This is a genomic window from Rossellomorea orangium (assembly GCF_019334305.1).
Classification (GTDB): domain Bacteria; phylum Bacillota; class Bacilli; order Bacillales; family Bacillaceae_B; genus Rossellomorea.
This window is the reverse complement of record NZ_JAHWGH010000018.1, coordinates 245,023-302,693: the sequence shown is the minus strand read 5'-3', so window position 1 is coordinate 302,693 and position 57,671 is coordinate 245,023. Positions and strand designations below refer to the sequence as shown.

General features: G+C 42.1%; 59 protein-coding genes (2 of these 59 only partly in view). All 59 read left to right on the top strand.

Annotated features, from left to right (window positions below; all coding sequences use genetic code 11):
• Window positions 1-688, top strand: the 3' portion of a protein-coding gene (gene trmD, locus KYJ26_RS18715; RefSeq protein ID WP_219169359.1) for a tRNA (guanosine(37)-N1)-methyltransferase TrmD. Its footprint begins 47 nt before the window's first position; only the last 688 of its 735 coding nucleotides appear in the window; the start codon falls outside the window, past its left edge; it ends in the stop codon at window positions 686-688.
• A gap of 136 nt (window positions 689-824) precedes the next feature.
• Window positions 825-1,169 carry a 50S ribosomal protein L19 gene (gene rplS, locus KYJ26_RS18710; RefSeq protein ID WP_032088854.1) on the top strand — a complete coding sequence of 115 codons (345 nt, stop codon included), beginning with the start codon at window positions 825-827 and terminating at the stop codon, window positions 1,167-1,169.
• A gap of 176 nt (window positions 1,170-1,345) precedes the next feature.
• The gene (lepB, locus tag KYJ26_RS18705) at window positions 1,346-1,885 is read left to right on the top strand and encodes a signal peptidase I (protein ID WP_308807572.1); all 540 of its coding nucleotides are present in this window, start codon (window positions 1,346-1,348) and stop codon (window positions 1,883-1,885) included.
• 28 nt (window positions 1,886-1,913) lie between these two features.
• Window positions 1,914-2,780 (top strand): ribosome biogenesis GTPase YlqF, encoded by an 867-nt coding sequence (ylqF, locus tag KYJ26_RS18700; protein ID WP_219168912.1) that lies wholly within the window; start codon window positions 1,914-1,916, stop codon window positions 2,778-2,780.
• A gap of 90 nt (window positions 2,781-2,870) precedes the next feature.
• On the top strand, window positions 2,871-3,653 hold the full coding sequence (locus KYJ26_RS18695; RefSeq protein WP_219168910.1) for a ribonuclease HII: 783 nt from the start codon (window positions 2,871-2,873) through the stop codon (window positions 3,651-3,653).
• Between the two features lie 154 nt (window positions 3,654-3,807).
• On the top strand, window positions 3,808-5,571 hold the full coding sequence (locus tag KYJ26_RS18690; RefSeq protein WP_219168908.1) for a hypothetical protein: 1,764 nt from the start codon (window positions 3,808-3,810) through the stop codon (window positions 5,569-5,571).
• Window positions 5,568-5,849, top strand: a complete 282-nt coding sequence (locus KYJ26_RS18685; protein WP_219168906.1) for an EscU/YscU/HrcU family type III secretion system export apparatus switch protein — start codon at window positions 5,568-5,570, stop codon at window positions 5,847-5,849. The genes KYJ26_RS18690 and KYJ26_RS18685 overlap by 4 nt, the downstream gene beginning before the upstream one ends.
• A 249-nt stretch (window positions 5,850-6,098) precedes the next feature.
• Window positions 6,099-7,259, top strand: coding sequence for an ADP-forming succinate--CoA ligase subunit beta (sucC, locus tag KYJ26_RS18680; protein WP_219168904.1), 1,161 nt, complete (start codon window positions 6,099-6,101; stop codon window positions 7,257-7,259).
• Window positions 7,260-7,275: 16 nt separating this feature from the next.
• A complete protein-coding gene (gene sucD, locus KYJ26_RS18675; RefSeq protein WP_098351794.1) occupies window positions 7,276-8,178 on the top strand; it encodes a succinate--CoA ligase subunit alpha in 903 nt (300 codons plus the stop codon).
• Window positions 8,179-8,253: 75 nt separating this feature from the next.
• Complete coding sequence (gene dprA, locus KYJ26_RS18670) at window positions 8,254-9,129, top strand: DNA-processing protein DprA (RefSeq protein ID WP_219168902.1); 876 nt, start codon at window positions 8,254-8,256, stop codon at window positions 9,127-9,129.
• A 292-nt stretch (window positions 9,130-9,421) separates the two neighbouring features.
• Window positions 9,422-11,497: a type I DNA topoisomerase gene (topA, locus tag KYJ26_RS18665; protein ID WP_219168900.1), complete on the top strand. Its 2,076-nt coding sequence runs from the start codon at window positions 9,422-9,424 to the stop codon at window positions 11,495-11,497.
• Window positions 11,498-11,823: 326 nt separating this feature from the next.
• Window positions 11,824-13,122, top strand: a complete 1,299-nt coding sequence (trmFO, locus tag KYJ26_RS18660; protein ID WP_219168898.1) for an FADH(2)-oxidizing methylenetetrahydrofolate--tRNA-(uracil(54)-C(5))-methyltransferase TrmFO — start codon at window positions 11,824-11,826, stop codon at window positions 13,120-13,122.
• Between the two features lie 61 nt (window positions 13,123-13,183).
• On the top strand, window positions 13,184-14,083 hold the full coding sequence (xerC, locus tag KYJ26_RS18655) for a tyrosine recombinase XerC (protein WP_219168896.1): 900 nt from the start codon (window positions 13,184-13,186) through the stop codon (window positions 14,081-14,083).
• Between the two features lie 19 nt (window positions 14,084-14,102).
• Window positions 14,103-14,645 (top strand): ATP-dependent protease subunit HslV, encoded by a 543-nt coding sequence (hslV, locus tag KYJ26_RS18650; RefSeq protein WP_219168895.1) that lies wholly within the window; start codon window positions 14,103-14,105, stop codon window positions 14,643-14,645.
• A gap of 66 nt (window positions 14,646-14,711) precedes the next feature.
• Window positions 14,712-16,127, top strand: a complete 1,416-nt coding sequence (hslU, locus tag KYJ26_RS18645) for an HslU--HslV peptidase ATPase subunit (RefSeq protein WP_219169355.1) — start codon at window positions 14,712-14,714, stop codon at window positions 16,125-16,127.
• 96 nt (window positions 16,128-16,223) lie between these two features.
• A complete protein-coding gene (gene codY, locus KYJ26_RS18640) occupies window positions 16,224-17,003 on the top strand; it encodes a GTP-sensing pleiotropic transcriptional regulator CodY (protein ID WP_149155501.1) in 780 nt (259 codons plus the stop codon).
• A 600-nt stretch (window positions 17,004-17,603) separates the two neighbouring features.
• Entirely contained in the window at window positions 17,604-17,993 is a 390-nt protein-coding gene (gene flgB / locus KYJ26_RS18635; RefSeq protein ID WP_219168893.1) for a flagellar basal body rod protein FlgB, read from the top strand.
• 2 nt (window positions 17,994-17,995) lie between these two features.
• On the top strand, window positions 17,996-18,454 hold the full coding sequence (gene flgC, locus KYJ26_RS18630; RefSeq protein WP_219168891.1) for a flagellar basal body rod protein FlgC: 459 nt from the start codon (window positions 17,996-17,998) through the stop codon (window positions 18,452-18,454).
• 17 nt (window positions 18,455-18,471) lie between these two features.
• Window positions 18,472-18,777, top strand: coding sequence for a flagellar hook-basal body complex protein FliE (gene fliE / locus KYJ26_RS18625; RefSeq protein WP_219168889.1), 306 nt, complete (start codon window positions 18,472-18,474; stop codon window positions 18,775-18,777).
• Between the two features lie 33 nt (window positions 18,778-18,810).
• A complete protein-coding gene (gene fliF / locus KYJ26_RS18620; RefSeq protein WP_219168887.1) occupies window positions 18,811-20,409 on the top strand; it encodes a flagellar basal-body MS-ring/collar protein FliF in 1,599 nt (532 codons plus the stop codon).
• An 11-nt stretch (window positions 20,410-20,420) separates the two neighbouring features.
• Window positions 20,421-21,434: a flagellar motor switch protein FliG gene (fliG, locus tag KYJ26_RS18615; protein WP_219168885.1), complete on the top strand. Its 1,014-nt coding sequence runs from the start codon at window positions 20,421-20,423 to the stop codon at window positions 21,432-21,434.
• Window positions 21,427-22,200 carry a flagellar assembly protein FliH gene (fliH, locus tag KYJ26_RS18610; RefSeq protein ID WP_219168883.1) on the top strand — a complete coding sequence of 258 codons (774 nt, stop codon included), beginning with the start codon at window positions 21,427-21,429 and terminating at the stop codon, window positions 22,198-22,200. The genes fliG and fliH overlap by 8 nt, the downstream gene beginning before the upstream one ends.
• Entirely contained in the window at window positions 22,197-23,516 is a 1,320-nt protein-coding gene (fliI, locus tag KYJ26_RS18605) for a flagellar protein export ATPase FliI (protein ID WP_219168881.1), read from the top strand. Before fliH ends, fliI begins: the two co-directional genes overlap by 4 nt.
• A 5-nt stretch (window positions 23,517-23,521) precedes the next feature.
• Window positions 23,522-23,968, top strand: coding sequence for a flagellar export protein FliJ (fliJ, locus tag KYJ26_RS18600; RefSeq protein WP_219168879.1), 447 nt, complete (start codon window positions 23,522-23,524; stop codon window positions 23,966-23,968).
• A 4-nt stretch (window positions 23,969-23,972) separates the two neighbouring features.
• The gene (locus KYJ26_RS18595; RefSeq protein WP_219168877.1) at window positions 23,973-24,563 is read left to right on the top strand and encodes a MotE family protein; all 591 of its coding nucleotides are present in this window, start codon (window positions 23,973-23,975) and stop codon (window positions 24,561-24,563) included.
• A 26-nt stretch (window positions 24,564-24,589) separates the two neighbouring features.
• Complete coding sequence (locus KYJ26_RS18590; RefSeq protein WP_219168876.1) at window positions 24,590-25,861, top strand: flagellar hook-length control protein FliK; 1,272 nt, start codon at window positions 24,590-24,592, stop codon at window positions 25,859-25,861.
• Window positions 25,862-25,869: 8 nt separating this feature from the next.
• On the top strand, window positions 25,870-26,502 hold the full coding sequence (gene flgD / locus KYJ26_RS18585) for a flagellar hook assembly protein FlgD (RefSeq protein ID WP_219168874.1): 633 nt from the start codon (window positions 25,870-25,872) through the stop codon (window positions 26,500-26,502).
• An 11-nt stretch (window positions 26,503-26,513) separates the two neighbouring features.
• Complete coding sequence (locus KYJ26_RS18580; protein WP_219168872.1) at window positions 26,514-26,897, top strand: TIGR02530 family flagellar biosynthesis protein; 384 nt, start codon at window positions 26,514-26,516, stop codon at window positions 26,895-26,897.
• A 71-nt stretch (window positions 26,898-26,968) separates the two neighbouring features.
• Window positions 26,969-28,192 (top strand): flagellar hook protein FlgE, encoded by a 1,224-nt coding sequence (locus KYJ26_RS18575; protein ID WP_219168870.1) that lies wholly within the window; start codon window positions 26,969-26,971, stop codon window positions 28,190-28,192.
• Between the two features lie 71 nt (window positions 28,193-28,263).
• Window positions 28,264-28,479, top strand: a complete 216-nt coding sequence (locus KYJ26_RS18570) for a flagellar FlbD family protein (protein ID WP_219168868.1) — start codon at window positions 28,264-28,266, stop codon at window positions 28,477-28,479.
• Complete coding sequence (gene fliL / locus KYJ26_RS18565; RefSeq protein WP_219168866.1) at window positions 28,476-28,901, top strand: flagellar basal body-associated protein FliL; 426 nt, start codon at window positions 28,476-28,478, stop codon at window positions 28,899-28,901. Before KYJ26_RS18570 ends, fliL begins: the two co-directional genes overlap by 4 nt.
• Window positions 28,902-28,935: 34 nt before the next feature.
• The gene (gene fliM, locus KYJ26_RS18560; protein WP_219168864.1) at window positions 28,936-29,934 is read left to right on the top strand and encodes a flagellar motor switch protein FliM; all 999 of its coding nucleotides are present in this window, start codon (window positions 28,936-28,938) and stop codon (window positions 29,932-29,934) included.
• Window positions 29,924-31,081 (top strand): flagellar motor switch phosphatase FliY, encoded by a 1,158-nt coding sequence (gene fliY, locus KYJ26_RS18555; RefSeq protein WP_219168861.1) that lies wholly within the window; start codon window positions 29,924-29,926, stop codon window positions 31,079-31,081. Before fliM ends, fliY begins: the two co-directional genes overlap by 11 nt.
• A 38-nt stretch (window positions 31,082-31,119) precedes the next feature.
• Complete coding sequence (locus KYJ26_RS18550; RefSeq protein ID WP_219168859.1) at window positions 31,120-31,482, top strand: response regulator; 363 nt, start codon at window positions 31,120-31,122, stop codon at window positions 31,480-31,482.
• A gap of 22 nt (window positions 31,483-31,504) precedes the next feature.
• Window positions 31,505-32,140 (top strand): flagellar biosynthetic protein FliO, encoded by a 636-nt coding sequence (locus KYJ26_RS18545; protein WP_219168857.1) that lies wholly within the window; start codon window positions 31,505-31,507, stop codon window positions 32,138-32,140.
• Entirely contained in the window at window positions 32,133-32,798 is a 666-nt protein-coding gene (gene fliP / locus KYJ26_RS18540) for a flagellar type III secretion system pore protein FliP (RefSeq protein WP_219168855.1), read from the top strand. The genes KYJ26_RS18545 and fliP overlap by 8 nt, the downstream gene beginning before the upstream one ends.
• A 14-nt stretch (window positions 32,799-32,812) precedes the next feature.
• On the top strand, window positions 32,813-33,082 hold the full coding sequence (gene fliQ, locus KYJ26_RS18535; protein WP_098351766.1) for a flagellar biosynthesis protein FliQ: 270 nt from the start codon (window positions 32,813-32,815) through the stop codon (window positions 33,080-33,082).
• A gap of 4 nt (window positions 33,083-33,086) precedes the next feature.
• Complete coding sequence (gene fliR, locus KYJ26_RS18530) at window positions 33,087-33,863, top strand: flagellar biosynthetic protein FliR (RefSeq protein ID WP_219168853.1); 777 nt, start codon at window positions 33,087-33,089, stop codon at window positions 33,861-33,863.
• 1 nt (window position 33,864) lies between these two features.
• The gene (gene flhB, locus KYJ26_RS18525; protein WP_219168852.1) at window positions 33,865-34,947 is read left to right on the top strand and encodes a flagellar biosynthesis protein FlhB; all 1,083 of its coding nucleotides are present in this window, start codon (window positions 33,865-33,867) and stop codon (window positions 34,945-34,947) included.
• Window positions 34,948-34,965: 18 nt separating this feature from the next.
• Entirely contained in the window at window positions 34,966-37,002 is a 2,037-nt protein-coding gene (gene flhA, locus KYJ26_RS18520; protein WP_219168851.1) for a flagellar biosynthesis protein FlhA, read from the top strand.
• Window positions 36,999-38,162, top strand: coding sequence for a flagellar biosynthesis protein FlhF (gene flhF / locus KYJ26_RS18515; protein WP_219168850.1), 1,164 nt, complete (start codon window positions 36,999-37,001; stop codon window positions 38,160-38,162). The genes flhA and flhF overlap by 4 nt, the downstream gene beginning before the upstream one ends.
• A complete protein-coding gene (locus tag KYJ26_RS18510) occupies window positions 38,143-39,000 on the top strand; it encodes a MinD/ParA family protein (RefSeq protein ID WP_219168849.1) in 858 nt (285 codons plus the stop codon). Before flhF ends, KYJ26_RS18510 begins: the two co-directional genes overlap by 20 nt.
• Before the next feature lie 9 nt (window positions 39,001-39,009).
• Window positions 39,010-40,089, top strand: a complete 1,080-nt coding sequence (locus KYJ26_RS18505) for a protein-glutamate methylesterase/protein-glutamine glutaminase (protein WP_219168848.1) — start codon at window positions 39,010-39,012, stop codon at window positions 40,087-40,089.
• Between the two features lie 15 nt (window positions 40,090-40,104).
• Window positions 40,105-42,150: a chemotaxis protein CheA gene (locus KYJ26_RS18500; protein ID WP_219168847.1), complete on the top strand. Its 2,046-nt coding sequence runs from the start codon at window positions 40,105-40,107 to the stop codon at window positions 42,148-42,150.
• A 12-nt stretch (window positions 42,151-42,162) separates the two neighbouring features.
• Complete coding sequence (locus tag KYJ26_RS18495; protein ID WP_219168846.1) at window positions 42,163-42,609, top strand: chemotaxis protein CheW; 447 nt, start codon at window positions 42,163-42,165, stop codon at window positions 42,607-42,609.
• Window positions 42,610-42,623: 14 nt separating this feature from the next.
• Window positions 42,624-43,259 carry a chemotaxis protein CheC gene (locus KYJ26_RS18490; RefSeq protein WP_257475124.1) on the top strand — a complete coding sequence of 212 codons (636 nt, stop codon included), beginning with the start codon at window positions 42,624-42,626 and terminating at the stop codon, window positions 43,257-43,259.
• Window positions 43,256-43,753, top strand: a complete 498-nt coding sequence (locus KYJ26_RS18485) for a chemotaxis protein CheD (RefSeq protein ID WP_219168845.1) — start codon at window positions 43,256-43,258, stop codon at window positions 43,751-43,753. The genes KYJ26_RS18490 and KYJ26_RS18485 overlap by 4 nt, the downstream gene beginning before the upstream one ends.
• 81 nt (window positions 43,754-43,834) lie before the next feature.
• Window positions 43,835-44,593, top strand: a complete 759-nt coding sequence (locus KYJ26_RS18480; protein WP_219168844.1) for a FliA/WhiG family RNA polymerase sigma factor — start codon at window positions 43,835-43,837, stop codon at window positions 44,591-44,593.
• A 121-nt stretch (window positions 44,594-44,714) separates the two neighbouring features.
• Entirely contained in the window at window positions 44,715-45,236 is a 522-nt protein-coding gene (locus tag KYJ26_RS18475) for a DUF2802 domain-containing protein (protein ID WP_219168843.1), read from the top strand.
• A 159-nt stretch (window positions 45,237-45,395) separates the two neighbouring features.
• Window positions 45,396-46,103, top strand: a complete 708-nt coding sequence (gene rpsB / locus KYJ26_RS18470) for a 30S ribosomal protein S2 (protein ID WP_034760179.1) — start codon at window positions 45,396-45,398, stop codon at window positions 46,101-46,103.
• A gap of 151 nt (window positions 46,104-46,254) precedes the next feature.
• Window positions 46,255-47,136, top strand: coding sequence for a translation elongation factor Ts (gene tsf, locus KYJ26_RS18465; RefSeq protein WP_219168842.1), 882 nt, complete (start codon window positions 46,255-46,257; stop codon window positions 47,134-47,136).
• A gap of 87 nt (window positions 47,137-47,223) precedes the next feature.
• Window positions 47,224-47,949 (top strand): UMP kinase, encoded by a 726-nt coding sequence (gene pyrH, locus KYJ26_RS18460; protein ID WP_206850915.1) that lies wholly within the window; start codon window positions 47,224-47,226, stop codon window positions 47,947-47,949.
• The gene (gene frr, locus KYJ26_RS18455; RefSeq protein ID WP_098440752.1) at window positions 47,949-48,506 is read left to right on the top strand and encodes a ribosome recycling factor; all 558 of its coding nucleotides are present in this window, start codon (window positions 47,949-47,951) and stop codon (window positions 48,504-48,506) included. The genes pyrH and frr overlap by 1 nt, the downstream gene beginning before the upstream one ends.
• Window positions 48,507-48,737: 231 nt before the next feature.
• Window positions 48,738-49,529, top strand: coding sequence for an isoprenyl transferase (locus tag KYJ26_RS18450; RefSeq protein ID WP_219168841.1), 792 nt, complete (start codon window positions 48,738-48,740; stop codon window positions 49,527-49,529).
• Window positions 49,529-50,314 carry a phosphatidate cytidylyltransferase gene (locus KYJ26_RS18445; protein WP_219168840.1) on the top strand — a complete coding sequence of 262 codons (786 nt, stop codon included), beginning with the start codon at window positions 49,529-49,531 and terminating at the stop codon, window positions 50,312-50,314. The genes KYJ26_RS18450 and KYJ26_RS18445 overlap by 1 nt, the downstream gene beginning before the upstream one ends.
• Window positions 50,315-50,358: 44 nt before the next feature.
• The gene (locus tag KYJ26_RS18440) at window positions 50,359-51,501 is read left to right on the top strand and encodes a 1-deoxy-D-xylulose-5-phosphate reductoisomerase (protein ID WP_219168839.1); all 1,143 of its coding nucleotides are present in this window, start codon (window positions 50,359-50,361) and stop codon (window positions 51,499-51,501) included.
• 121 nt (window positions 51,502-51,622) lie between these two features.
• Complete coding sequence (rseP, locus tag KYJ26_RS18435) at window positions 51,623-52,879, top strand: RIP metalloprotease RseP (protein ID WP_219168838.1); 1,257 nt, start codon at window positions 51,623-51,625, stop codon at window positions 52,877-52,879.
• Window positions 52,880-53,026: 147 nt separating this feature from the next.
• A complete protein-coding gene (locus KYJ26_RS18430) occupies window positions 53,027-54,730 on the top strand; it encodes a proline--tRNA ligase (protein ID WP_219168837.1) in 1,704 nt (567 codons plus the stop codon).
• Window positions 54,731-54,831: 101 nt separating this feature from the next.
• Window positions 54,832-57,671, top strand: the 5' portion of a protein-coding gene (locus KYJ26_RS18425; RefSeq protein WP_219168836.1) for a PolC-type DNA polymerase III. 1,480 nt of this gene lie beyond the right edge of the window; 2,840 of the gene's 4,320 nt are visible here — the first part of the coding sequence; the start codon lies at window positions 54,832-54,834; its stop codon lies beyond the right edge, outside the window.

The window sequence follows — 57,671 nt, the reverse complement described above, 5'->3', positions numbered from 1 at the left end:
CTTCGGTGACTCAATTTTAAAAAAAGCTACTGAAAAAGAAGCCGTTTCATATAATGTGATTAACTTCCGTGAGTACGCGGATAACAAACACAATCAGGTAGATGATTATCCCTACGGCGGGGGAGCCGGTATGGTCTTGAAGCCTCAGCCGATATTTGATGCAGTTGAGGCGTTGAAGAAAGAAGAAAAATTAAAGCCAAGAGTCATCCTCATGTGCCCACAGGGAGAACGCTATACCCAGAAAAAGGCAGAGGAGCTTGCGAAAGAAGATCACCTCGTGTTTATTTGTGGTCATTATGAAGGCTATGATGAACGAATCAGGGAGCATGTTGTGACAGACGAAATATCCATCGGAGATTATGTACTCACGGGTGGGGAGCTTGGGGCCATGGTGGTCATCGACAGCGTTGTACGCCTTCTTCCAGGGGTTCTGGGGAACGAGGATTCCCCTATACTGGATTCATTCTCGTCAGGGCTACTGGAGCACCCTCATTACACCCGTCCAGCCGATTTCAGAGGAATGAAGGTACCAGGCGAATTGATTTCCGGAAACCATCGCCTGATAGAGGAATGGAGAGAGAAAGAAAGCCTGAGGAGAACCTTCGAGAGAAGACCCGATTTATTGGAGAGTTATACACTTTCAGATGAGCAGAAGGCATGGATTGAAGAATGGAGAAAGTCTAAATAGACTCTTGCATCCTGCATGCCCATATGATATTATATTCTTTGTGGCTTGAGGAGTTAGTTCCCAGAGTCATTGATCCCGATGTTCCGCTGCAATCTATCGCTTTTGTAAGAGCATCTGTTGGAAGGAGTTGAAAAAGATGCACAAATTAATCGAAGATATTACGAAAGAACAACTTCGCTCTGATCTACCATCTTTCCGTCCTGGTGATACAGTACGTGTACACGTTAACATCGTTGAGGGTACTCGTGAACGTATTCAGGTATACGAAGGAGTAGTAATCAAACGCCGCGGTGGCGGTATCAGCGAAACATTTACGGTTCGTAAAATTTCTTACGGTGTTGGTGTTGAGCGTACTTTCCCAGTACACACACCAAAGATCGCTAAGTTAGAAGTTATTCGTCGCGGTAAAGTCCGTCGTGCGAAACTTTACTACCTACGTAATCTACGTGGTAAAGCGGCTCGTATTAAAGAAATTCGATAAGAACGTAAGAAAAGGAGCTTGGAGACAAGCTCCTTTTCCTTTTCCTAAAACCTTTCGTCATATTGGGCTTAAGGGAGAATCAAGACTAATTTAGGGAAACCACCTTTTTTTAATGAGAATTAGAAGGATTTCTAGTAGAATAGAAAAAGATAGAAAATATTTTGGGTGGTGGAGATGTGGTTAAGGAGAAAAACGAGTGGTGGGAGTGGATGAAGGCACTGTTGATTGCAGTAGGTTTGGCTGCTATTATCAGATTCTTCTTATTTGCACCTATAGTGGTTGATGGTTTATCTATGATGCCTACTTTACATAATGGTGATCGAATGATTGTAAGTAAACTTGGCGAGCCCGAGAGATTCGATATCGTTGTATTCCATGCGCCTGAACACAAGGACTATATCAAGCGTGTCATTGGATTGCCGGGAGATAAGGTAGAATATAAAAATGATACACTATATATTAATGGAAAAGCTTATGCTGAACCATATTTACAAGAATACAAAGACCAATTGAACGGTGGTGTCTTAACCGAAGATTTCACGTTGAAGGATATTACCGGTGAAGAAACGGTTCCGGATGGGGAAATCTTTGTGATGGGTGATAATCGTCGATTCAGTAAGGATAGTCGCCATATCGGAACGGTTTCGACGGATGAAGTGATCGGGGACACAAAAGTGATCTATTGGCCTGTTAAAGATTTCGGTTTGGTGAAATAATAGAAAAAAGTCGTTTGGAGGTGGTCATATGACAATACAATGGTTTCCAGGGCATATGGCTAAAGCTCGTAGGCAAGTTACTGAGAAATTAAAGCTTGTAGACATTGTAATTGAATTAGTAGACGCAAGAATTCCATTATCATCAAGAAATCCGATGATTGAAGAAATTATCGGTCAAAAGCCGCGACTCGTCTTATTAAACAAAGCGGATATGGCTGACCCTAAGAGGACGAAAGAGTGGATTGCCTACTTCAATGAACAGGGTGTCACTGCCCTTTCGGTAAACGCACAGGCAGGCAAAGGCCTTCAAGTCATCGTGCAGGCAGCTAAAGAAATCCTGAAAGATAAATTCGACCGCATGAAGTCGAGGGGGATGAGACCACGTGCCATCAGGGCGATGATAGTGGGGATTCCTAATGTAGGGAAATCTACATTAATCAACAGGTTGGCGAAGAAAAATATTGCGAAAACCGGAAATACCCCAGGAGTTACAAAAGCCCAGCAATGGATCAAAGTCGGTAAAGAGCTGGAATTGCTTGACACTCCGGGGATACTGTGGCCGAAGTTTGAAGATCCAAAGGTTGGTTATAAACTGGCGTTAACAGGTGCAATCAAGGATACGATCCTGAACTTACAGGATATAGCTGTATATGGTTTGCGCTTTCTTGCAGAACACTATCCTGAGCGACTGGAAGAGCGTTACGGCCTCGATGGGATATCGGAAGAGGTTGTGGATAGCTTCGATAAGATCGGGGCAAAACGGGGCTGTCTGATGGCAGGCGGAGAAGTGAATTATGACAAGACGTCTGAAATTATCGTCAGGGATATCCGGAATGTACAATTAGGACCCATGACGTTTGATTTCATTGGTGAAACTGAGCAGCATGATGAATAACGAAAAGAGGCTGGATAAAGGGACGAATCTCTTTTACACAGCCTCTTTATTTTTGCAGGGATTATCCGATATATACGAGGAGGAAGAAACGTGACGAAAGTACATAGAACGATCAAAGAGGTAAAAGAATTGATCGGGACACTGTCTGATTCTGATCCGATTTTGGAGGAATTGAAACAGGATGATAGAAAAGGGGTTCAGAAACTTCTGATGCAGCTAGATCGGGAACGGATGAAGCAGGAAAAGGAGAAAGAAGAATTCGATATTCTCACACGGTACGAAACGGAGCTTCGCCAACAGGGCTTTACCCATATCGCAGGTATAGACGAGGTGGGGAGGGGACCGCTTGCAGGGCCGGTCGTCACGGCAGCCGTCATCCTGCCATCTAACTTCTATTTGGCGGGGTTGAATGATAGCAAGAAGCTCTCAGAGGCGAAAAGAGAAGAGTATTATGAATATATCCAAAAGCACGCCATATCAATTGGCATAGGTATGGTTCATGCTGAAGAGATTGATTCCATCAATATTTATCAAGCGACGAAAAAGGCGATGAATGAAGCAATCGTGGAGCTGCCGGTTGAGCCTGATTATTTATTGATTGATGCAATGAAAATTCAATCACCATATCCGAGTCAGTCAATCATTAAAGGAGACGCGAAAAGCATTTCCATTGCTGCAGCTTCGATTATCGCCAAAGTAACAAGGGACCGGATGATGAAGGAATATGCTCTGAAATATCCCGGCTATGCTTTCGAGAAAAATGCAGGCTATGGAACAAAAGACCATTTAATCGGATTGGAGCAATTAGGTGTCACACCTCTTCATCGAAAAAGCTTTGCACCAGTAAAAGAGATTCTTCACTCCGGTCATTAAGTGACAAAATGGAAATACAAAGCGTATTTCGTAGAGATGATCCGTTTGAAAACAGAATCTCGCTAAGCTCTGTCACCCAGCGCTTTTAAACAGCCAAATATAAAAGGATGAGTTCCAGTATTACGACTAAATCATGGGACAGGGGGATAGAAAGATGACCCACATTCATGGTCCTGCAGGCAGTCAGCCACTCCCCACTGCGGGCGGGAAACCATTTTCATTACAAGAAGGAAAGGTATTAAATATAAAAGTACATAAGCTATTGGGTAATGATTCTGCAGAAGTATCTGCTAATGGTCAGCGTTTTGTGGCAAAACTCGAAGCTCCTTTGAAAGAAGGAGAGCGGTACTGGGTGGAGGTGAAGCAAACGGAGAGTGGGATAAGCCTCAAGTTGATACCATCTCAAAATGAAGATGGGGAGAGTATTGCATCCAAACTCTTACATCATCTATCCATTTCGACCAAAGAGAAAGAAATGACTTCATTAGTGATGGAGCTTGTGAAGAATAAGATACCCATTCATAAAGAAATGCTTCTATTTGCAGAGAAGTATGTCAATGGCAAAGAGGCATCTCTTAACATCAAGATAATTGTTGAAATGGCAAAAAGGAATTTACCGTTTACAGACAGGATATTTTCTTCAATGAAATCCGGAGAAAAGGGTGATTTCATTTCCATGTTGGACACACTCTCTTCAAAGTTGAGGGAAACAGGGAGGGATGCAGGCACTCTTCATTTGCTTCAAAAGCTTCAGCAACCTATAAGGATGATCATATCCGAAAACCTTGTCATCAAAGCCTTGACTGGGTTAGCAGATTCTTCCCAAACCTTTTCAAACCGATTGGGCCATTTTGATTTATTGAAGACCCTTGGATTCTTTTCGAATGAAACATTCATGCATCAATGGAAGGAAGGGTTAACAGGGATGATTCTGGAAGGGAAAACTTCAGAAGGAAAGCGAGATGGAGAGCTTTTACAAGGCACTTCACCCCAAAATCGTTCAACTGAGAATCTTCGGAATGAACTGAATCAGATTTCAGCGAAGATTGGCAGCAGGCCGGAATCCCAAAAAGCAGCTGACTCCCTTGTTGAAAAATGGTTGAACACACTGACGGGAAACAAAGATGGTGCTTCCGAATCAGCGGCAAAACAGCTTGTCAAATTGGCGGGAAAGGAGAATCTGTTGGAGAAGAATCTGACCAGACTTGAAGAAATGTGGGGAGGGCGTGTCCCTTCGTCCAATCAGGAGAAGATCTTTCAACAGCTTCATCACCAAACGGTATTAGAACTCACTCAACAACTCAAGGGAGAAGAATTGGCTAAAGTATTGAAAAGGGTGATTGGTGATTTCGGGATCAACTATGAAGCTCAGTTTCATAAAGGATATGAGATCCAGGGTCAGACACTCAAGGAGCATCTCATTGGGCTAAGCCTGCATCACTCTGCACCAGACATCCGCCAATTAGCAGATGACATTGTTCTGAAAATGAACCATCAGGTGCTTCAATCCCAGGACCAATCTCCGTTTCTGACAATCGTGCAACAATTTCCACTGTATCTGTTTGGGCGAAACACGGATATCACATTACAGTGGACAGGAAAAGAAAAAGAGAAGGGGGTAATAGATGGGGACTACTGCCGTGTATTATTCTATTTGAACCTGGAGGGAATCAATGAAACATTGATCGATATGCAGGTTCAAAATCGTGTGATTTCCCTAACTATTTGGAATGACCACCCTGGGATCGAAGCTTTGTCACAATCATTCATTCCAGAGTTGAAGGAAGGACTGGATAAGCTTGACTATCAGTTTTCGACCCTAAAGGTGAAGGCCCCTGATAAACATGCAAATCTATCAGATAAAATCTTAAGTGATGAGTCTAATCGAACATTTTCCGGAGTTGATGTGAAAATATGAAAAGCCGGCACGAGCGGAGAGAAGCAATCGCATTAGGGTATAATCAGCATCATGGGTCTGCTCCAAAAGTCGTAGCAAAAGGAAAAGGCATGATTGCTGACAACATTCTTTCAAAAGCGGCTGAGCATGGTGTACCTGTACAAGAAGATAAGAGCCTTCTGTCCCTGCTCGGGAACCTGGATATCGGTGAATCGATCCCGGAGGAATTATACGGGGCAGTGGCAGAAGTCTTTGCATTCATCTATCGTTTGGACAGAGGTATATCCAAAAAGGAATAAATAATGGTTTTTCCCTGTATTTAATATATGAATTCAATAGTTCGAAATGTAAAATATATTTTTTGAGTATAATAATTTATGGGCGTTACCCTCAAGAAACATGGCGTGATGAGGACGAATACTATCAAAATATGTTCAGAATTTTTAAATTAATATAATATTTTTAGCATAATGGTAGACATATATACTGTCATTTTATACAATGAAAGCGCAGTCTATTTTTTGAAGAGTTTGATAGGAGGATGGAAAATGAATATCCATGAATATCAAGGTAAAGAAATCCTCAGAAATTACGGGGTGTCCGTACCAAATGGTAAAGTGGCTTTTACAGCTGAAGAAGCAGTAGAAGCGGCGAAGACGTTAGATTCCAGCGTGTATGTAGTTAAAGCCCAAATCCATGCAGGTGGTCGAGGTAAAGCTGGCGGAGTTAAAATCGCTAAAAGCCTTGACGAAGTGCGTACATATGCAGATGAGTTAATCGGTAAAACTTTAGTAACTCACCAAACTGGTCCTGAAGGTAAGGAAGTAAAGCGCTTACTTATCGAAGAAGGCTGTGATATCAAGAAAGAATATTATGTAGGTCTGGTACTCGATCGTGCGACTTCCCAGGTTGTCCTTATGGCTTCAGAAGAAGGCGGTACAGAAATCGAAGAAGTAGCAGAAGAAACACCTGAAAAAATCTTTAAAGAGTACATTGATCCAGTAGTTGGATTAACAGGTTTCCAAGCGAGACGCATTGCTTTCAATATCAATATTCCTCAAAAACTTGTTGGGAAAGCAGCAAAGTTCATGATGGGTCTTTATAATGTTTACATCCAAAAGGATGCTTCGATTGTTGAGATCAATCCATTAGTTGTAACGGGTGACGGAGACGTAATGGCACTAGATGCGAAGTTCAACTTCGATTCAAATGCATTATACCGTCAAAAAGATGTTATTGAATTACGCGATCTTGAAGAAGAAGATGCAAAAGAAATCGAAGCATCTAAATATGACCTGAGCTATATTTCCCTCGACGGTAATATCGGCTGTATGGTTAATGGTGCAGGTCTTGCCATGGCTACGATGGACATCGTGAAGCATTATGGCGGAGATCCCGCTAACTTCCTTGATGTTGGGGGCGGTGCCACAGCAGAAAAGGTAACGGAAGCATTCAAAATCATCCTTTCTGATGAAAACGTTAAAGGTATTTTCGTGAATATCTTCGGTGGAATCATGAAATGTGACGTGATTGCAACAGGTGTAGTAGAAGCAGCTAAGCAAATCGGGCTTCAAGTACCTCTTGTCGTACGTCTTGAAGGTACGAATGTCGATTTAGGAAAAGAAATCCTGAATCAATCAGGATTGAATATTATTGCAGCTGAATCCATGGCAGACGGCGCACAAAAAATCGTTGAGCAAGTAGGCTGAGAAAGGCGGGGGACTAATGAGCGTATTTATTAATAAAGATACCAAGGTTGTTGTACAAGGAATTACAGGATCAACAGCTCTTTTCCACACAAAGCAAATGCTTGAATACGGTACACAGATCGTGGCAGGTGTTACACCTGGAAAAGGCGGAACAGAGGTTGAAGGCGTACCTGTCTTCAATACTGTTGAAGAAGCAAAAAAAGCAACTGGCGTAAATGCTTCCGTCATTTATGTTCCTGCACCATTTGCAGCAGATGCAATCATGGAAGCGGTAGATGCCGAGCTTGATTTGGCTATTTGTATCACAGAGCATATCCCAGTACTGGATATGGTAAAGGTTAAACGTTATATGGAAGGTAAGAAAACACGCCTTGTCGGGCCGAACTGTCCCGGAGTCATCACTCCTGACGAGTGTAAAATCGGGATCATGCCTGGCTACATCCATACAAAAGGTCACGTTGGGGTTGTTTCCCGTTCTGGTACACTGACGTATGAAGCCGTACACCAACTTTCACAAGCTGGAATCGGACAGTCTACGGCAGTAGGTATCGGTGGAGATCCTGTAAATGGAACAGACTTTATCGATGTATTGAAAGCTTTCAATGAAGACGAAGATACGTATGCGGTCATCATGATTGGTGAAATCGGCGGTACAGCTGAAGAAGAAGCAGCTGAGTGGATCAAAGCCAATATGACCAAGCCTGTAGTAGGATTCATCGGTGGACGTACGGCACCTCCAGGGAAGCGTATGGGCCATGCCGGTGCGATTATTTCAGGAGGTAAAGGAACGGCTGATGAGAAAATCCGTGTGATGAATGAATGTGGAATCCAAGTGGCTCCGACACCATCAGATATGGGAGAAACATTGATCAAGGTACTGAAAGAAGAGGGTATCCTCGATAAATGTAAAACCCACTAATCCAGTTCTGAGACTGATAGCAATGCTATCAGTCTCAGTTTTATCTTTGATAAATATAAGTACAGGAGGTTGTAAATGAAAGATAATCGTCGAATGCTCTTTCATATTCATCATTGCAGGGGCATAGGTATAAAAGGAATCAAACGACTGATAGAAAGCTATCGTCATCTTCACTCTATATTTAATCTATCCCCAACCAAGCTCCAACAAATAACCACTGCAAGCTCTATGAATATAGAACTCTTCTATAAAGACCTTCATTCCTTTCCTTCCCATCGTTATATGAAACTCTATGAGGAAAATGATATAGAGTGGATCACCCTGTTCGATGATGATTATCCTGAATTATTGAAAAACGTATATGATCCACCCTTCCTGCTCTTTTTAAAAGGGGACAGGAGACTGCTTCAAGGCTCAACTAAATTGGCAGTGATCGGCTCGAGAAATGCCACCCTCTATACTGAAAAAATTCTTCATAATATGATTCCTCAATTGACCGAAAGAGAAGTGGTCATCGTAAGCGGACTCGCTAAGGGTGCAGATACGATCGCTCATAAAGAAGCGATAAGATCAGGGGGGGAAACGATTGGTGTACTGGGTGGAGGGTTCCAGCATATTTATCCAAGACAGAATGTTGACCTTGCCGGGTATATGATGAATCATCACTTGCTTATTTCAGAATATCCACCGTATACAAAACCCGAAAAATGGCATTTTCCATTTAGAAACCGGATCATCAGTGGTCTTAGTGACGCTGTCCTGGTTACAGAAGCCAGAAAAAAGAGCGGTACCTTCATAACGGCAGATTATGCATTGAATGAAGGAAGGGAAGTGCTCTGTATACCCGGCTCGATCTATGACCCTTTGGCAGAAGGGACAAACACACTCATTCAAGAAGGAGCAAAAATGGTCTTATCAATAGAAGATATTTTTTCGGAACTTCATGTTTAAACGGAAAAAATGAAGAAAAAATGGTAGATCAAGACCGTTTTTCACACGTGAAGAATTGAATAAATACAAGTTATTTATACAAAATGGTTGCAATTATGGTAAAACTGTTATACATTTTGCAACAGGTATCAAAACTGTATTTAAGAGAAAAAAATAGTTAAGTGCAATACTATTCTACACTGAAATCAATTTCATACCTATGTGAATATAAGTGTAAACGTTTCCGTTTGCTCTTGAACATTCCAAGGTACTATAAACAGTGATTATTTTCCTCTTTAAGGAGGCTTATTGGATGGCAGATTATTTAGTAATAGTGGAATCGCCGGCTAAGGCGAAAACAATTGAACGTTATTTAGGGAAAAAATATAAGGTAAGGGCTTCAATGGGTCACGTCATCGACTTGCCGAAGAGTCAGATGGGTGTGGACGTTGAAAACGAATTCGAACCGAAGTATATTACGATACGCGGCAAGGGACCTGTATTAAAAGAACTGAAAACGGCAGCGAAAAAAGTAAAGAAAATCTTTCTTGCGGCCGACCCCGACAGAGAAGGGGAAGCGATTGCGTGGCATCTTGCACACAGTCTGGATATGGACACATCTTCTGCATGCCGTGTGGTATTCAACGAAATCACAAAGGATGCAATCAAAGAATCTTTTAAACATCCCCGCGCAATCAACATGGACCTGGTCGATGCACAACAAGCCAGAAGGGTTCTGGATCGATTGGTAGGATACAATATTAGCCCGTTACTATGGAAAAAGGTCAAAAAGGGGCTCAGTGCCGGCAGGGTGCAATCCGTTGCCGTCCGCTTAATTATTGACAGAGAAAATGAAATCAAAGACTTCACCCCTGAAGAGTACTGGTCCATAGAAGCTGAATTCACGAAAGGGAACGATACGTTCCAAGCATCATTTTATGGAATTGACGGGAAGAAGGTTGAATTGAAGACCGAGGATGATGTAAAAGAAGTGCTCGGAAAAGTAAAAGGAAAATCCTTTGAAGTGAATAAAGTGACGAAGAAGGAAAGAAAAAGGAATCCGGCTCCTCCGTTTACCACTTCTTCCCTACAGCAGGAAGCAGCCAGGAAATTAAATTTCCGGGCTAAAAAGACGATGATGCTGGCTCAACAATTGTACGAAGGAATTGAGATGGGAAAACAAGGAACCGTTGGATTTATCACCTATATGAGAACGGACTCCACCCGTATTTCTGAAGTAGCTCAAAAAGAAGCAAATGAATACATCGTGAATAAATATGGTCAGGAATTTATGAAGCAGTCTGACCGCAAAGAGAAAAAACAGCAAAAAGCCCAGGATGCCCACGAAGCAGTTCGACCAACCAGCACTTTAAGGGATCCATCTTCGGTGAAAGAGTTTCTCTCAAGAGATCAGTACCGGCTCTATAAATTGATCTGGGAACGATTCGTTGCCAGTGAGATGGCTCCTGCCATCATGGACACCATGAGTGTAGATCTTGTGAACAATTCGGTCATGTTCAGGGCGACTGGTTCGAAAGTGAAGTTTCCAGGATTCATGAAGGTATATGTAGAAGGGTCTGACGATCAAAAAGAAGAAAAAGATAATTTTCTTCCGGCATTGGAAGAAAGTGATAAGGTGAAAAGTGAAAACATTGACCCGAATCAACATTTCACCCAGCCGCCACCAAGGTATACCGAAGCAAGATTGGTTAAGACCTTAGAGGAACTCGGTATCGGAAGACCTTCCACCTACGCGCCGACTCTCGATACGATTCAACGCAGGGGATATGTGACTCTTGATAATAAGCGTTTCATTCCAACCGAGCTTGGTGAAATCGTTCTGGAATTGATAAGGGAATTCTTCCCGGATATCATTGATGTCGAATTTACAGCAAACATGGAACGCAGTCTTGATGATATTGAAGACGGTAATGTCAAGTGGAAAAGGATCATCGATCGCTTTTATCAAGACTTTGAAAAGCACTTGGAAAGAGCGGAAAATGAGATGGAGAAAATCGAAATCCGCGATGAACCCGCCGGGGAAGATTGTGAGGAATGTGGGCATCCGATGGTGATCAAGATGGGTAGATACGGGAAATTCATGGCTTGCAGCAATTTTCCGGATTGTCGGAACACCAAGGCGATCGTCAAGGAGATCGGTGTAAAATGTCCTAAATGTGAAAAAGGAAACATCATTGAACGGAAAAGTAAGAAAAAACGTATTTTCTACGGATGCGATCAGTATCCTGAGTGTGATTTCTTATCCTGGGATAAACCGATTGAACGCAAATGTCCTAAATGTGCTGAGTTACTCGTAGAGAAGAAGCTTAAAAAAGGTAATCAAATTCAGTGTACGAACTGTGATTATAAGGAAGAACCTCAGAAATAAGATTGGTTTGTCATTCTTGGCGACGATTCTTAATCCGGGAGGACCTGTTGGAGAATTGCCATTAATCACTAAGAACTGCTGAATCAGCCAAAATTGTCGACAGAGTCAATAAAAACATTGATTGTTGAACAATGAACGAATACAATGTAACGAGGGACTGTCCCAACAGGTGATTTCTCTATTACCTAATGGGTCAGCCCTTTTGTGTTTTGTTTCAAAATTTGTCATAATCATCATACATTTTCAATATACATTTATCTTTCTTATCATTGTCCCTTCGTGTACAATGCAGATTGGATAAAGCTCGGACTGTAGGAGGTAGAATCATGTCAGTAAACGTCATCGGAGCAGGGCTAGCAGGTAGTGAAGCCGCTTGGCAGATCGCTAAAAGGGGAATTAAAGTCAATCTATTTGAAATGAGACCCATTGTTAAAACACCTGCCCACCATACAGATAAATTTGCAGAGCTTGTGTGCAGTAACTCACTAAGGGCAAATACTCTTACGAATGCAGTAGGAGTGTTAAAAGAAGAAATGAGACATTTGGATTCAGTCATCATGTCAGCAGCTGATGCCTGTTCCGTTCCGGCTGGAGGGGCATTGGCCGTAGACCGCCATGAATTTGCAGCGTTGGTTACAGATAAAGTGAAAAATCACCCGAATGTTACGGTGATGAATGAAGAAGTTACAACCATACCCGAGGGGATTACGATAATAGCTACCGGACCCCTTACAAGTGAAAGTCTGTCAAAGCAAATCAAGCAACTTACGGGGGAAGAACATTTATATTTCTATGATGCAGCTGCACCAATCATTGAGAAAGATTCCATTGATATGGATAAAGTCTACTTGAAATCCCGTTATGACAAAGGGGAGGCTGCTTATCTGAACTGTCCGATGACTGAAAGTGAGTTCAATACTTTCTATGAAGCCCTTATTGCTGCGGAGACGGTCCCGTTGAAGGAATTTGAGAAAGAAGTTTTCTTCGAAGGCTGCATGCCAATCGAGGTCATGGCTGAACGGGGAAGGAAGACAATGTTATTCGGACCGCTTAAACCGGTTGGATTAGAAGATCCTAAAACGGGAAAGCGCCCGTATGCTGTAGTACAATTAAGACAAGATGATGCCGCAGGGACACTCTATAATATTGTCGGTTTCCAGACCCATCTAAAGTGGGGGCCACAGAAAGAGGTGCTTCGTTTGATCCCTGGCCTCGAGAATGCGGATATTGTCCGTTACGGTGTCATGCACAGGAATACTTTCATCAATTCACCAAATGTTCTAAAGGATACCTATCAGCTGAAGAGTCATGAACACCTCTTTTTCGCAGGTCAAATGACAGGGGTTGAAGGGTATGTAGAATCAGCAGCAAGCGGTCTGATCGCAGGGATCAATGCGGCAAAACTTGCGAATGAAGAAAAACCACTTGTGTTTCCGTATGATACGGCCATCGGAAGTATGGCAAGATACATCACCACAGCGAATAAACATAACTTTCAACCGATGAATGCCAATTTTGGGCTTTTCCCTGATCTGCCAAAAAAGGTTAAAGGTAAAAAAGAGCGGAATGAGCAACACGCGAATAGGGCATTAGAAACAATTCAGAACTTTGTGAAAAAAGTGTAAAATTCATTGCAAGGGTAGCTCTGTTGTGTTACTATTTAGTAGCCCTTGTGAGGTGTTAAACATGGAAAAAAAATTAGATGAACAATTACAATCCTTTACTGAATATTTACAAATAGAAAAGCATTATTCTGTTCATACTTTTGAACAATATCGTCATGATATCGAAGAGTTCTACGTATTTATGAAAGAACAAGGTTTACGTTCATTAAAAGATGTCGAGTATTCAGATGCGAGGCTTTTTTTAACTAAGCTTCATGATCATGGATTAATGAGATCTTCCATTTCAAGGAAGGTTTCCAGCATAAGAAGTTTCTACCGTTATTTAAACCGGGAAAAGCAGCTGCTCGAGAACCCTTTTTCGTTTGTCAATCTGCCCAAAAAAGAACAGCGTTTGCCTAACTTCTTTTATGAGGAGGAAATTGAAGCCCTGCTTCAAGCATGCGCTGGGAACACACCAATGGACATACGCAACCGGGCTATATTTGAGCTACTCTATGCAACGGGAATCCGCGTAAGTGAGTGTACGAGTATACAGTTGGCTGACGTTGATTTCCGCTTATCTACCATCCTGGTGAAAGGTAAAGGGAATAAAGAGAGATATGTCCCATTTGGGAGCTTCGCACACGATGCCCTTGAACAATACATAACACATTCCAGGCCCAAGTTGATGAAGAATGAGACACACACACAACTGTTGGTCAATCATCGTGGAGGAGCGTTAACCCAAAGAGGTGTGCGTCTGATCTTAAATAAGATTATCGAGAATGCATCATTAACGGGGAAAATACATCCTCATATGCTGCGGCACACCTTTGCTACTCATTTATTGAATAATGGTGCCGATTTAAGGACGGTCCAGGAACTTCTTGGACACGCTCAGTTATCATCCACTCAGCTTTATACGCATGTAACTAAAGATCAGCTGAGAAAAACCTATTTAGCACATCATCCCCGTGCTTAGAAGAGTTGGAGGTCATGATATGGAACAATTCCATGCAACCACTATTTTTGCAGTGCAGCATAAAGGCAAATGTGCCATGTCAGGTGACGGACAGGTTACATTCGGCAATTCCGTTGTCATGAAGCACACGGCAAAAAAAGTGCGTAAATTATTCAACGGAAAAGTATTGGCCGGATTTGCGGGTTCTGTCGCCGATGCATTCACTTTGTCAGAAATGTTCGAAGGCAGGCTTCAAGAATTCAATGGAAATCTCCAGAGGGCCGCAGTCGAGCTTGCTAAAGAGTGGAGAAGCGATAAGGTGCTCAGAAAGCTTGAAGCTATGTTGATTGTAATGGATGAAAGTCACCTTCTGCTGATTTCCGGAACAGGTGAAGTTATTGAACCTGATGATGGGATTCTTGCCATCGGTTCAGGAGGTAATTATGCACTATCTGCCGGAAGGGCATTGAAACTTTATGCCGGTGACCACTTGTCTGCTAAAGAAATTGCCCGGTCTTCCCTTCAGATTGCTGCCGATATATGTGTTTACACGAATAACCAAATTATTGTTGAAGAACTGTAAAAGGTCGTTTTTCAACTTTGTAACGACATTCTCTAACACTATTAGGAGTAAGGAGTGTGCCACTTGATGAAGAGTACTGATCACTTAACCCCTCGGCAAATAGTCGAAAGATTGGATCAATATATTGTAGGTCAAAAGGATGCGAAGAGAGCCGTTGCTGTCGCTCTTAGAAACCGCTATAGACGTAGTCTTCTGTCAGACGTATTGAAAGACGAAGTGATTCCGAAGAACATTCTGATGATGGGACCGACTGGAGTCGGTAAAACAGAGATTGCAAGAAGAATTGCGAAGCTCGTTCGTGCCCCTTTTGTAAAAGTGGAGGCTACCAAGTTTACTGAAGTGGGCTACGTCGGGCGGGATGTCGAGTCGATGGTCAGGGATCTCGTTGAAACGTCCGTTCGCCTTGTAAAAGAGGAAAAAATGGTCGGCGTCCGTGAAAGAGCCGCTGAAAACGCGAATCGTCGCTTGGTTGAACTTGTTGTCCCATCCAAGAAGAAACCCTCTTCTTATAAGAACCCGTTTGAAATGATCTTTGGTGGTAATGCGACTCAAGGGTCAACATCTGAAGAAGAAGAAGAGAAACAAGAAGAGATTTCACTTCAAGAGCAAAGAAGAAGGATGGAAAAGAGACTTGAAAATGGTGAATTGGAAGAAGAATTCATCACGATAGAGGTCGAGGAGCAGCAAGCATCCATGTTTGATATGCTTCAAGGATCCGGGATGGAACAAATGGGTATGAATATGCAGGATGCACTAAGTAATTTCATGCCTAAGAAAAAGAAAAAGCGAAAATTAAAAGTAAAAGAAGCAAGGGTGCTACTGACGAATGAGGAGGCCCAAAAGCTAATTGACATGGATGAAGTGACCCAGGAGGCAGTCAGCCGTGCCGAGCAATCCGGGATTATCTTCATTGATGAAATTGATAAGATTGCAAGCAAGAGCTCAGGGCAATCTTCAGCGGATGTATCCAGAGAAGGTGTTCAGCGTGATATCCTTCCTGTGGTGGAGGGGTCGACCGTTGTAACTAAATATGGTTCGGTGAAGACAGATCATGTCCTTTTCATTGCTGCAGGTGCCTTTCATATGAGCAAACCTTCTGATCTTATCCCTGAATTACAAGGGCGTTTTCCAATCAGGGTTGAACTTCAGAAATTGTCTACAGATGACTTTGTAAGGATCCTGGTTGAACCGGATAATGCAATTATAAAACAATATATCGCATTAATGGAAACAGAAGGTATACAAATTGAATTTTCTGACGATGCTATTCGTAGACTCGCTGAAATTGCCTATGATGTTAATCAAAATACCGATAATATCGGGGCCAGAAGACTTCATACTATTTTGGAGAAACTTCTTGAAGACTTATCCTTTGAAGCACCTGAAATCACATTGGATACGGTAAAGATCACGCCGCAATATGTGGATGATAAATTAGGCGCAATTTCCAAAGATAAGGATTTAAGTCAGTTTATCCTATAAGTTTTCACTTTCCCTCTTATGGGTAAAGGTAGATGGATCAAGGATAATAACAAATTAAATAATAGATACACTTTAGTTGTAGTAGGAGGAAACGTAATGAATTTATTAGGTAAAACAAGAACGATCAATGCCATGTTGCAAAAAGCAGCTGGGAAACCGGTGAACTTCAAAGAAATGTCAGAAACGCTAAGTAAGGTTATTGAAGCGAATGTATTTGTTGTGAGTCGTCGCGGTAAGTTATTGGGTTATGCCATCAATCAACAAATTGAAAACGAGCGTATGAAACAAATGCTTGCAGACCGTCAATTTCCTGAGGAGTATACTCAAAACTTATTCAACGTACAGGAAACATCTCCTAACTTGGATGTAAACAGTGAATATACTGCTTTCCCTGTTGAAAATAGAGAATTTTTTAAAAACGGCCTAACGACGATCGTCCCGATTATCGGAGGGGGAGAAAGACTCGGTACGCTGATCCTTGCCCGTCTGGAAGCAAGCTTTGAAGATGACGATTTGATTCTGGGTGAATATGGTGCAACTGTTGTGGGAATGGAGATTCTTCGTGAGAAAGCCGAGGAAATCGAAGTGGAAGCAAGAAGCAAGGCAGTCGTACAAATGGCGATCAGTTCATTGTCGTACAGTGAACTTGAAGCCATCGAGCATATCTTTGAAGAACTAAATGGAAATGAAGGACTGCTTGTAGCATCGAAAATTGCCGACAGGGTCGGTATTACACGCTCTGTAATCGTTAATGCCCTACGTAAACTGGAGAGTGCGGGTGTCATTGAATCGCGTTCCCTTGGAATGAAAGGTACTTACATTAAAGTATTAAATAATAAATTCTTAGTTGAATTGGATAAATTACGTACAAACTAATATTCTAAAAGCTGTTTCCCTTTGGAAACAGCTTTTTTTTTTGAGGTATAAGGACAAGAAAAAGCAGCGACAGAGTGAACAACCTCTTATCAAATTAGCATATGTAGGCTGAAAGAATTGAAATGTCAGACTGTTTAGGGAAAATAAGTCGAATGAACTACTGGCAATCGTTCTTTTGGTATTGTCATCTATTGTACGGATAGTACAATAAAGTTACAACAATATTACGACTCAATTCGACATAGAGAGACTAATGTTTCCAGATTGAAAGAATAATGCATTCACCTGAAGAAAGGTGATGTTTTTCTCGTGCCATTTTAAAGTTTTTATGCTCGTGCCGTTTTTAAAATCACTACCTCTTGTAACGTTAATGTAACAATAAAAGTAAAATATATTTATTTATGTTAAAAACAACCATGGGAATATAAGGGATAAAAGTGGATTAAAAGTCACGAAATTGATGATTATCCATCTCTTTCAAGAAAATTTACGGAATATTCATAGACACTAATGTTGCTAAACATTACAATAAATACTGTTGTATGCTAAATATGTCAAAAATAGTTGATTCATGTCAAAATACGGATAGAGGTGCCTACCATGAAACTTTTTTCCAATACAATCAATTCGCTGGAAAACGGGCTGAATTATGCCTCATTAAATCAGAAAGTCATTTCTCAAAATATCGCGAACGCTGATACTGCAAATTATAAAGCTAAAGAAGTAGAGTTTAAGACGTTTTTTGATCAGTCCCTTCAACAATTTGAAGCTAAAAGAACAAATCAACGTCACTTCTCCTTTCGTTCTGATAATCAACATCCTTCAGTCAAGACGAAGTCAGCTTTTCAATATAACCATAATGGTAATGGAGTGGACATGGATCAGGAAATGTCAGAGATGGCAACGAACCAGATTTATTTCAATGCCCTGACTGACAGGATAAATGGAAAGTTTAACAGTCTCCAATCAGTCATAAGAGGAGGAAAATGATCATGACCTTGTTTACGGGTATGAATACAACCGCTTCCGCACTTACCGCCCAACGGTTAAGAATGGATGTCATTTCATCGAATATGGCGAATGTCGACACAACAAGAGGGAAGATGGTGGATGGCGAGTGGCAGCCGTACCAAAGGAAGTCTGTGGTTATGGTGCCTAAGGGAAATCAGTTTTCATCTTTCTTGAACAAGGCGATGAATACGAAAGACGGTCACACAGCCGGAGGCGTACAAGTATCAAGGATTGAGGAAGATGAACAAACTCCATTTAAAATGGTTTATGATCCAGAACATCCCGATGCAAATGATGAGGGATATGTCAGTCTGCCGAATGTCGATCCATTGAGAGAGATGGTGGACCTTATTTCAGCAACGCGTTCGTATGAAGCAAATGTAACTGTCTTTAATGCAAATAAAGCGATGTTAATGAAGTCATTAGAAATTGGTAAATAGAGAGAGGTTTTAATTCTATGGCAATTCATCAAATTAATTCGATATCACCTGGGATTATTAGTCCGTCACTCGCAAAAAAAAATAATTCCCCTGCAGTTGGATCCGATAATTTCAGTCAGTTATTAAAAAATTCAATCGATGAAGTCAATAAGATGCAGGTGCAGTCGGATCAATTGACGGAAAAACTTGTCAGGGGTGAAAATGTTGACCTTCATCAAGTGATGATTGCTTCACAAAAGGCGAGTATCACCCTGCAAACGACGATGGAAGTGCGTAACAAAGTAGTGGAAGCCTACCAAGAGATTATGAGAATGCCAATGTAGTAGACTCATGCAGTCGAGTACCGGAGGATTGTAATGAATGAATCGTTTAAGAAATATACAGAACAGATAAAAACGTATTGGACAAGTAGAACCAGAAAACAAAAAATCAGTATGGGATCCATCTTCCTGCTATCAGTCATTCTTATCGGGGCGATGAGTTATTTTACAACAAGAACGAAACTCGAACCTTTGTATAGTAATTTATCCCCATCTGAAACGGGAACCATTAAAGAAAATTTGGATGGCAGAGGAATCCCTTCGGAAATTACTGATAGTGGATCGACCATCATGGTACCAAAGGAACAAGTGGATACCCTGAAAGTTGAACTTGCAGCAGAGGGGATCCCCAACTCCGGGAGCATCGACTACACCTTTTTTAGTCAAAATGCCGGGTTCGGTATGACAGATAATGAATTCAATGTTATGAAGCTGGATGCCATGCAAACTGAATTGGCGAATTTGATGAAGGGAATTGATGGAATCCAGGATGCTAAAGTCATGATTAATCTTCCAGAGAAAGAAATTTTCTTAAGTGATGATGTTCAAAATGCATCTGCATCCATCGTGTTGGATACAAAGCCTGGTTTCACTTTTGATCCGAAACAAATCAAATCACTTTATCACCTTGTTTCGAAAAGTGTCCCAGACCTCCCTACTGAGAATATCGTCATCATGAATCAATATTTTGAGTATTTTGATTTAGAATCTGAGAATAATTCTACGGGAAGCGGTAATTTTGCTCAACAAATGAATGTAAAGAAAGAGGTTGAGCGGGATATTCAACGACAGGTACAGAATATGCTCGGTACGCTGATCGGTTTTAACAAGGTAGTGGTTTCCGTTACCACTGACATTGACTTTACCCAGGAAACCAGTGAAGCAAACATAGTGGAGCCTGTCGATAAAGAAAACATGGAAGGGATCGCTGTCAGTGCACAGCGAATCACTGAAACCTTCTCTGGAGAAGGAGCTAATCCAGGTGGCACTGCAGGAGCGGGAGATGGGAATGAACCGACCAACAGCGGGGTTACATACGGTTCCAGCTCAGAATCAAATGGTGACTATGAGCGAATGGAAGAAACGATTAACAGCGAAGTTAATCGCATAAAAAAAGAAATTGTAGAAAGCCCATATAAAATAAGGGATCTTGGGATTCAGGTCATGGTGGAACCGCCTAACCCAGAAGAAATAGCGTCATTACCGCAGGATCGGGTGGATGATATACGCCAAGTATTGTCCACGATCGTCCGAACGTCCATTGACAAAGATGCAAACCCTGAACTGACAGACGAAGCAATCCAGGATAAAGTGGTCGTCTCTGTCCAACCATTTAATGGAAAAGTGGATGTCCCATCTAAAGTGAAACCTTTTCTCCCATGGTGGACATACGTCATTGGTGGCATTCTGCTAGTGGTGATTCTTCTATTAGTATTTTTCTTAATGCGATCCCGTAAGAAAGATTCGATGGAAGAACTGGAATATGAAGAAACAAGGGAGCCTGTGCATATACCCGAAATCGAACCAAAAGAAGAAACAGAGGGCTCGATTCGCAGGAAGCAGCTTGAAAGAATGGCTAAAGATAAACCAGATGAATTTGCGAAATTGTTACGCACCTGGTTAGCAGAGGATTAGGAGGGATGAACATGGTTAGAAGAGAGAAAGGCTTAACAGGTAAACAAAAGGCAGCCATTCTCCTGATCTCCCTTGGTCCTGATGTTTCTGCATCTGTGTACAAGCATTTGTCGGAAGAAGAAATCGAGAAATTGACTTTGGAGATTTCTGGAGTGAAGAAAGTAGAAACGGAAGCGAAGGAAGAGATTTTAGAAGAGTTTCATCATATTGCCATCGCCCAGGACTATATTTCCCAAGGTGGGATCGGCTATGCCAAAACCGTATTAGAAAAGGCGCTGGGTTCTGATCAGGCTTCAGCCATCATAAATCGCCTGACCTCATCTTTGCAGGTCAAGCCCTTTGATTTCGCAAGGAGAGCGGATGCTGCTCAAATTCTTAATTTCATCCAAAACGAACATCCTCAGACGATTGCCTTGATTCTGTCTTATCTTGACCCACAGCAGGCAGGCCAGATCCTCTCTGAACTACCACAGGAAGTTCAGGCGGATATCGCAAGACGTATTGCAGTGATGGATGGTACTTCTCCAGAAGTGATCAGCGAGGTTGAAGCCATTCTCGAGCGTAAACTCTCAGCGACAGTCACACAGGATTACACCCAAACCGGTGGAGTGGAAGCTGTAGTAGAAGTGTTGAACGGGGTGGATCGTTCTACAGAGAAAACGATCCTTGATGCCTTGGAGATTCAAGATCCCGAATTGGCAGAGGAAATTAAAAAGAGAATGTTTGTCTTTGAAGATATTGTTACCCTGGACGGACGCTCCATTCAAAGGGTCATACGTGATTGTGATAATGAAGATCTTCTTTTGTCGCTTAAAGTATCAAGTGACGAAGTGAAAGAAGTGGTCTTCAGGAACATGTCCAATCGTATGGTCGAAACCCTTAAAGAAGAGATGGAATTCATGGGGCCGGTGCGTTTGCGTGATGTAGAAGAAGCTCAGTCACGGATTGTAGCAGTGATAAGAAGATTAGAGGATTCAGGTGAAATCATCATTGCCCGTGGTGGAGGGGACGATATTATTGTCTAGGATCATAAAGTCTACTTTAGCTCAAAGTGATGGGGAAAACCAAAAAGTCATTTCCCTCAAGAAATTCAAGCCAACAGGTGAGGCAACCCCAGAGGAGAGTATGCTCATTGGAAATGCTTCTCTGCGTAGAGATCAGATCATAGAGCAAGCGACCATAGAAGCAGAGAGAATCATCGGGGCAGCCAGGGAAAATGCAGAAAAAGAACTAGAGCGCTTACTGTATGAAAAGGATAATTGGATAACAGAACGTGAGCAGCTTATGCAGGAGGCTTATAACGCAGGGTTTCTTCAAGGAGAAGAAGAAGGAAAAAGGAAAGGCTACGAAGAATATCAGGCCAAACTGCAGGAAGCCAATACATTAGTCGACTGGAACAAGGAACAATATGAAGATTATATCCAGAGGGCAGAGCAAGTGATTCTCAATCTTGGACTCACTAGTGCAGAGAAAATCATGAATCAAAAGCTTAATGAAGAACCGGATGTATTCCTTTCTATCGTGAAACGGGGATTGAAGGAAGTGAGGGATTTACCACACATCCAAATACATGTTCATCCTTCCCGACATGTGCTTCTTGCACAGAATAAATCAGAACTCGAAGTGATGTTCCCGACTGATATTCAATGCTTCATTTATGCGAATGAAGATCTCGGTCCCGATGAATGTTACATTGAAACGAATCAGGGACGAGTGATGATCAGCATCGATTCTCAATTAAATGAATTAAAGCTGAAGCTACACCATCTCCTGGAAGGTGATTCGGGATGAAAGCAGCAGATCTTATAGCACATATCCCCCACATTCCGACTTTCAAGAAGTATGGAAAAGTGAAGCGGGTTGTAGGGTTGATGATCGAGTCACAAGGACCTGCAAGTTCTGTAGGCGAAGTGTGTCACATCCATATTATATCCCGGGGCAAGCAAAAAGTGATCCAGGCAGAAGTTGTCGGCTTTAATGATGATTTAGTCATCCTTATGCCCTATACAAACATGCAGGATATTTCTCCAGGAAGTCTAGTAGAGGCCACATCAAAGCCTTTGGAAATCAAGATTGGCCCATCTTTAATTGGAAAAGTGATCGACTCCCTGGGACACCCCCTCGATGGCAGTCAATTACCGTCAGGGTTAAGCACATCCTATACGGAACAGGAACCTCCCAATCCCTTATCAAGACCTCCAATCGATGAAAAAATGGAGGTTGGCGTAAAAGCCATCGACAGTATGTTGACAGTTGGAAAGGGACAGAGAGTTGGGATTTTCGCCGGTAGCGGTGTCGGAAAAAGTACATTGCTAGGAATGATTGCGAGGAATACGAAAGCGGATTTGAATGTTATTGCACTTGTAGGTGAGCGTGGCAGGGAAGTGAGAGAATTCATTGAAAGAGATTTAGGTGAAGAAGGGCTGAAACGAACCATTGTTGTGGCCGCTACATCTGACCAGCCTGCACTCATGAGAATAAAAGGAGCATTCACAGCAACTGCGATTGCAGAATATTTCCGTGATAAAGGCATGGACGTCATGCTGATGATGGATTCTGCCACCAGGGTAGCCATGGCACAGAGGGAAATCGGACTGGCGGTGGGAGAGCCACCTACTACCAAAGGATATACTCCATCAGTCTTTGCGATATTACCAAAGTTACTCGAGAGAACAGGAACCAACCTGAATGGGAGCATTACGGCATTTTATACGGTCCTGGTTGATGGTGATGACTTAAATGAACCCATCTCGGATACAGTGAGGGGGATACTCGATGGTCATATCGTACTGGACCGTCAAATTTCTAATCGAGGGCAGTACCCGGCAATCAATATTCTTAAGAGTGTCAGCAGATTGATGAACCACCTGGCTTCAAAAGAACATTTACATGCTGCCACGAGAATTAGGGAGTTATTAAGTACGTATATGAATTCGGAAGATTTGATTCAAATCGGAGCCTATAAAAAAGGGACCTCCCGTGAAGTGGATGAAGCCATTAACTATTATCCGGGAATCATTTCTTTCCTGAAGCAGGGGGTATATGAACAGATATCTCTTACTGCAAGTGTTGATGAGCTTATCAAGCTATCGGAAAAAGGTGGATGATTCAAATGAGTTATCAGTATAAGTTCCAAAGGATTTTAACGGTGAAAGAAAAAGAAAAAGATGAAGTACAGGAGATGTACAGGGGAGCAATCGAAAAATTTGAAAGAGTTGCCGAGAAACTTTATGAATTTTTGAAAAAGAAAGAATCCCTTGAGAATCATCAGGAAACAAAATTACAGGATGGATTATCTGTTCAGGATATTCGTCACCATCAACAATTCATTACTAATCTTGAGAAAACCATTTCTTATTATCAGGATCTCGTGATACAAGCGAGAAATCGGATGAATTGGTACGAAGAGAAGCTAGTGGATATGAATGTTGAAGTCAAGAAATATGAAAAGATGAAAGAAAAAGATTTTAAGCGTTTCCTGGAGAATATCCAATTTGCAGAAAATAAGCAGTTAGACGAAGTGTCCGTCGCCCAATATTTGAAACGGGGAGTAAGGTGATTTCATGGCAAAGGTAATAGAAGAGGAAAAGAAAGATTCGTACAGTCGTTTTCAAAGATTCATTTTCATCATCATCATTCCTCTCTTGTTTGCAATCACCTTCGCGTTGGTCATCATGACGTTTGCAGGGATAAATATTTTTGAAAAGGCACAATCATTAAGCTCGGAAATTCCTTTCCTGGCCAAGGTCATCCCTTCAAATGATGTTGAGGACCAAAAACAATTACAAGAGAAGATTCTCACTTTAAATGCCTCCATTGAAGATCAAGAAGCTAAAATGGCCCAGCTTCAAAGCGAATTGGATCAAAAGGATAATCGTAACGAACAACTCCAGGCAACCATTCAGCAGCAGAAAGGGGAGCTTGAAGAACTACGTCAGATTGGTGAAGAAAACAAGCGTGCATTTAAAGAAGTTGTAAGCACATTCGAAGCGATGTCTGCAAAGAGCGCAGCCCCTGTTCTCATGGAGATGGAAGATGAAGAGGCGATGAAGATTCTTTCTAGCATCAAGCCAGATACGCTTGCAGATATACTGGAAAAAATGCCACCGGAAGATGCTGCAAGATATACAGGGCTTCTTTCAACCGATGAATGAATTAGCTTGTATGTAAAGGAGGTGACATGATGGAAATAGGAATCGGTGTTCAGAGGGTAAATTCAATAAAAGTCTCGAGTCAGGAGTCGACACTTCCAAAGGCAGATATTGAAGGATTCTCTAGCCATCTTCTGGGGTTTGTTTCCAATCAGAATGTAATGAAGACCCCGATAACGAAGCAAGATTCAGAGACCTTTCTCATTAACCTCGAAGATCTTATTGGTAGTGTTGATCTTGCAGGTATCGGTCTTACGTCTCAGCAGATAGATGATCTGGCAAAAGTAAAAGGGCTGGATATTAGTCAGATCGCTGAAATGATAGGTGTGAATGTAGAGGAAATCGCATCATTTTATTTTGAACTGCAAACTGCGCTATTAGGAACGGAGACAGCAGGACCTCAGGCTGATGGAGAAGACGATTATGACATCCTGCTTGCAACACTGCAACTTCTGCAATCTCACCTTACGAATGATATAAAAGGCTTGATGAAGAAAGATAACCCTCAAGGACAGGGAGAAGGCCAGGGGCGTGTAGAGGATGTCATCAGACTGGCTAAGGTGATTGAATTATTCACTCAAAGTCGTGATATGCACATCACAGAAGCATCAAAAGCAAATGAACTTAAAGAGATGATGAAGAGCCTGAAAAAAGGAATTGAAAGTACATTAACAGGAATGTTTAATGTATCAAAAGATTGGTCACGTCTCCTTAAAGAAGCTTATACCCGCCAAGCGATTGAAGCGGATACTCAACCTGCTGAAGCAGAGGCAAACGCCTTAGAAAAGAAAAGCATCCAAGTACAGGGGAATCAAATTCACTTTTCTCTTCCCAAGTCTGAAACATTTTCAATGAGCCTTGCGCCAAATAATAAGTCCCTTCAATATGAGCAATTTGTGAAAGAATTCCAGAATATTCTCGGTAAGTCCAATATGGTGTCTCAACCAAACATGAGTAAATTATTGATTAAACTCTATCCGGAGCAATTAGGATCACTAAGAATTGAACTTCTTCAGCACAACGGTGTGATGACAGCCAAAATATTGGCATCAACCTCCACTGCAAAAGAAATGCTGGATTCTCAAATTCAAGGCTTGAAGCATGCGTTTTCGTCTCAGAATCTGCAAGTGGAGAAGATAGAGATATCGCAGACACTCTCAGACACGGAGCGACAGAATAAAGGGCAATCGCAGCAGCAGTCTTCACAACATCATAAACAGCCACAATCTGAACAACCTGGCATGACCCAGGAAGAAGGGGAGAAATCCTTTAAGGATTACCTCGTAAATACCGAAATATAGGTGATGACATGACGAAAATCGATCCGAATTTACTGTATTCCACCCTTCAAACGAAGCAACGTGAAGGAGGAAAAGACATTTTAGGGAAAGATGATTTCCTGAAAATCCTCATGACTCAATTGCAGAATCAAGATCCATTAAATCCGATGCAAGATAAGGATTTCATCGCTCAGATGGCTACATTTTCTTCATTGGAACAAATGACGAATTTGACTCAAACGATGGAGAAGTTCGTGGACAATCAAAGTCAAACACAATTGATCGCTTACAATCAATTTGTAGGGAAACAAGTCACTTGGCATAAAATCATCGAATCGGAATCGACTGAAACCCCAGAAATTCAAGAAGGACAAGGTCTTGTGAAAGGTGTCCGCTTTAAGGGGGATTCTGTAGAATTCATTATGGAAGACGGAACAATATTGACTCCGGGAAATATATCTCAAGTGAATACTGAAGGCAGCGGAGATTCTTCTCTCGTAAGTGCTTCCTTGTTAATAGGTAAAAAAGTGACATGGAACGGGGAAGAAGGCGAGCTCGGCGGAGTTGTTCAGTCTGTCTCGAAGAAAGATTCACAAATCTGGGTTCATACAGTTGAAGGAGAGAAAATCTCCAGTGAAGCATTGATGAAAATTGAATCATAGGGAGTGGTTGAATGGAAAAGACGTATTTTCATCGCTCACCGCAACCTATCACACCTCAGTACCATAAGAAAGCAGTTAATCGATCTGCAAGCCCGTCTTTTTCAGCTCAATTGGACGAAGCGATTCAAGACGTACGTCCAATACAAATAAGTAAACATGCGAAGGTGAGGATGGAACAAAGAGGGATTTCCATTTCTAAGGAGACCTGGGATGAAATCGGGAAGAGAGTGAATGAGGCAAAAGGGAAAGGCGTAAAGGATTCTCTCGTGATATTGAAGGACGCCGCCTTGATTGTGAGTGCTAAGAATCAAACAGTGATCACGGCATTGGACAGAGAAGAAGCTTATTCTCAAATTTTCACGAATATTAACGGTACGATATTAATTGATTCATAGGCCGGACCTTAAAAAGGAAGCCTAACGCTGTGGAATGACTGAAGCAGCTCATACGAAAGGGGAAAACATTCATGCTACGTTCAATGTATTCAGGTATAAGTGGAATGAAAAATTTTCAAACAAAACTCGACGTCATCGGTAATAATATTGCAAACGTGAATACGTACGGTTATAAAAAAGGCCGGGTGACGTTCCAGGATCTCATGAACCAGACCGTGTCCGGTGCCAGTAGAGCAACTGCTAACCGTGGAGGTCAGAATGCAAAGCAAGTGGGTCTGGGATCTTCCTTATCATCAATTGATACAATTCAAACACAGGGGAGCCTTCAGACAACCGGACGATCATTGGATGTTGCCATTTCAGGAGACGGATACTTCGTTGTCAGACAAGGTAACAACGAAATGTTCACCCGTGCAGGAAACTTTTATTTGGACTCAAATGGAAATCTTGTGACTGGTCAAGGGAATTTGGTGCAGGGGTATCCAGTTAATGCTGCGGGTGAAGTCAATAAAAGCGGTGCTGAGGATATTAAAATTGATACGAATACGACCATGGCACCACAAGCGACAACAGAAGCTTCCTACAATGGGAACTTGAAGTCCAGTGCACCAAATGGTACAGAAGTGGAACTGGAAACCAAAGTAAAGGATTCGCTCGGAAAGGATATCAGTCTTAGATTATTAATGACAAAGACAGCCCAGAATACATGGGGTGTTACGATCTCCAGTCTTACAAATGATGTTACATTGTCTCAAGGTCAAACGACTTCATTGACTTTCGACGAGCAAGGGAAAATGACTTCTCAGATGCCGTTTCCTATTACATTAGATAATCAAACAGGTGGAACTCAGACACAAACTATTGACCTGGATTTCTCTAAAATCACTCAGTTCGACAGCTCCTCTTCTGCTAACGTAGATACTGTTGATGGAAACTCAGAGGGATATCTGGAAAGCTTCAATATCGGTTCTTCCGGTGAAGTGAACGGAGTGTTTTCAAACGGTGAAGTAAGAGTGCTGAGCCAATTGGCGTTGGCTACTTTCTCCAATCCCGGTGGGTTGACGAAAGCAGGAAACAATCTGTTTCAGGCTTCGAACAACTCAGGTCTTCCGAATCAGGGGGTTGCAGGAGATGGACGCGGGTCACTCCAATCCGGATCTCTTGAAATGTCAAACGTAGACCTTTCCGAAGAATTCACGGAAATGATTACTGCCCAACGTGGGTTCCAGGCAAACACGCGTATCATCACGACGTCAGATGAAATCCTGCAAGAGCTTGTAAACTTGAAGCGATAATACGTACTTAAGGGAGGAAGGGACTGACTGATCGGTAAGCAGCTGATCCGCTTAGTCAGTCCCAAAAACTATTGATTACTTTAACAAGACTGAATGGTAAATCGTTTACGTTAAATGCCCTATACATAGAAACAATCGAAGCGTTTCCTGATACGACCATCCTGTTAACGAACGGTAGACGGTATGTTGTGAAAGAAACAGTGGACGAGGTGGATGCCCTGTCACTTTCTTTCTACCAAAAAGCGAATCTACTGAATTTACAACAGGAGGGAGGGAGTAAAAATTGAAGAGTAAAGCCCTTACCATCATGATGATTTCATTGGTGACCATAACCCTCGTCGGTGTTATTGCCTTGGTTGTCATTCTTAGGTTTTCAGGGGAAGAGAAGGCAAAAGGGCCTTCCATTGAGGAAGTGATAGAAAACTCGGTGGATATACCTGAAACGACAACGAATTTAATGAGCAACGATTTTATCCGGATTTCTTTTAAAATCCAGACGGATAGCAAGAAAGCAAAGAAAGAATTAGAAAAGAGAGACTTTCAGGTAAATAATATTATCATAGAAGAGCTTTCAGAATTGAAAGCGGAAGAACTGCAAGGGAAAAAAGGTAAAGAATTGGTCGAAACCAAGGTGAAAGACAAAGTGAACTCCCTTATGCAGGAAGGCGCAGTAGAAAAAGTGTATATCACCTCTATGATGATTCAATGAGACACCAGCGAGTGGAAGGTTTGGAGGTGGAGAGATGGCAAGTGAAATATTGTCCCAAAGCGAAATTGACGCATTGTTATCTGCCCTAAACACAGGGGAGATGAGTGCGGATGATTTCAAGAAAGAAGAAGAAGAGAAAAAAGTCAAAGTATATGATTTTAAGAGGGCACTCCGGTTTTCCAAAGATCAAATCAGAAGTCTGACCAGAATCCATGAGAACTTTGCAAGAATTTTAACGACTTATTTTTCTGCCCAATTAAGAACATATGTTCAAATAAACGTGGCTTCTGCCGATCAAATTCCTTATGAAGAATTCATACGTTCCGTTCCGAAAATGACAATCTTGAATGTGTATGAACTGCCGCCGCTTGACGGAAGGATCCTCATGGAAATCAATCCGAATATTGCTTATTCCATGATGGACCGTGTGATGGGTGGAAAAGGGGTCAGCGTCAATAAGGTTGAGTCATTGACTGAAATTGAAACCAGGATCATGAGCCAATTATTTGAAAAAGCGTTTGAGAATCTCAGAGAAGCTTGGAGCACAGTGGTGGATGTTGATCCGGTATTTGCAGAATTTGAAGTAAATCCTCAGTTTCTACAAATGGTCTCTCCCAATGAGACCGTAGTGGTCATTTCGTTGAATACAACGATAGGTGAAACGAGTGGAATGATCAATATTTGCATTCCCCACGTTGTATTGGAGCCCATTCTTCCGAAGCTATCAGGCAGTTATTGGATGGAGTCAAAACGGAAGGAAAGTAACCCTGAAGACACCGCTCTTCTTGAAAGAAGAATCAAGCAGGCGCATGTACCGATTGTCGCTGAATTAGGCCAATCGGATATTACGATTGAGGAATTCCTTATGCTTTCAATCGGTGATGTCATTGAAATGAAAACACGAATCGATGATCCTTTGACTATTCGAGTGGGTGAGATTCCTAAGTTTACGGCTCAGCCAGGTAAATCAAATAAAAGAATGGCTGTCCAAATATTAGATTCATTGAAGGGGGGAGAAGACGATGATGAGTGATGATATGTTATCGCAAGATGAAATAGATGCATTGCTTCGAGGATCAGCAGAGCCTGAAGAAGCGATAGAAGACCGTAAAGAGATCAATATGAGTGATTATATCAGCTCGATGGAAGAAGATGCTTTAGGTGAGATCGGGAACATATCTTTCGGGAGTTCAGCAACAGCACTTTCCACATTGCTTAACCAGAAGGTAGAGATAACGACCCCTAAAGTATCCATTATTAATAAGAATTATTTAGAGGAAGAATTCCCACATCCATATGTAGCCATCCAAGTTAAATATACTGAAGGATTTTCCGGTGTGAATTTACTGGTGATTAAACAATCGGATGCCTCAATCATTGCCGATTTGATGCTTGGTGGGGATGGCCGAAATCCTTCGGGTGATTTAGGTGAAATTCAGCTCAGTGCTGTCCAGGAAGCCATGAACCAAATGATGGGTTCTGCTGCTACATCCATGTCGACGGTATTCAGCAAGAAAGTGGATATTTCACCTCCGTCTATTGATCTTATGTATATTCCACAAGGCGAAGGTGAGGAGAATCTGCCGGATCAGGATCTTCTTGTAAAGGTATCTTTTTCTTTAAAGATTGGAGATCTGATCGATTCTAATATCATGCAGTTACTGCCGTTAAGTTTTGCCAGAAGCCTTGTAGATGAATTGATGAATGGTGGTGCTGAGGAAGAAGTGGCAGTTGCAGCTTCGCCTGTGGACGCACCTAATAGAGCACCAGAATCATTAGATCATCATGCTCAGGAAACTTCAGACAGAACACAGTCGCATCCACAGCATTTAGGTGGCCAAGGATCGTACACTGAGCCAGTAAATGTGCAACCTGCTACATTTAGCAGCTTTGAACCGGCTGGCCTAGGACAGCAGGAAACCAAAAACCTGAATATGTTATTGGATATCCCCCTTCAGGTAACAGTGGAGCTAGGGAGAACAAACCGATCAGTCAGGGACATCCTGGAATTATCTTCAGGATCGATCATCGAACTGGATAAGTTAGCGGGAGAACCGGTGGATATACTGGTGAACAGCCAGCTAATGGCCAAGGGAGAAGTCGTTGTGATTGATGAAAACTTTGGCGTCCGGATTACGGACATCGTCAGTCAAAGTGATCGAATAAAAAAATTAAAGTAATGAAATGATTCTTAATTAGATGATGGAGGATGAAGATAATGGCAAATAAAATTCTTATCGTGGATGATGCAGCCTTTATGAGAATGATGATCAAGGATATCTTAACAAAAAATGGGTTTGAGGTAGTAGGAGAAGCAGCGGATGGAAGTCAGGCTGTCGATAAATATAAAGAATTAAAACCGGACCTTGTCACCATGGATATTACAATGCCTGAAAAAGATGGAATCGCAGCTTTGAAAGAAATCAAAGCGATTGATGCCGGTGCGAAAATCATCATGTGTTCTGCTATGGGACAACAGGCCATGGTCATCGATGCCATCCAGGCGGGAGCGAAGGACTTTATCGTAAAGCCGTTCCAGGCCGATCGCGTCATTGAAGCGATTCAGAAAGCGTTAAGCTAACATCAATAAGAAGGTGCATGTATTGAAAAAGTTTCAAATTCTAATAAGCATTCTGTTCTTCCTATTGGTTGGATCCGTGCAACATACAGCACATGCAGAAGTGAATAATGTGAAGGACTGCATTGAACATCCGGATACATGCAGTGGGCAACAAACGAATGGAGGGGATGGTTCAGAAACAGGAATCGCCACTTCCGTTACGTTTGTAGATTACCTTAAGATGATCATCGCCCTGGTCTTTGTCGTGGCACTCATTTATTTATTATTGAAGTTCATCAATCAAAAGGGAAGATCGTTTCAACAGACAAAGTTAATCAATCATTTAGGCGGAGCCCCTCTTGGAGGTAATCGCTCCGTCCAGATTGTAAAGGTAGGCAAACAGGTACTCGTACTCGGTGTAGGTGAAGACATACAGCTTTTAAAAGAGGTAAAGGATGAGGGGGAAAAAGAAGAGATTCTCTCTTACTATAAAGAACCCCAAATTCCTATCGCTAAAACAACGATATCAAGCTTGATGACGAAGCTTAAGGGGACAGCTCCTAAATCCGCTGAAAGCTCATTTCAGTCACAGTTGAAATCCCAGCTTGAGGAAATGAACAAGGGAAGAAAAAAGATGCTTGAAGAGTTAAAGAACAAGGGGAATCATTCAGATGAATGAATTCATGGAGTTTTTTAACAGCAGTTCGGCAGATAATGTTTCCACGAGTGTAAAGCTGTTATTGCTGTTCACCGTCTTATCGCTCGCACCAAGTATTCTGATATTGATGACCTCATTTACCCGGATCATGATTGTCCTGTCATTCGTACGGACATCACTTGCCACACAGCAAATGCCGCCAAATCAAGTGTTAATTGGACTTTCTTTATTTCTTACATTCTTTATTATGGCTCCTACTTTCCAAGAGGTGAATGATGAAGCCCTGACTCCTTTGTTTAATGAGGAAATCAATCTGGAACAAGCTTATGACAAGGCATCTATACCATTTAAAGAGTTTATGAGTAAGCAGACAAGACAAAAGGATTTGGAGTTATTTCTGGAATATTCAGGTGCTGAACGCCCGGAGTCAGTGAAAGATATTCCGCTTACATCCTTAGTGCCGGCTTTTGCATTAAGTGAAATCAAGACGGCGTTTCAAATCGGTTTCATGATTTTCATTCCATTCCTGGTCATCGACATGGTCGTAGCAAGTGTCCTTATGTCCATGGGGATGATGATGCTTCCGCCAGTCATGATTTCCCTGCCGTTCAAAATTTTATTGTTTGTTTTAGTGGACGGCTGGTATTTAGTAATAAAATCTCTTTTACAAAGCTTTTAAGTAGGTGAGTTTCAATGAATGCTGAATCCGTAATTGCCATAGCAGAGAGGGGAATCTACGTAACTCTCATCGTGTCAGGGCCATTGTTGCTTTTGGCCCTTGTTGTCGGGTTGATCGTCAGTATATTCCAGGCCACAACACAAATACAAGAACAGACACTTGCATTCATCCCGAAAATTGTGGCCGTCATGATCGGTATTGTTTTCTTTGGACCGTGGATGTTAACAAAGCTTGTGACATATACATCTCAAATTTTTTCGGATTTAACAAGGTTCGTAGGGTAAGAGAATGGCTGAACTCGTACCCGTTCTATCGGTATACCTGCTCGTGTTTGTCAGGGTTTCGGCATTTTTTGTCACGATGCCGTTATTTTCATACCGGAATATACCTGCACAGCACCGGATCGCCTTTTCAGTTGTGCTTTCCTGGGTGATGTATTACACCATTGATTCAAAGGCTTTTGAAATCAATGGCCAGTACTTCTTATTGATCATGAAAGAAGCCATGGTCGGCCTGTTGATCGGTTTTGTTGCCTATATGATTGTGTCTGCCATTCAGATTGCAGGGGGATTCATAGATTTTCAGATGGGTTTTGCCATTGCAAACGTGATTGATCCTCAAACAGGTGCCCAAAGTCCTTTGACAGGACAATATCTGTATACATTCGCCCTATTGCTATTGCTTGCCCTTAATGGTCATCATCTATTACTCGATGGGATCTTCTATAGCTATCAATTAATTCCCATCGACCGGCCGTGGATTCCATTTGGTAATGAGAACTTAGCCGATTACGTCATTTCGGCCTTTAATTCCATGTTCGTCATTGCCTTCCAAATGTCCGTTCCTGTGGTCGCTACATTATTCCTGGTAGACGTGGCACTGGGAATCGTAGCACGGACCGTACCCCAGTTAAACGTATTCGTCGTGGGTTTTCCTATTAAGATTGCCGTAGCGTTTATCGTATTGTTCATAGTCATGGGGGTCACGTTTGCTGTCGTGCAGCAGTTATTTGAAATGATGTTTGTAACCATGAGGGATTTAATGAAAATTATTGGAGGCACGTAAATTGCAGTGGCTATCATTAGACTTACAGTTTTTCAGTGGGGAAAAGACAGAGAAAGCGACCCCGAAAAAGAGGGAAGACGCCAGAAAGAAAGGTCAAACGGCGAAAAGCCAGGATGTCAATACAGCCATCATCCTTCTTGCCGTATTTTTATTTCTGACTTTCAGTGCTTCCTATATTGGGGATATCGTTTTTGATTTGTTTCATCAAACATTTCAGGAATATATGCTCATGGATCTTACGGAAAATACCGTTCACGTCATCACGATGGACTTGATGAAGGAGATAGCCTTACTTCTTGGACCAATCATGCTCGTTGCGCTCCTTGCCGGTTTGGTCGCTAATTATATACAAGTGGGCGTTATGTTCACGACAGAGCCTTTACAGCCTAAATTGGAGAAGATCGACCCCATAAAAGGGTTTAAACGAATCTTTTCATTGCGGGCAATTGTAGAATTAATGAAATCAATCTTAAAGATTTCATTTGTAGGGGCGATAACATTTGTCATCCTCTGGATGAACATCGACCGGGTACTGAGTCTATCCTTTAAGTCGGTTGGGGATTCCTTGACGACGATGGCAAGTTTAACGATCCAAATGGGCATTGCAGCTTCGTTGGCTCTATTATTCTTATCTCTTTTTGATTTTCTTTATCAGAAATATGATTTTGAGAAGAACATTCGGATGTCGAAACAGGATTTGAAGGATGAACACAAAAACATTGAAGGTGACCCCCTTATAAAGTCGAAAATTAAACAAAGGCAGCGGGAGATGGCCATGCGACGAATGATGCAGGAAGTACCCGAAGCGGATGTGGTGATAACCAATCCCACTCATTTTGCCATTGCCCTTAAATATGACGAAAATAAAATGGATGCCCCATATGTCGTGGCAAAAGGTGTCGACTACCTTGCCCAAAAAATAAAATACATTGCAGGTGAAAATGATGTCGTGATGGTAGAGAACCGGCCACTCGCACGTTCACTCTATGATTCAGCCGAAATAGGGGATGCCGTTCCTGAAGAATTTTTCAAGGCAGTAGCAGAAATTTTAGCTTATGTTTACCGAATAAAAAACCAGATGTAAGCAGTTAGGAGAGAAACAATGTCAGCAAGAGATTTATCCGTACTAGCAAGTGTCATATTAATCGTTGCCATGCTTATCATTCCCTTCCCATCGTGGTTATTGAGCTTATTGATCATTATTAATATTTCACTTGCCTTACTTGTCCTCCTAATTTCCATGAATATGAATGAACCTTTACAGTTTTCTATATTTCCATCGCTATTATTACTATTGACGCTTTTCAGATTGGGTCTAAATGTTTCCACAACGAGATCAATCCTTAGTAAGGGTGAAGCGGGGGACGTTGTGGAAACCTTTGGAACATTCGTTGTAGGTGGAAATATACTTGTCGGACTTGTGGTATTCATCATATTGATTGTCATTCAATTTATCGTCATAACGAAAGGATCCGAACGTGTATCTGAGGTTGCCGCACGCTTTACCCTCGATGCTATGCCGGGGAAACAAATGAGCATCGATGCCGATTTAAATGCTGGTATGATCTCTGAGCATGATGCAAGGAATCGACGTGAGAAAGTGGGGAAAGAAGCCGACTTCTATGGTGCAATGGACGGTGCTTCTAAATTTGTAAAGGGTGATGCGATTGCAGGAATTGTCATTGTCATGATCAATCTAATTTTCGGGATCATCATCGGAATGACTCAGCAGGGGCTTCCGATTGCAGAGGCGGCAACCCGCTATTCACTGCTTACCGTGGGAGATGGGATCGTCAGTCAAATTCCGGCACTTTTGATCTCGACAGCCACAGGAATTGTGGTCACGAGGGCCGCATCCGAAGGAAATCTTGGTCAGGATATTATGAACCAGCTGCTTGCGTATCCCGTCATGCTCTATGTATCTGCGTTCACGATTTTTATGCTCGGTGTCGCTACTCCCATCAATGATATCTTAACAATCCCTGTTGCCGCCCTGTTAGGGGTCGGTGGATACATGCTATCGAGATCACCTAAAGAGAATGAAACAGACCTGATGGAAATGGAAGAAGAAGTAGAGCAGGATGAGATGAAGAGTCCTGAAAGCGTAGTGAATCTTCTGAATGTCGACCCAATTGAATTTGAGTTCGGATATGGATTGATTCCATTAGCTGATACAAATCAGGGAGGAGACCTCCTCGACAGGATCGTCATGATCAGGCGGCAATTGGCCATAGAACTTGGCCTTGTCATCCCTGTTGTCAGGATCCGGGATAATATTCAGCTTCAGCCCAACGAATACCGGTTGAAAATCAAAGGGAATGAAATGGCCCGTGGCGAGTTGCTCTTAGATCATTACTTAGCCATGAGTCCTGGGGTGGAAGATGATTCCATTGAAGGAATCGATACCATCGAGCCTTCATTTGGACTTCCAGCTAAATGGATTTCAGAAGAAATGAAGGAGCAGGCAGAGATCTTTGGCTATACAGTAGTGGATCCTCCATCTGTAGTCTCGACTCATATTACGGAAATGATCAAGAACAATGCTCACGAACTCCTCGGCAGACAGGAAACGAAGCAACTCATTGATCATCTGCAGGAATCTTACCCGATCCTTGTTGAGGAAGTGACCCCGAATCCATTAACAGTCGGGGAAGTGCAAAAGGTCCTTTCCAAACTATTAAAAGAGAATGTATCTATTCGCAATCTACCTATCATTTTTGAAACTCTCGCAGATTATGGGAAGATGAGTTCGGATACAGATTTATTAGCAGAGTATGTAAGGCAATCACTCGCAAGACAGATTACGAATCAATATGTTCAGGGTGATACTTCGTTAAAGGTGGTCACCATGAGCGGCAAGGTGGAAAAAATGATAGCGGATTCCATTCAGCAAACGGAACATGGCAATTATTTATCCATGGATCCAAATGACTCGCAGGGCATTTTGGAAGCTGTTGCAAATCAAGTAGAGCAGCTGTCCCTGATGGAAGAATCTCCCGTCATTCTGTGTTCACCAGCAGTGAGAATGTACGTTAGACAGCTGACGGAAAGATATTTTCCACAGGTTCCGATCATATCGTATAACGAATTAGAGGCAAATGTTGAAGTACAAAGTTTAGGGGTGGTGAATATAGGATGAAGGTAAAGAAATATTCTGCTTCAACAATGAGTGAAGCCATGAAGAAGGTTAGGTCTGAACTGGGAGAAAATGCAGTCATATTAAATTCTAAAGTCACCTACATAGGCGGATTCATGGGGTTGTTTAAGAAAAAAATGATTGAAGTCATCGCTGCCATAGATCCAGATGTTGAAAATGAAAAGATGGAAATCAGCAGAGTGAAAACGAAGACCGCTTCGAAATCAATCATTCAGCCGGCTAATGAGAAAAAGGAAAACTATGAATCTAATTCATCGGTTGAAGCGGAATTAAAGGAATTGAAACAAATGATTACCACCCTGAAATCTAAAAATCGATTTGAAACATTCACTGAGGGAGTGCAGGATATCCTTTTTCACCTAATGAACCATGATGTGAGTGATTCAACTTTGTTTCAACTGGGAGACCAGTTGGAAAAAAAGATCCAAGCCGGAACGCTGCCAGTGGACAGACGGGATGAGTGGGCTACCAGAGAAGTGAAGCATTTTCTTCATCATCATTTAAAAGGAATTGAATATGGAGGAATAAGCTATAAACGAAAATATATTAATGTCATAGGTCCTACAGGGGTGGGAAAAACAACGACGCTCGCCAAGATGGCTGCAGAAGCAGTGATTGAAAGAAGGATGAAAATCGCCTTCATCACGACAGATACATACCGGATCGCTGCAATTGAGCAATTAAAAACCTACGCAGGTCTTCTGAATGTGCCGGTTGAAGTCGTTTATAAAATAGAGGACTTTAAGAAAGCGATCGATAAATTCATGGACTACGATCATGTTTTCATTGATACGGCGGGTCGTAACTTCAGGGAAAAGAAATATGTAGAGGATTTGCAAAAAGTCATTGATTTTGATCATCAGATGGAAACCTATCTGGTTCTATCCTTAACAAGTAAAGAAAAAGACATGAGGGAGATCATTTCCCAATTTTCTTCGATTCATATCGATCGGTTTATTTTTACGAAACTAGATGAGACGTCGAGCTACGGATCAATGATCAATATGATGTCTGAAGCGGGTATTGGTGCAGCTTATGTAACAAATGGCCAGGATGTCCCCGAAGATATTACAGAAGTGAATGAGGATGAAATCGTTCGATTGCTTATGAAAGGATTCTGCCATGAAAGATCAAGCGTATAACTTAAGGAGGAAAATGCTCCTGACAGACTCGGTTCCTGCTAAGACGATCGCAATTGTAAGTGGAAAGGGAGGGGTTGGTAAATCGAATATATCGACGAACCTCTCCATTCTTCTTGCTAAAGAGAATAAAAAGGTGCTCCTGTTTGATCTGGATATAGGGATGGGGAATATTCATATTTTACTAGGGAGTCATCATACCTACTCAATAATGGATTATATTGAGGAAAAAGTACTAGAAATCGACACGATTATATGTGAGAATGTTCATGGTATTTCTTACATAAGCGGCGGGAATGGCTTGAAGAATATAGTGGATTGGCAGGAGAAGCAAGTACAACGCTTCTTCGAGGTGATGGATTATGCGACTCATCATTATGATTATATTCTTTTTGATATGGGTGCAGGTGCTACAAGAGAAACACTGGAGTTTCTCCTAGCAATGGATGAAATCATCGTTGTTACGACTCCTGAACCAACATCTGTAACCGATGCCTATTCTATGATGAAATATATTTATTTAAGAGATGGGGAAAAACCGTTTTATCTCATATGCAATCGGGCGGAGTTCAAAAAAGAAGGTCTTGAAACGATTACTAGATTACAAGAAACCGTCAGGAAGTTTCTGCATAAAGAAATCGTATCACTTGGAGTCCTTCCAGAGGATTCAGCAGTCAGGAAGGCCGTCATCAATCAAACGCCGATTGTCGTAGGTCATCCATCTTCAGTGATGTCGTTGAGTCTTCGAGCGATGGTTCACCATCTAACGGGAACGGAATATCAGGGTACTAAAGGAACAGGCTTTGTAAAGACGATTCGAAAATTATTTTTTGGGAGGTAAAAGTCCTGAATGAAAAAGGTTTTAGTTGTAGATGATTCAGCATTTATGAGGAAGCTGATTAGTGATTTTTTAACGGCCACAGGTGAACTAGAAGTGATTGGCATTGCAAGGAATGGAGAAGACGCGATCACGAAGATAAAGAAATTCCATCCCGATGTCGTCACCCTTGATGTGGAGATGCCCAAGATGAATGGGATCGAAGCTTTGAAGCGCATCATGGAGGAATGCCCGGTACCTGTTGTGATGATTTCTTCTACAACGAAAGAAGGGACGGAGGAAACCGTCAAAGCCATGGAGCTTGGTGCCGTTGATTTCATCGCGAAACCTTCTGGTACCATTTCCTTGGACCTTCATAAGATTCAAGAAGAGCTGGTAGAGAAAGTAGTGTCAGCAAGTAAGGTGAATGTTACGAAAATAAGGGATGTGTACCAAAAGAAATCAACGTGTGCACCGTTATCAACCGTGAGTGAAGATACAGAGCCTTTATCAATTGACCGTCACATGGGATTAAATCCCCCTAAGTTAATATTAATTGGGACATCGACAGGAGGCCCACGCGCTCTGCAAAACGTGTTGACAGCATTGCCGCATCAGCTGAAAGCGCCAATCGTTGTGGTACAACATATGCCTCCGGGATTTACAAAATCACTCGCTGACCGTTTAGATGGTCAATCTGCCATTCATGTAAAGGAAGCCGAAGATGGGGAAGTTCTTCAAAATGGCACAGCCTATATTGCCCCAGGTGGTTTCCACACCAGAATAATGGAAAATGGAAAGACTCTATCGATTCAGCTTTCAAAGGATGAAGCACCTAGAAATGGCCATAGACCCTCTGTGGATATATTGTTCGAGTCTGCTAGTCTGATTCGGAATTACAGCAAAATATCCGTCATCATGACAGGTATGGGTTCTGATGGTTCCGAAGGGTTGATTAAGCTTAAAGAACGCGGAAATGTGCGGGCCATTGCAGAATCAAAAGAGACATGTATTGTGTTTGGGATGCCGAAATCGGCAATCGCAACAAAGCTAGTTGACAGGGTGGAACATATCGGGAATATTCCTCGATCAATAATGACGTACATGGATTAGAGAGGTGTGGAATATATGGAATTGAGTCAATATTTAGAAGTATTTATAGAAGAGAGCAAAGAAAATCTGCAAACCTGTAATGAACAGCTGCTGGAACTGGAAAAAAAACCGGAAGATCTTGCAATCGTTAATGAGATCTTTCGGTCAGCTCATACCTTAAAAGGGATGTCTGCCACGATGGGGTTTGAGGATTTAGCTAACCTTACACATAAAATGGAGAATGTCCTTGATGCCATCAGAAACGAAAAAATAAAGGTAACACCCGAAATACTCGACATTGTGTTTAAGTCCGTCGATGATCTTGAAGCCATGGTGTTTTCCATTGCAGATGGAGGAGATGGTAAGCGGGATGTAACGGAAGTAGTAGCCATGCTCCAGGCAATTGAAAAAGGAGAGACGATTCCTTCCTCTCACGCATTGAATGAGGTCGCTGCGGCTGCCGCAACGACTGACATAGAATTGTTATCCATGCAGTACGAAGCTTTCGAACAAACGGTTATTCAGGAATCCTATGAGCAGGGGTTCCGATGCTTTGAAATTTCCGTTACCTTGCGGGAGGATTGTCTGCTTAAAGCAGCCCGGGTATATATGGTTTTCGAAGTGCTTGGAAAAATGGGTGAGGTCATTAAATCCCTACCCACGGTTGATCAGCTTGAAGAGGAGCAGTTCGATCATTCTTTCGTTATAGCTGTTGTATCGAAAGAAGAGGCAATTGACTTAGAGAATCATGTGCGAAAAGTATCTGAAGTTGAGGAAGTCACTGTTCTAGAGCTGACGGCAGAGCACCTTCAGAATCAGAATAAACCAGAAGATTCAATAACAGAGCCTGCAAAAAAAGTGCAAGTGGAAAAAGGTCGTAGTGAGGATCAAGCAAATAAACCGGCCGGAAACGTATCGAAACAATCGGCCCCTTCTAGCAAAACGATTCGGGTGAACATTGAACGACTCGATGTTCTAATGAATCTCTTTGAGGAGCTTGTCATCGACAGAGGAAGGCTTGAACAAATCTCAAGGGATTTAAATAATCCAGAGTTGAATGAAACGGTGGAGAGGATGACGAGAATATCAGGCGACCTGCAGAACATTATTCTCAATATGCGTATGGTACCTGTAGAGACGGTATTTAACCGTTTCCCACGCATGGTCAGGCAGCTGGCAAGAGACCTGAATAAAAAAATCGAATTGGAAATCATAGGTGCTGAGACGGAACTTGATCGGACCGTGATTGATGAAATCGGGGATCCCCTTGTCCATTTAATCCGAAATGCCCTGGACCATGGAATCGAAAATCCTGAAGTCCGTGTCAAAAATGGTAAATCCGAACAGGGAACCGTCAAGTTAAAAGCGTATCATAGCGGAAATCATGTGTTTATCGAACTTGAAGATGATGGAGCGGGGATCAACAAAGAGAGGGTCCTCGAAAAGGCTATCCAGAAAGGTATTGTTTCAGAAGAAACAGCCAAAACCTTATCAGATAGACAAATCTACGAGCTCATTCTGGCATCGGGCTTTTCTACAGCTGAACAGATTTCGGATATTTCCGGAAGGGGTGTCGGATTGGATGTAGTAAAAGCGACGATAGAGTCGCTTGGAGGTTCAATTACAATAGACTCCACGGTTGGACAAGGATCATTATTTTCCATCCAACTGCCGCTCACATTATCAATCATTTCTGTCATGCTTACTGAAATCGAAAATGAAAAGTATGCCATCCCTCTCTCTTCTATAATTGAAACCGCTATTGTGAAAAAGGAAGAAATCATGAAAGCACATAATCAGAGAGTGATTGACTTTAGAGGGAAAGTTGTGCCGTTACTATTTCTTGAGGATGTGTTTGAAGTACCGAAACATTCAAAGGAAGAAGAGTTATATTCTGTGGTCATCGTACGAAAAGGAGAGAAAATGGCCGGGCTGGTCGTTGATTCCTTTATTGGTCAGCAGGAAGTTGTATTGAAATCATTAGGGAATTATTTAAATGAAGTCTTTGCGATTTCAGGTGCAACTATTCTGGGAGACGGACAGGTAGCACTGATTGTTGATTGTAATGCATTAATAAAGTAGGGGGTACGGGTAATGAGTGAAATAGTAGATGCAGTGGAAGATTTAAAGCTTATCGTTTTTCAATTGGTTGACAAGGAATATGCCATACCTGTGAATCAAGTCAAATCCATAGAGAAGCTTGAACATATTACCAGAGTTCCAAGGACCGCCTCCTATGTAAAAGGTGTTATTAATTTACGTGGAGTGGTTACACCAATAATTGATCTAAGGAGCCGGTTTGAATTACCGCCAACAGAACCAACGGAGAGTACGCGAGTGATCATTGCAGGATTAGACGATAAAGAAGTTGGATTGATCGTGGACGCTGCCAATGATGTACTGGATGTCTCAAGAGAAGCGATCGAACCTTCACCCGAAGTAGTTGGTGTATTAGAGGCTGAGTACATAGGTGGAGTTGTAAAACAGAACAAGAGACTCCTGATCCTTATCCATTTAGATAAAATTCTTGAATCCATCTAAAAGGAGGGATAGGTTTGGGCTATGAAAAAAAAATAACTTCAATGCACTTGGATATATTGAAAGAAATCGGAAACATTGGGGCTGGTCATGCAGCGACCGCCCTATCAACGCTTCTTGACAAAAAGATCGATATGAAAGTACCCAGCGTTAAAGTCGTGTCATTTGATGAGATGATGGATATGGCAGGAGGACCCGATAACGTTGTCGTAAGTGTATTTCTTAGAATCGAAGGGGAAGCACCGGGAAGTATGTTCTTCTTGTTGCCCCTTGATGAGGCGTCCGTGTATATCAGGACCATGATTAACGATCGTTCCTTTTCATTTAGCGACCCTCCCTATTCAGAGCTGGGGTTATCTGCCATGCAGGAACTTGGAAATATCCTTTCGGGTTCTTATTTGTCATCTCTGTCTGATTTCACAAGCCTTAAGCTATTACCATCTGTACCTGCTTTATCTGTCGATATGGCAGGTGCGATCATAGGCTTCGGACTTCTGGAAATCTCGCAGGTAAGTGACTATGCAATCGTCATAGACACTGCCTTGAAAGAAGAGGAAGTGGATGAGTCTGAAAGTGTTAAAGGACATTTTTTCCTGTTGCCCGACCCGGATTCATTAGAAATCATATTTCTGGCATTGGGTGTAAAGCTATGATGATCACAGGCTCTGTAGTCAAGGTAGGAATCGCAGATATGAATATCGCCCTGAACGGAAGCTCGATTCGTACCTCGGGTCTTGGGTCATGCGTAGGGGTCGTTTTGTACGATGAGCTTATTGGGCTTGCCGGAATGGTTCACGTAATGCTTCCCTATTCTTCATTGGGGAATGATCAAACACTCAATTTGGCCAAATATGCCGATACAGGAATTGAAGAGCTCATACGACAGTTAAAAAACCGGGGAGCAAACTTGAATAGACTTCAGTGCAAAATGGCGGGTGGTGCGCAGATGTTTCAATTCCAATCCAAGAGTGATGTGATGAGGATTGGACCGAGGAATGCAGAAGCCGTAAGAGAAACCCTTTTAAAATATAAAGTTCCGGTAGTTGCAGAGGATATAGGGGGCAACAAAGGGAGAACCATCGAATTCTTCACCTCAACAAGGATTCTCCAGGTCCGGACAGTCAATGAAGGGACGAAGGAATTATGAAGGTATGGATCCCATTTCAGTTTAAATGATCAAGAAGCCAACCGTTCCCGCGAAAGAAAATAGTTAGCAAGGAGGATTCTTATGTCTCAACAACCCACTCGAACAGATGAACAAAAATATTGGGAGAAATGGATAAACAGTCGTGATACTGAAGCGGGGGATATGTTAGTGAAGAAGTACATGCCCCTGGTGTCGTATCATGTTCAGCGAATTTCCGTTGGGTTGCCAAGGAACGTCTCTAGAGAAGATATAAAGAGTCTTGGGTTGATGGGATTATTGGATGCTCTTCAGAAGTTTGACCCTTCAAGGGATTTAAAGTTTGATACATACGCCTCCTTTCGGGTCAGAGGAGCCATTCTTGACGGTCTTAGGAAAGAAGACTGGCTTCCACGTTCTACGAGGGACCGGGCAAAAAAAATCGAGGCTAAGACCGTGGAAATGGAACAATCGCTTTTACGCCACGTGACTGCCGATGAAGTAGCAGCTTCCCTGGAGATGACACCTGAGGAAGTTTACCAAACCACAAATGAACATTTCTTTGCCAATGTTCTCTCCATGGATGAGCAATTGACTGATGAGGATCATGAATCTCAGAACTACTCTATTAAAGATCACAAAACCATTTCACCCGAGGAAGAAGTTTTGAAGGGTGAAAAACTGGCTGAATTAGAAAGAATGATTGAAACCCTTTCAGAGAAAGAGCAGCTTGTACTAAGTTTATTCTACAAGGAAGAACTTACTCTGACAGAAATAGGGGAAGTCATGAAGTTATCAACATCTCGAATTTCACAGATCCATTCAAAATCCATTTTCAAATTACGAAAACTGCTGGGATCGTAATATCAGAAAGGTTCGAAAAGACGGTTGGACTGTCCCAAGATGGAACATTAGGGGGCAGTCCTTTTACTGCCAAGTGAGAATGCGAACTGCATGTAGTAAATACAAAAGATAAGGTGATAACATGGTTGCGTTTCTACTATTTTTATCCTTTCTTCTCAATATCGTTTGTCTGCTTTCAATTGTCATACTATACTCCAGACAAAACCGGTATTCCGAAGTGGAAAAAAATCAGAAGAAGATTATTGCTGAAATGGAAGACGTCATTTCAGCATATCTGATCGAAATGAAGGAAGAAAATGATGAATTTATACGGAACATGAAATCTCAAATGCATAACGACACCGAAGAAAAAAATCCACCGCAAGGAAATAATCCGGAACCTAATGCTAATGCAACGAAGAAATCGAAATGGACTGGAACCGGATATAAACGTGCATCGGAGGCATATCTTGAGACGAAAGGTCCTGAGTCTGAGCCCATTGATCATTTGGATACGAAACCCGGTAAATCGAAGCATGATCCCCTCCTTCATCAAATCCTCTCTATGAACGAGATGGGTATGTCCATAGAAGAAATAGCAAAGTCTGTTGGAAAGGGCAAGACAGAAATTGAGTTGTTACTGAAATTTCGTCAAATTATGTAGGAAGTCCTTGATTGGCTGGTGCAGGTATGCTATAGTATTCATGGTGTTATCACACACGTTTCTCGATTGAGGTAGATGGTGCTATCTTAGGTGGATAGTTTCTACTACAAGATGACGGAAACGGAGGAGAAAACAAAAACCATTTAGGAGGAAACACACATGTCAGTAATTTCTATGAAACAATTGCTAGAAGCTGGTGTACATTTCGGACACCAAACTCGCCGTTGGAACCCAAAAATGAAGAGATACATCTTCACTGAGCGTAACGGCATCTACATCATCGACCTTCAAAAAACAGTTAAAAAGGTTGAAGAAGCTTATAACTTCGTGAAAGAATTAGCTGGTAACGGCGGTAAAGTTCTTTTCGTTGGAACAAAAAAACAAGCACAAGAGTCTGTTAAAGAAGAAGCAGAACGTGCTGGTATGTACTACATCAACCAACGTTGGTTAGGTGGAACACTTACAAACTTCGAAACAATCCAAAAACGTATTACACGTCTTAAAAACATCGAAAAGATGGAAGAAGATGGAACTTTTGAAGTGCTTCCGAAGAAAGAAGTAGTTCAACTTAAAAAAGAACATGAACGCTTAGTTAAATTCCTAGGCGGAATCAAAGATATGAACACGCTACCTGATGCATTATTCATCATCGACCCTCGTAAAGAGCGTATCGCAGTAGCAGAAGCTCGTAAACTTCATATCCCTATCGTGGGTATCGTTGATACAAACTGTGATCCGGATGAAATCGATGTTGTCATTCCTGCGAATGATGATGCAATCCGTGCAGTTAAGCTTCTTACAGGTAAAATGGCTGACGCTATCCTAGAAGCTAAACAAGGTGAAGAAGCAGCTGTAGCAGCTGAGTAATGAATGAAAGGTGATAAGAGGGCTTACCCTTATCACCTTTTTTTAAAGAGTATTCACATCTACTGCACTCTACTATAGAAGCAGTACATTTTATGACTTTCACCAAACGGTGAATAAAGTCTACATAGTCAAACTAAGGAGGAAACCTACAATGGCAATTACTGCACAAATGGTTAAAGAACTTCGTGAAAAAACGGGCGCTGGAATGATGGATTGTAAAAAAGCGTTAACAGAAACTGACGGAGATATGGACAAAGCAATTGACTTCCTACGTGAAAAAGGGATTGCGAAAGCAGCTAAGAAAGCGGACCGTATCGCAGCTGAAGGAACTACGTACATCGCTAGTGAAGGAAACACTGCAATCATTCTTGAAGTGAACGCAGAGACAGATTTCGTTGCGAAAAACGAAAACTTCCAAAACCTTGTTAAAGAACTATCTGACCATCTTCTTGCAAACAAACCTGCTTCTGTTGAAGAAGCACTAGAGCAAAAAATGGCAAATGGTTCAACTGTAACTGAATTCATCAACGCTGCAATCGCAAAAATCGGAGAAAAAATCACATTACGTCGTTTTGAAATCCGTACTAAGGGCGACAACGCTGCATTCGGTGAATACCTGCATATGGGTGGTCGTATCGCTGTTCTTACAGTGGTAGAAGGCACTACTGATGCAAGTGTAGCGAAAGACGTTGCGATGCACGCTGCAGCTTTAAATCCTAAGTATGTATCACGCGATCAGGTTTCTGCTGAAGAAGTGGAACGTGAGCGTGAAGTGCTTAAGCAACAAGCGTTAAACGAAGGAAAGCCTGAGAACATCGTTGAGAAAATGGTGGAAGGCCGTCTTGGTAAATACTTCGAGGATATCTGCATCCTGGATCAAACATTCGTTAAGAACCCAGATCAGAAAGTACGTCAATACCTTGAAGCAAATAAAGCTACTTTAACTGATTTCACTCGTTACGAAGTTGGAGAAGGTCTTGAGAAGCGTCAAGAAAACTTCGCTGAAGAAGTAATGAACCAAGTAAACAAGTAAGATCAGATAAAGTTGAACAATTTTTAGTAGGGAACACCTAGCGTGTTCCCTATTTTTCAAGAAAAATTCTATTTTATGGAGGTTCCCATGAGCGTTCCAAAATACAAACGTGTCGTTCTGAAACTTAGTGGAGAAGCATTAGCGGGTGATGATGGCTTCGGAATCAATCCTTCTGTCATTAAAAATGTAGCAGAGGAAGTTAAAGAAATTGCCGAACTTGATGTAGAAGTGGCAGTTGTCGTTGGCGGAGGAAATATCTGGCGTGGTAAAATAGGCAGTGAAATGGGAATGGACCGTGCATCTGCAGATTATATGGGGATGCTTGCTACCGTTATGAATTCATTGGCCCTTCAAGATAGCCTTGAACAGCTGGGAATCGAAACGAGAGTCCAAACTTCCATAGATATGCGACAAGTTGCAGAGCCGTACATTAGACGCAGAGCCATTCGTCACTTAGAGAAAAAACGTGTTGTGATCTTTGCAGCAGGTACGGGTAACCCATACTTCTCTACTGATACAACTGCAGCACTTCGAGCAGCTGAAATCGAAGCGGAAGTCATCCTTATGGCTAAGAACAACGTAGATGGTGTGTACTCTGCAGATCCTAAAAAGGACGAAAGTGCTGTTAAATATGAAGAACTTTCTTATTTAGATGTCCTGAAAGAAGGTCTTGCCGTAATGGATTCAACAGCTTCTTCACTATGTATGGACAATGATATTCCACTTATTGTATTCTCTATTATGGAGAATGGGAATATTAAGAGAGCCATCACCGGTGAAAATATTGGTACAATCGTAAGGGGGAAATCATGATGCCAAACACGATCATAACAAATGCAAAAGAAAGAATGACAAAAGCCATTCAAACGTTCTCACGTGAGCTAGCAAGCATCCGTGCAGGAAGAGCTAATGCTTCTCTACTCGACAAGATCTCGGTTGATTACTACGGTGCACCGACACCGGTTAATCAATTAGCAGGTATTTCAATTCCTGAAGCCCGTATGCTTGTTATCCAGCCTTATGATAAATCAGCTTTAGGGGACATTGAAAAGGCAATCCTGAAGTCAGACCTTGGGATTACACCTACAAGTGATGGGAACATCATCCGCATCGTGGTTCCTGCATTAACGGAGGAGCGCCGTAAAGAGCTCGTAAAGTTAGTGAAAAAAGAAGCAGAAGATGCAAAGGTGGCTATCCGCAATATTCGCCGAGATGCAAACGATGAATTGAAGAAAAAAGAGAAAAACGGCGACATCACTGAAGATGATCTTCGTGGATACTCAGATGATGTTCAAAAGGCAACAGACGAAAGCATCGTCAAGATTGATAATATTGCAAAAGATAAAGAACAAGAAATGCTGGAAGTATAATCTTTCATAAACGAATCCCGGGGGGCCGACCTATAAGTGAACTTATATTCCTTATGGGGCGGTCCCTTGGTATTTAGTTTGTTGTTTAGGTCATTTAGGGTGGATCCCTAACGCCACTACGTTCAAACCGGATACGAATATACATAATCTATTTTCTTAAAGATATCTTCCTTGTTTTTTGATATGATAGTAAGGGCAAATATTTTTTGGATTGTTGGTGGAGGATTTTTTATGCTAAACAAGCTTAAGCAATGGAAACGACAACAAACTTCCGGGGAAGAGGATGTTCGATTCCAAGAATTACTAAAACACCCGGTTCCGGGTCATATAGCGATCATTATGGATGGTAATGGAAGGTGGGCAAAGAAAAGGGCTTTGCCAAGGGTAGCCGGACACCATGAAGGTATGAAGTGTGTGCGTAGAATTACCAAACTGGCAAATGAACTGGGACTTGAAGCCTTGACTTTATATGCTTTTTCGACAGAGAATTGGAAACGACCTAAAATGGAAGTTGAGTTTCTTATGAAGCTGCCCGAGGAATTTTTAGGAACGTTTCTTCCTGAGCTGGTGGAAGAGAACGTACAAGTGAAAATGATGGGTTCGCCGGATGCCTTGCCGAATCATACGAAGGCAGCCGTTACAAAAGCGATGGAAGCGACTAAGCATAATGATGGACTAATCCTGAATTTTGCTTTGAATTATGGCAGCCGTTCGGAAATCATTGATTCCATGAAGCATGTCTTAAAAGATGTGCAGAATGGAATACTAGATGAGAAAGAATTGAATGAAGAAGTATTTTCAAAGTATTTAATGACAAGAGACTTAAAAGATCCAGACCTGCTTATTCGAACGAGTGGAGAAATCCGCTTAAGTAACTTTATGCTTTGGCAATTGGCTTATACAGAGTTCTTCTTTACTGATGTACTGTGGCCGGATTTTGGCAGGGAACATTTAATTGAAGCCATTGAAGCATATCAAGGTCGTTCAAGAAGATTTGGTGGGTTACAAAGTGAGGAATCCTAATGAAACAAAGAATTATTACAGCAGTGGTAGCGGCAGCAATATTTTTACCGATCATCATATTTGGTGAAACACCATTTATCATTTTAATGTACTTGATCGCATCCATCAGTTTATATGAGGCTTTAAAGATGAAGGGGCAATGGATTTTAACCATTCCCGGATTACTATCCCTCGCCCTTTTGTGGGTCTTCCTCATTCCGACGGAAACGATCGGGATCATATCAGATTTCGGCTATTCCAAAATTGAGTTGGCTTTTCTTGCCGTATTATTATTTTTAACATATACGGTTGCGACTAAGAATCGGTTTAATTTCGAGGATGCGGCGTTCTCTCTTCTTAGTGTTCTATATGTCGGTATCGGTTTCTATTACTTCATGGAAATCCGCTTAGAAGAAGGCGTTCAGTTCGTCTTTTATGCATTATTTATCATTTGGGCAACCGACTCAGGTGCCTATTTCATCGGAAGAGCAATGGGGAAGAAAAAGCTTTGGCCGGAAATTAGCCCGAATAAGACCATTGAAGGTTTTATTGGAGGTATTGTATGTGCCGTCATCGTCGGAGTCGTTATGACATTTTTCACCGACCTTGATATGAGCATCCCTAAGCTGGTGATTGTCACCGCCATTCTATCTGTTTTCGGACAGGTTGGTGACTTAGTTGAATCTGCTTTAAAAAGACACTATAAAGTAAAGGATTCAGGAAATCTCCTGCCGGGTCACGGTGGTATGCTGGATCGCTTCGATAGTTTACTATTTGTACTGCCCCTTCTTCATTTCCTGCTGTAACGTGGACAAAAAAGGGGGAGTTTCATTCGGGAGGAGTGTAGTAGTTGAAGAATATCAGTTTAATGGGTGCTACGGGGTCGATAGGACTTCAGACTCTGGACGTCGTTCGCGAGCATCCTGAAGAATTCAATCTGACTGCCATGTCTGTTGGTAAAAATATAGAAGAAGCCAGGAAAATAATCACGGAATTCAATCCCAGACTCGTTTCTGTTCAGCGTAAAGAAGATGCCGAAACCTTATCAACGGAAATCCCCTCGTCTGTGAAGATACTATATGGGGAAGAAGGGTTGGTAGAGGTGGCGTGTCATCATGACGCTGACATCCTCGTCAATGCTGTACTGGGAAGTGTGGGATTATATCCAACGCTTCAAGCAATCGAGGCAGGGAAAACGATTGCGATTGCCAACAAGGAAACCCTCGTAACCGCGGGACATCTTGTGATGGAAGCGGCAAGACGCAAAGGAACAACCTTGCTGCCTGTTGATAGTGAACATTCTGCCATTTTCCAGGCTCTTCAAGGGGAAAAAGAAAAGAATATAGAAAAGTTAATCATTACAGCATCAGGCGGCAGTTTCAGGGATAGGACGAGGGAAGAATTGATCGGTGTCACGGTTCATGAAGCTTTGAATCATCCCAACTGGTCAATGGGAGCAAAGATCACCATTGATTCTGCCTCCATGATGAACAAAGGGTTGGAAGTGATCGAGGCTCATTGGTTATTTGATATCCCATACGATCAAATTGATGTCGTGCAACATAGAGAAAGTATCATTCATTCCATGATTCAATTCCATGATTCATCTGTGATGGCCCAACTGGGGACTCCGGATATGCGCGTTCCGATTCAATATGCCCTCACGTATCCAGACAGAATCCAAAGACCAGGGAAACGGCTCAACCTTGTTGAGATCGGTAAGCTTCACTTTGAAGAAATGGATCAGAATCGCTTTCGGTGCCTGGCTTTTGCCTATGAAGCAGGACGGATCGGTGGCAGTATGACGACCGTTTTAAATGCGGCAAACGAAGCAAGCGTTGCGCTATTCCTGGAAAATAAGATATCTTTCCTGGATATTGAAACATATATTGAAAAGGCGCTCAGTGCACACGATGTTATACATACCCCTGATCTTGATACCATTCATGAAATCGATCTACAGACACGCAGACTCGTTGCTAGCTGGGTGTAATGCACTAACTGCGCATGTTTGGATGAGCAGGAGCGTAGACTGATAGTGGACATGTTTCTTATAGTTTAACTTAAACATTTAAATCTGTTATGAACAGGTTATAAAAAAGGTGGTTTTTTATTTGCAAACGGTGATTGCCTTTATTGTTATTTTTGGGGCTTTAGTATTTTTTCATGAGCTGGGCCATCTGATTTTCGCTAAACGCGCAGGGATTCTCTGCCGGGAATTTGCCATTGGATTCGGGCCTAAAGTCTTCTCTTACAAAAAAAATGAAACAACCTACACCATTCGCTTATTGCCTCTAGGGGGCTTTGTCAGGATGGCGGGGGAAGATCCGGAAATGGTGGAGCTTAAAGCAGGTCATCGTGTTGGCCTTGTATTGGACCAGGATGAAAAGATTGTTAAAATCGTATTGAATAACAAAGATCGCTATCCGAATATCCGTGTCATTGAAGTGGAAGAAGCGGATTTAGAGCACAGGCTTCACATCCGTGGATATGAAGAAGATGAGGAAGAGCTGAAAACATTCTCTATTTCAAGAGAGGCTGTTTTCATTGAAGATGGTGTGGAAACGCAAATAGCCCCATGGGACCGGCAGTTCGCATCCAAGACTCTTCCTCAGCGGGCGTTGGCCATCTTTGCAGGACCATTATTCAATTTTATTTTGGCTTTCTTTATCTTCATTCTTGTCGGCCTATTACAAGGGGTACCGACAAATGACCCTGTACTGGGAGAATTGACTGAAGACGGTGCTGCGAAAGAGTCAGGGCTTCAAAAGGATGACGTGGTCCTTAGTATTGACGGGAAAGAAATCTCCACATGGGATGATATCGTAACCATCATTCAGAAGCATCCAGGAGATGAACTCAGGTTCAATGTTGACCGCGGGGGTTCCAACACCGAGATTCCTGTAACACCAAAACCTCAGGAAATTGAGGGGGAAGAGATTGGGATCATTGGAGTTCATAGCCCGGTCGAAAAGTCTCCACTGAAAGTGGTCACCAACAGTGCCCAGCAAACATATGAATGGACGAAAATGATTTTTGTCCTTCTGGGGAAACTGGTTTCGGGTGAATTTTCTATCGACGCCTTATCGGGACCTGTCGGAATCTATCAGTCAACAGATGTAGTTGCGAAATCCGGAATATACTATCTAATGAGATGGGCAGCCATCCTAAGTATCAACCTTGGGATCATGAATCTATTACCGATCCCGGCCCTTGATGGAGGAAGACTCCTATTCTTTGCGGTTGAGGCTGTTAGAGGGAAACCGGTTGATCGGCAAATGGAAGGGATGGTCCACTTTGTCGGATTTGCCCTTCTCATGGTACTAATGCTAGTCGTTACATGGAACGACATTCAGAGATTTTTCTTGTAGAATTCAATCTATGAATCATAAACAGGCAGTTTCTCCCTTTGTAATCAAAAAATGAGGGTGTCACTGCCTGTTCATTTAAGTTAAAATAGTGAAAAGGAAATTCTTACACTACATAAATAATATATATGGTAACTGAGGTGCTAGTAGATGAAGCAAAAAAATACATTCATCCCGACGCTGAAAGAAACACCTGCTGATGCAGAAATTAAGAGTCATCAGCTTCTCTTGCGTGCAGGATTCATAAGACAAAATGCCAGTGGTATCTATAGCTTTTTACCGCTGGGAAATAAAGTGTTAAAAAAAGTAGAAGAAATTATCCGTGAGGAATTGGACGCGGCAGGTGCGGTTGAATTGCTTATGCCTGCACTCCAACCATCTGAGCTATGGAAGGAATCGGGGCGCTGGGGAACGTACGGACCGGAATTGATGCGAATGAATGATCGTCATGACAGGGAATTTGCCCTTGGAGCCACTCATGAAGAAGTCATTACAAGCTTAGTGAGGGATGAAATCAAATCGTACAAGCGCCTGCCACTAACCATGTATCAAATCCAAACGAAATTCCGTGATGAAAAACGTCCCCGTTTCGGACTTTTAAGGGGAAGAGAATTCATCATGAAGGATGCGTATTCTTTCCATTCGTCTTTTGAGAGCCTGGACGAAACATATGATGGATTATTTCAGGCATATTCCAATATATTCAGTAGATGCGGCTTGAATTTCAGGGCGGTCATCGCTGATTCCGGTGCCATGGGCGGTAAGGATACCCATGAATTCATGGTGTTATCAGAGGTTGGAGAAGATACGATCGCCTATTCTGATTCATCTGATTATGCCGCGAATATCGAAATGGCTGAAGTGGTTGATTCATACAACGAATTAAATGAAGAAATGTTGACATTGGAAAAGGTGTCAACGCCAGAAAGCAAGTCTATAGAAGAAGTATCGACTTTCCTATCCGTAGAGAAGGATCGATGCATTAAATCTCTTCTATTTAAAGTCGACGATGAACATGTATTGGTGTTATCCCGTGGAGATCACGAAATCAATGATATAAAAGTGAAGAATCTTTTCAATGCCGATGTGGTTGAATTAGCGTCAGCCGAAGAAACGAAAAAGGTTATCGGATGTGAGATTGGATCAATCGGCCCCTGCTCACTTCCTGTAAAGATTGTAGCGGACCAGGCAGTCAAATACATTCGCAATGGTGTTGCAGGGGCAAATGAAGAAGGATACCATTTTAAGAATGTAAACCCTGTACGTGACTTCGAGGTATCCGAGTATGCAGACCTTCGTTTTATTCAGGAAGGGGATCCTTCACCTGACGGCAATGGGACGATTGTATTTGCAAAAGGGATTGAAGTTGGACATGTTTTCAAATTAGGTACGAGATATTCAGAAGCTTTAGGAAGCTCATTCCTGGATGAAAACGGACGATCTCAATCCATTATCATGGGGTGCTATGGAATCGGGGTTTCCCGTACCTTAGCCGCGGTGGCAGAACAATTCAATGATGATAGAGGTCTTGTATGGCCGGCGAATCTCGCGCCATTCGACCTTCATTTAATTCCAATCAACATGAAGGATGAAGCCCAAGAATCACTTTCAAACGAATTATATGCCTCATTCAAAGAAAACAGGTATGATGTATTAATGGATGATCGAGCTGAACGTCCAGGCGTTAAATTTGCCGATTCAGACCTGATTGGTCTCCCTATCCGTATAACGGTCGGAAAGAAAGCGGGAGAAGGAATCGTCGAAATAAAGGTAAGAAAAACCGGCGAGATGTTGGAGGTTCATAAAGATGAACTCCTGACCAAGCTGCAAGAACTATTCAAGACACTTTCGTAAACCTAAGAGGGCTCGACTTTAAAGGAGGCAATCCTTTTGCTGTCAGCCCTTTTTATTCTGTAAACAAGTATGATACACGAATAGAAATGGGGGAAAAGAACATGGATGAGAAGCCCCTGGGCAAAAGAGAAAGGTTTCAATTGCTGCTGCAGCAGTTAGGCCTAACAGAAGATGCCTTTGTTCAGTATTTCAGACACGCTGAAATTGAAAAGTTGGCAGTTTATCGTAAGGAAAAGAAATGGCATTTTCACTTCACATTTGAAGAAATCATCCCTTGTAACGTATGGAGCAAATTTTCCATCGCGCTGCAAACATCCTTTAAACATATCGCGAATGTAGGCTATACGATCAGGGTGTTGAATCCGAATGTGACGGATCAGCATATCTTGGATTACTGGCAGGACTGTGTGAAAGAAATCCAAGGAATATCTCCGCCCTTATTAAAATTATTAAATACGCAAAAGCCTAAAATAAATGGAAACAAAATAATTGTTCAGGCTTCTAATGATACAGAAGCTACGCAGTTGAAAAGGAAATATGGTGATATGATTACCTCGACATTTGAAAACTTCGGTTTCCCTAAATTGGTGCTCGATGCAGAGGTAGGTCAGGTAGAAGAACAAAACAACGAATATGAGAAATTTTTAGAAGAGAAGCTTAAAGAGGACCAGGAAAGAGCGAAACAGGCTCTTATTGAAATGGAAAAAGCCGAAAAAGAAGGTGCAAGTGATGCACCGAGCGGTCCGTTCATACTTGGTCTCACGATCAAGGACGATGCTGACTTCCGAAAAATTGAAGAGATTTATGATGAAGAACGGCGTATCGCCATCGAAGGATATGTGTTCGATTGTGAAACAAGGGAACTCAGAAGCGGACGTACTTTACTGACTTTTAAGGTGACGGACTATTCAAGTTCCATTCTCGTTAAGATGTTCTCCAGGGATAAAGAGGACGCTGCCGTCATGAACATGATGAAAAAGGGGATGTGGGTCCGCTGTCGTGGCAGCATTCAAAATGATACATTTGTACGCGACCTTGTCATGATCGCCAATGATGTCAATGAAATTAAGCCTGTTCTTAGACTGGATACGGCTCCGGCCGATGAAAAAAGAGTAGAGCTTCACATGCATACACCCATGAGTCAGATGGATGCCGTTTCTTCAGTGGCTAGCCTGGTTGCCCAAGCAAAAAAATGGGGGCATAAAGCTGTTGCGATAACGGATCATGCTGTAGCGCAATCTTTCCCGGAAGCTTACAACGCAAGTAAGAAAAACGATATTAAACTCCTCTATGGTGTGGAAGCTAACCTTGTGGATGATGGGGTGCCGATTGCTTATAATGACCGTGACCTTCCTCTTGAAGATAGCACATTTATCGTGTTCGATGTGGAAACGACCGGACTTTCGGCGGTTTACGACACCATCATTGAGCTTGCAGCCGTGAAGATCAAAGATGGAGAGGTCATTGATAAATTCGAATCATTTGCCAATCCACATCATCCGTTATCCGCTACGACGATAGAGCTGACGGGAATTACAGATGACATGGTACAAACAGCTCCAGAAATCAATGATGTTCTTCATAGATATCATAAATGGGTAGGCGACGATATACTGGTCGCCCATAATGCATCCTTTGATATGGGGTTCCTGAATGCAGGATATCAAAAAGCCGGCATACAGAAAGCTGCCAATCCAGTCATTGATACCCTCGAGCTTGCAAGGCTTCTGTACCCGCAATTCAAGAACCACCGCTTAAATACATTGGCGAAGAAATTCGATATTGAATTGACACAGCATCACAGGGCCATTTATGATGCCGAAACAACGGGATATCTTTTACTGAAAATGTTGAAAGATGCTGTGGAAAAAGGAATCACGAATCATAAACAGTTTAATGATTATATGGGAAAAGGGGACTCATACAAACGGTCAAGGCCGTATCACTGTACATTGATTGCTCAGACGGAAGAAGGATTGAAAAATCTATATAAGCTGGTATCCATTTCTCATATGAATTATTTCTTCCGTGTCCCCCGGATTCCACGTTCTCAATTACAGAAGTATCGCGCGGGAATTCTCGTTGGCTCTGGTTGTGATAAAGGTGAAGTGTTCGAAGGGATGATGCAGAAGGGGAAAGAAGAAGTCGAAGAAAAGGCTCAATTCTATGATTATCTTGAAGTTCATCCGAAAGAAGTGTACCAGCATTTAATTGAATTAGACATCGTTCAAAGTCAGAAGAACCTGGAAGATATCATCCAGAACATCGTTGAGCTTGGCCGGAAATTGGACAAGCCTGTGGTGGCGACCGGAAACGTTCATTACCTGAATGAAACAGATAAGATTTATCGTAAAATCCTGGTCGGGTCACAGGGTGGGGCGAATCCCTTGAACCGCCATGAGCTCCCTGATGTTCACTTCAGGACAACGAATGAAATGCTCGATGCATTCTCCTTCTTGGGGAAAGAAACGGCAAAAGAGATTGTCGTTGATAATTCCAATAAGATTGCCGATATGATAGACGTCATCAAGCCGATCAGAGATGATCTTTATACACCGAAAATCGAAGGTGCAGACGAAGAAATGCGTCGTATGAGTTATGCTATGGCGAAAAGCATCTATGGAGAAGAGCTTCCTGAAATCGTGGAAGCCAGGATTGAAAAAGAATTGAAGAGTATCATCGGACATGGTTTCGCGGTCATCTATCTGATCTCCCATAAGCTGGTTAAGAAATCACTGGATGACGGATACTTGGTCGGTTCACGTGGATCGGTAGGCTCGTCTTTTGTAGCGACCATGACTGAAATCACGGAAGTAAATCCTTTACCGCCTCATTATGTATGCCCGTCCTGCAAGAAATCCGAGTTCTTTGACGATGGATCAGTGGGGTCAGGATTCGACCTGCCTAATAAGGACTGCCCCGATTGTGGTGTTCCTTATAA

Bases quoted from the DNA above. Each gene is read 5' to 3' on its own strand.
- rplS (WP_032088854.1), top strand. From the start codon at position 825: ATGCACAAATTAATCGAAGATATTACGAAAGAACAACTTCGCTCTGAT.
- ylqF (WP_219168912.1), top strand. From the start codon at position 1,914: ATGACAATACAATGGTTTCCAGGGCATATGGCTAAAGCTCGTAGGCAA.
- KYJ26_RS18690 (WP_219168908.1), top strand. From the start codon at position 3,808: ATGACCCACATTCATGGTCCTGCAGGCAGTCAGCCACTCCCCACTGCG.
- KYJ26_RS18685 (WP_219168906.1), top strand. From the start codon at position 5,568: ATGAAAAGCCGGCACGAGCGGAGAGAAGCAATCGCATTAGGGTATAAT.
- sucC (WP_219168904.1), top strand. From the start codon at position 6,099: ATGAATATCCATGAATATCAAGGTAAAGAAATCCTCAGAAATTACGGG.
- sucD (WP_098351794.1), top strand. From the start codon at position 7,276: ATGAGCGTATTTATTAATAAAGATACCAAGGTTGTTGTACAAGGAATT.
- dprA (WP_219168902.1), top strand. From the start codon at position 8,254: ATGAAAGATAATCGTCGAATGCTCTTTCATATTCATCATTGCAGGGGC.
- topA (WP_219168900.1), top strand. From the start codon at position 9,422: ATGGCAGATTATTTAGTAATAGTGGAATCGCCGGCTAAGGCGAAAACA.
- trmFO (WP_219168898.1), top strand. From the start codon at position 11,824: ATGTCAGTAAACGTCATCGGAGCAGGGCTAGCAGGTAGTGAAGCCGCT.
- xerC (WP_219168896.1), top strand. From the start codon at position 13,184: ATGGAAAAAAAATTAGATGAACAATTACAATCCTTTACTGAATATTTA.
- hslV (WP_219168895.1), top strand. From the start codon at position 14,103: ATGGAACAATTCCATGCAACCACTATTTTTGCAGTGCAGCATAAAGGC.
- hslU (WP_219169355.1), top strand. From the start codon at position 14,712: ATGAAGAGTACTGATCACTTAACCCCTCGGCAAATAGTCGAAAGATTG.
- codY (WP_149155501.1), top strand. From the start codon at position 16,224: ATGAATTTATTAGGTAAAACAAGAACGATCAATGCCATGTTGCAAAAA.
- flgB (WP_219168893.1), top strand. From the start codon at position 17,604: ATGAAACTTTTTTCCAATACAATCAATTCGCTGGAAAACGGGCTGAAT.
- flgC (WP_219168891.1), top strand. From the start codon at position 17,996: ATGACCTTGTTTACGGGTATGAATACAACCGCTTCCGCACTTACCGCC.
- fliE (WP_219168889.1), top strand. From the start codon at position 18,472: ATGGCAATTCATCAAATTAATTCGATATCACCTGGGATTATTAGTCCG.
- fliF (WP_219168887.1), top strand. From the start codon at position 18,811: ATGAATGAATCGTTTAAGAAATATACAGAACAGATAAAAACGTATTGG.
- fliG (WP_219168885.1), top strand. From the start codon at position 20,421: ATGGTTAGAAGAGAGAAAGGCTTAACAGGTAAACAAAAGGCAGCCATT.
- fliI (WP_219168881.1), top strand. From the start codon at position 22,197: ATGAAAGCAGCAGATCTTATAGCACATATCCCCCACATTCCGACTTTC.
- fliJ (WP_219168879.1), top strand. From the start codon at position 23,522: ATGAGTTATCAGTATAAGTTCCAAAGGATTTTAACGGTGAAAGAAAAA.
- KYJ26_RS18595 (WP_219168877.1), top strand. From the start codon at position 23,973: ATGGCAAAGGTAATAGAAGAGGAAAAGAAAGATTCGTACAGTCGTTTT.
- KYJ26_RS18590 (WP_219168876.1), top strand. From the start codon at position 24,590: ATGATGGAAATAGGAATCGGTGTTCAGAGGGTAAATTCAATAAAAGTC.
- flgD (WP_219168874.1), top strand. From the start codon at position 25,870: ATGACGAAAATCGATCCGAATTTACTGTATTCCACCCTTCAAACGAAG.
- KYJ26_RS18580 (WP_219168872.1), top strand. From the start codon at position 26,514: ATGGAAAAGACGTATTTTCATCGCTCACCGCAACCTATCACACCTCAG.
- KYJ26_RS18575 (WP_219168870.1), top strand. From the start codon at position 26,969: ATGCTACGTTCAATGTATTCAGGTATAAGTGGAATGAAAAATTTTCAA.
- fliM (WP_219168864.1), top strand. From the start codon at position 28,936: ATGGCAAGTGAAATATTGTCCCAAAGCGAAATTGACGCATTGTTATCT.
- fliY (WP_219168861.1), top strand. From the start codon at position 29,924: ATGATGAGTGATGATATGTTATCGCAAGATGAAATAGATGCATTGCTT.
- KYJ26_RS18550 (WP_219168859.1), top strand. From the start codon at position 31,120: ATGGCAAATAAAATTCTTATCGTGGATGATGCAGCCTTTATGAGAATG.
- fliP (WP_219168855.1), top strand. From the start codon at position 32,133: ATGAATGAATTCATGGAGTTTTTTAACAGCAGTTCGGCAGATAATGTT.
- fliQ (WP_098351766.1), top strand. From the start codon at position 32,813: ATGAATGCTGAATCCGTAATTGCCATAGCAGAGAGGGGAATCTACGTA.
- fliR (WP_219168853.1), top strand. From the start codon at position 33,087: ATGGCTGAACTCGTACCCGTTCTATCGGTATACCTGCTCGTGTTTGTC.
- flhA (WP_219168851.1), top strand. From the start codon at position 34,966: ATGTCAGCAAGAGATTTATCCGTACTAGCAAGTGTCATATTAATCGTT.
- flhF (WP_219168850.1), top strand. From the start codon at position 36,999: ATGAAGGTAAAGAAATATTCTGCTTCAACAATGAGTGAAGCCATGAAG.
- KYJ26_RS18510 (WP_219168849.1), top strand. From the start codon at position 38,143: ATGAAAGATCAAGCGTATAACTTAAGGAGGAAAATGCTCCTGACAGAC.
- KYJ26_RS18505 (WP_219168848.1), top strand. From the start codon at position 39,010: ATGAAAAAGGTTTTAGTTGTAGATGATTCAGCATTTATGAGGAAGCTG.
- KYJ26_RS18500 (WP_219168847.1), top strand. From the start codon at position 40,105: ATGGAATTGAGTCAATATTTAGAAGTATTTATAGAAGAGAGCAAAGAA.
- KYJ26_RS18495 (WP_219168846.1), top strand. From the start codon at position 42,163: ATGAGTGAAATAGTAGATGCAGTGGAAGATTTAAAGCTTATCGTTTTT.
- KYJ26_RS18485 (WP_219168845.1), top strand. From the start codon at position 43,256: ATGATGATCACAGGCTCTGTAGTCAAGGTAGGAATCGCAGATATGAAT.
- KYJ26_RS18480 (WP_219168844.1), top strand. From the start codon at position 43,835: ATGTCTCAACAACCCACTCGAACAGATGAACAAAAATATTGGGAGAAA.
- KYJ26_RS18475 (WP_219168843.1), top strand. From the start codon at position 44,715: ATGGTTGCGTTTCTACTATTTTTATCCTTTCTTCTCAATATCGTTTGT.
- rpsB (WP_034760179.1), top strand. From the start codon at position 45,396: ATGTCAGTAATTTCTATGAAACAATTGCTAGAAGCTGGTGTACATTTC.
- tsf (WP_219168842.1), top strand. From the start codon at position 46,255: ATGGCAATTACTGCACAAATGGTTAAAGAACTTCGTGAAAAAACGGGC.
- pyrH (WP_206850915.1), top strand. From the start codon at position 47,224: ATGAGCGTTCCAAAATACAAACGTGTCGTTCTGAAACTTAGTGGAGAA.
- frr (WP_098440752.1), top strand. From the start codon at position 47,949: ATGCCAAACACGATCATAACAAATGCAAAAGAAAGAATGACAAAAGCC.
- KYJ26_RS18450 (WP_219168841.1), top strand. From the start codon at position 48,738: ATGCTAAACAAGCTTAAGCAATGGAAACGACAACAAACTTCCGGGGAA.
- KYJ26_RS18445 (WP_219168840.1), top strand. From the start codon at position 49,529: ATGAAACAAAGAATTATTACAGCAGTGGTAGCGGCAGCAATATTTTTA.
- KYJ26_RS18430 (WP_219168837.1), top strand. From the start codon at position 53,027: ATGAAGCAAAAAAATACATTCATCCCGACGCTGAAAGAAACACCTGCT.